General features: G+C 73.7%; 52 protein-coding genes (2 of these 52 cut by a window edge). 26 read left to right on the plus strand and 26 right to left on the minus strand.

Features of this window, described 5'->3' with window-relative positions; genetic code table 11:
* Window positions 1-941 carry the 5' portion of an allantoinase AllB gene (allB, locus tag IG94_RS0112110; protein WP_031034516.1) on the minus strand. Its footprint begins 397 nt before the window's first position, so only the first 941 of its 1338 coding nucleotides appear in the window; its start codon is at window positions 939-941; the stop codon falls past the left edge of the window.
* Window positions 942-1195: 254 nt separating this feature from the next.
* Between allB and allR the strand changes: the two genes are divergently transcribed.
* On the plus strand, window positions 1196-1999 hold the full coding sequence (allR, locus tag IG94_RS0112115) for an allantoin degradation transcriptional regulator AllR (RefSeq protein ID WP_031034518.1): 804 nt from the start codon (window positions 1196-1198) through the stop codon (window positions 1997-1999).
* Between the two features lie 64 nt (window positions 2000-2063).
* Here the strand turns inward: allR and IG94_RS0112120 are convergent, their stop codons facing one another.
* Window positions 2064-2384, minus strand: coding sequence for a DUF5955 family protein (locus IG94_RS0112120; RefSeq protein WP_051159974.1), 321 nt, complete (start codon window positions 2382-2384; stop codon window positions 2064-2066).
* Between the two features lie 175 nt (window positions 2385-2559).
* Between IG94_RS0112120 and IG94_RS0112125 the strand changes: the two genes are divergently transcribed.
* Both IG94_RS0112125 and aceB read left to right on the plus strand, forming a co-directional pair.
* Entirely contained in the window at window positions 2560-3222 is a 663-nt protein-coding gene (locus IG94_RS0112125) for a nucleotidyltransferase family protein (protein WP_031034523.1), read from the plus strand.
* A gap of 217 nt (window positions 3223-3439) precedes the next feature.
* Window positions 3440-5062 carry a malate synthase A gene (gene aceB, locus IG94_RS0112130; protein ID WP_031034525.1) on the plus strand — a complete coding sequence of 541 codons (1623 nt, stop codon included), beginning with the start codon at window positions 3440-3442 and terminating at the stop codon, window positions 5060-5062.
* An 81-nt stretch (window positions 5063-5143) separates the two neighbouring features.
* Here aceB and IG94_RS0112135 read toward each other — a convergent pair whose 3' ends face one another.
* The 3 genes from IG94_RS0112135 to IG94_RS0112145 all read right to left on the minus strand — a co-directional run bounded on the left by IG94_RS0112135 (window position 5144) and on the right by IG94_RS0112145 (window position 9088).
* The gene (locus IG94_RS0112135) at window positions 5144-6058 is read right to left on the minus strand and encodes a HipA family kinase (RefSeq protein ID WP_031034527.1); all 915 of its coding nucleotides are present in this window, start codon (window positions 6056-6058) and stop codon (window positions 5144-5146) included.
* A 153-nt stretch (window positions 6059-6211) separates the two neighbouring features.
* On the minus strand, window positions 6212-7705 hold the full coding sequence (locus IG94_RS0112140) for a cryptochrome/photolyase family protein (protein ID WP_031034530.1): 1494 nt from the start codon (window positions 7703-7705) through the stop codon (window positions 6212-6214).
* A gap of 135 nt (window positions 7706-7840) precedes the next feature.
* Complete coding sequence (locus tag IG94_RS0112145) at window positions 7841-9088, minus strand: NAD(P)/FAD-dependent oxidoreductase (protein ID WP_031034532.1); 1248 nt, start codon at window positions 9086-9088, stop codon at window positions 7841-7843.
* Between the two features lie 207 nt (window positions 9089-9295).
* On the opposite strand from IG94_RS0112145, the gene IG94_RS0112150 reads away from it, so the two are divergent.
* Window positions 9296-10027 (plus strand): MgtC/SapB family protein, encoded by a 732-nt coding sequence (locus IG94_RS0112150; protein WP_031034536.1) that lies wholly within the window; start codon window positions 9296-9298, stop codon window positions 10025-10027.
* A 12-nt stretch (window positions 10028-10039) separates the two neighbouring features.
* Here IG94_RS0112150 and IG94_RS0112155 read toward each other — a convergent pair whose 3' ends face one another.
* Window positions 10040-10492, minus strand: a complete 453-nt coding sequence (locus IG94_RS0112155; protein ID WP_031034538.1) for an ATP-binding protein — start codon at window positions 10490-10492, stop codon at window positions 10040-10042.
* Between the two features lie 165 nt (window positions 10493-10657).
* Between IG94_RS0112155 and IG94_RS0112160 the strand changes: the two genes are divergently transcribed.
* Window positions 10658-11518 carry a helix-turn-helix domain-containing protein gene (locus tag IG94_RS0112160; protein WP_052410651.1) on the plus strand — a complete coding sequence of 287 codons (861 nt, stop codon included), beginning with the start codon at window positions 10658-10660 and terminating at the stop codon, window positions 11516-11518.
* On the plus strand, window positions 11515-11784 hold the full coding sequence (locus tag IG94_RS0112165) for a DUF397 domain-containing protein (RefSeq protein WP_031034543.1): 270 nt from the start codon (window positions 11515-11517) through the stop codon (window positions 11782-11784). Before IG94_RS0112160 ends, IG94_RS0112165 begins: the two co-directional genes overlap by 4 nt.
* Here the strand turns inward: IG94_RS0112165 and IG94_RS0112170 are convergent.
* On the minus strand, window positions 11742-13271 hold the full coding sequence (locus tag IG94_RS0112170; RefSeq protein ID WP_031034546.1) for an IucA/IucC family protein: 1530 nt from the start codon (window positions 13269-13271) through the stop codon (window positions 11742-11744). The genes IG94_RS0112165 and IG94_RS0112170 overlap by 43 nt on opposite strands.
* A 103-nt stretch (window positions 13272-13374) precedes the next feature.
* On the opposite strand from IG94_RS0112170, the gene IG94_RS0112175 reads away from it, so the two are divergent.
* The 3 genes from IG94_RS0112175 to IG94_RS0112185 all read left to right on the plus strand — a co-directional run bounded on the left by IG94_RS0112175 (window position 13375) and on the right by IG94_RS0112185 (window position 17068).
* Window positions 13375-14916, plus strand: coding sequence for an IucA/IucC family protein (locus tag IG94_RS0112175; protein WP_031034548.1), 1542 nt, complete (start codon window positions 13375-13377; stop codon window positions 14914-14916).
* Window positions 14917-14978: 62 nt separating this feature from the next.
* Window positions 14979-16244, plus strand: a complete 1266-nt coding sequence (locus IG94_RS0112180; RefSeq protein WP_031034552.1) for a VWA domain-containing protein — start codon at window positions 14979-14981, stop codon at window positions 16242-16244.
* Window positions 16244-17068 carry a hypothetical protein gene (locus IG94_RS0112185; protein WP_031034553.1) on the plus strand — a complete coding sequence of 275 codons (825 nt, stop codon included), beginning with the start codon at window positions 16244-16246 and terminating at the stop codon, window positions 17066-17068. The genes IG94_RS0112180 and IG94_RS0112185 overlap by 1 nt, the downstream gene beginning before the upstream one ends.
* A gap of 67 nt (window positions 17069-17135) precedes the next feature.
* Here the strand turns inward: IG94_RS0112185 and IG94_RS0112190 are convergent, their stop codons facing one another.
* Complete coding sequence (locus IG94_RS0112190; protein ID WP_031034555.1) at window positions 17136-17783, minus strand: winged helix-turn-helix transcriptional regulator; 648 nt, start codon at window positions 17781-17783, stop codon at window positions 17136-17138.
* A gap of 86 nt (window positions 17784-17869) precedes the next feature.
* Between IG94_RS0112190 and IG94_RS0112195 the strand changes: the two genes are divergently transcribed.
* The 3 genes from IG94_RS0112195 (at window position 17870) to IG94_RS0112205 (ending at window position 20483) form a co-directional block, all read left to right on the plus strand.
* Window positions 17870-19078 carry a pyridoxal phosphate-dependent aminotransferase gene (locus IG94_RS0112195; protein ID WP_031034556.1) on the plus strand — a complete coding sequence of 403 codons (1209 nt, stop codon included), beginning with the start codon at window positions 17870-17872 and terminating at the stop codon, window positions 19076-19078.
* 66 nt (window positions 19079-19144) lie between these two features.
* Complete coding sequence (locus tag IG94_RS0112200; protein ID WP_031034557.1) at window positions 19145-19744, plus strand: histidine phosphatase family protein; 600 nt, start codon at window positions 19145-19147, stop codon at window positions 19742-19744.
* 49 nt (window positions 19745-19793) lie between these two features.
* Window positions 19794-20483: a hypothetical protein gene (locus tag IG94_RS0112205; RefSeq protein ID WP_031034558.1), complete on the plus strand. Its 690-nt coding sequence runs from the start codon at window positions 19794-19796 to the stop codon at window positions 20481-20483.
* Window positions 20484-20544: 61 nt separating this feature from the next.
* On the opposite strand, the gene IG94_RS0112210 is transcribed toward IG94_RS0112205, so the two are convergent.
* The 7 genes from IG94_RS0112210 to IG94_RS0112240 all read right to left on the minus strand — a co-directional run bounded on the left by IG94_RS0112210 (window position 20545) and on the right by IG94_RS0112240 (window position 26414).
* A complete protein-coding gene (locus IG94_RS0112210) occupies window positions 20545-21936 on the minus strand; it encodes a nucleobase:cation symporter-2 family protein (protein ID WP_031034560.1) in 1392 nt (463 codons plus the stop codon).
* A gap of 249 nt (window positions 21937-22185) precedes the next feature.
* The gene (locus IG94_RS0112215; RefSeq protein WP_031034561.1) at window positions 22186-23586 is read right to left on the minus strand and encodes an 8-oxoguanine deaminase; all 1401 of its coding nucleotides are present in this window, start codon (window positions 23584-23586) and stop codon (window positions 22186-22188) included.
* A gap of 174 nt (window positions 23587-23760) precedes the next feature.
* On the minus strand, window positions 23761-24696 hold the full coding sequence (pucL, locus tag IG94_RS0112220) for a factor-independent urate hydroxylase (RefSeq protein WP_031034562.1): 936 nt from the start codon (window positions 24694-24696) through the stop codon (window positions 23761-23763).
* 7 nt (window positions 24697-24703) lie between these two features.
* Complete coding sequence (uraH, locus tag IG94_RS0112225; protein ID WP_031034564.1) at window positions 24704-25120, minus strand: hydroxyisourate hydrolase; 417 nt, start codon at window positions 25118-25120, stop codon at window positions 24704-24706.
* Window positions 25117-25632: a 2-oxo-4-hydroxy-4-carboxy-5-ureidoimidazoline decarboxylase gene (gene uraD, locus IG94_RS0112230; RefSeq protein WP_031034565.1), complete on the minus strand. Its 516-nt coding sequence runs from the start codon at window positions 25630-25632 to the stop codon at window positions 25117-25119. The genes uraH and uraD overlap by 4 nt, the downstream gene beginning before the upstream one ends.
* A gap of 150 nt (window positions 25633-25782) precedes the next feature.
* The gene (locus tag IG94_RS0112235; protein ID WP_031034566.1) at window positions 25783-26151 is read right to left on the minus strand and encodes a helix-turn-helix domain-containing protein; all 369 of its coding nucleotides are present in this window, start codon (window positions 26149-26151) and stop codon (window positions 25783-25785) included.
* On the minus strand, window positions 26148-26414 hold the full coding sequence (locus IG94_RS0112240) for a YkoF family thiamine-binding protein (protein ID WP_031034567.1): 267 nt from the start codon (window positions 26412-26414) through the stop codon (window positions 26148-26150). Before IG94_RS0112240 ends, IG94_RS0112235 begins: the two co-directional genes overlap by 4 nt.
* 142 nt (window positions 26415-26556) lie before the next feature.
* Between IG94_RS0112240 and IG94_RS0112245 the strand changes: the two genes are divergently transcribed.
* The 4 genes from IG94_RS0112245 to IG94_RS0112260 all read left to right on the plus strand — a co-directional run bounded on the left by IG94_RS0112245 (window position 26557) and on the right by IG94_RS0112260 (window position 30718).
* Window positions 26557-27396, plus strand: a complete 840-nt coding sequence (locus tag IG94_RS0112245; RefSeq protein WP_031034569.1) for a TIM barrel protein — start codon at window positions 26557-26559, stop codon at window positions 27394-27396.
* A 36-nt stretch (window positions 27397-27432) separates the two neighbouring features.
* Window positions 27433-28323 carry a 2-hydroxy-3-oxopropionate reductase gene (locus IG94_RS0112250; RefSeq protein ID WP_031034570.1) on the plus strand — a complete coding sequence of 297 codons (891 nt, stop codon included), beginning with the start codon at window positions 27433-27435 and terminating at the stop codon, window positions 28321-28323.
* A gap of 273 nt (window positions 28324-28596) precedes the next feature.
* The gene (locus tag IG94_RS0112255) at window positions 28597-30060 is read left to right on the plus strand and encodes a catalase (protein ID WP_031034571.1); all 1464 of its coding nucleotides are present in this window, start codon (window positions 28597-28599) and stop codon (window positions 30058-30060) included.
* A gap of 421 nt (window positions 30061-30481) precedes the next feature.
* Complete coding sequence (locus IG94_RS0112260; protein ID WP_031034572.1) at window positions 30482-30718, plus strand: hypothetical protein; 237 nt, start codon at window positions 30482-30484, stop codon at window positions 30716-30718.
* 107 nt (window positions 30719-30825) lie between these two features.
* On the opposite strand, the gene gcl is transcribed toward IG94_RS0112260, so the two are convergent.
* A complete protein-coding gene (gene gcl / locus IG94_RS0112265; RefSeq protein WP_031034573.1) occupies window positions 30826-32610 on the minus strand; it encodes a glyoxylate carboligase in 1785 nt (594 codons plus the stop codon).
* Between the two features lie 146 nt (window positions 32611-32756).
* On the opposite strand from gcl, the gene IG94_RS0112270 reads away from it, so the two are divergent.
* On the plus strand, window positions 32757-33443 hold the full coding sequence (locus tag IG94_RS0112270; protein WP_031034574.1) for a hypothetical protein: 687 nt from the start codon (window positions 32757-32759) through the stop codon (window positions 33441-33443).
* Between the two features lie 52 nt (window positions 33444-33495).
* Here the strand turns inward: IG94_RS0112270 and IG94_RS0112275 are convergent, their stop codons facing one another.
* Both IG94_RS0112275 and IG94_RS0112280 read right to left on the minus strand, forming a co-directional pair.
* A complete protein-coding gene (locus tag IG94_RS0112275; RefSeq protein WP_043483463.1) occupies window positions 33496-35715 on the minus strand; it encodes a trypsin-like serine protease in 2220 nt (739 codons plus the stop codon).
* Window positions 35716-35786: 71 nt separating this feature from the next.
* A complete protein-coding gene (locus IG94_RS0112280; protein WP_031034576.1) occupies window positions 35787-36296 on the minus strand; it encodes a hypothetical protein in 510 nt (169 codons plus the stop codon).
* 488 nt (window positions 36297-36784) lie between these two features.
* On the opposite strand from IG94_RS0112280, the gene IG94_RS44065 reads away from it, so the two are divergent.
* From IG94_RS44065 to IG94_RS0112295, 3 genes are all read left to right on the plus strand, one after another.
* Window positions 36785-40174 (plus strand): ALF repeat-containing protein, encoded by a 3390-nt coding sequence (locus IG94_RS44065; protein ID WP_043483466.1) that lies wholly within the window; start codon window positions 36785-36787, stop codon window positions 40172-40174.
* A gap of 103 nt (window positions 40175-40277) precedes the next feature.
* Window positions 40278-40658 carry a hypothetical protein gene (locus IG94_RS0112290; protein WP_031034579.1) on the plus strand — a complete coding sequence of 127 codons (381 nt, stop codon included), beginning with the start codon at window positions 40278-40280 and terminating at the stop codon, window positions 40656-40658.
* A 42-nt stretch (window positions 40659-40700) separates the two neighbouring features.
* Window positions 40701-41180, plus strand: coding sequence for a hypothetical protein (locus IG94_RS0112295; RefSeq protein ID WP_031034581.1), 480 nt, complete (start codon window positions 40701-40703; stop codon window positions 41178-41180).
* Between the two features lie 98 nt (window positions 41181-41278).
* On the opposite strand, the gene lbuL is transcribed toward IG94_RS0112295, so the two are convergent.
* Both lbuL and IG94_RS0112305 read right to left on the minus strand, forming a co-directional pair.
* Window positions 41279-42925 (minus strand): linear/branched/unsaturated fatty acid:CoA ligase LbuL, encoded by a 1647-nt coding sequence (lbuL, locus tag IG94_RS0112300; protein WP_031034584.1) that lies wholly within the window; start codon window positions 42923-42925, stop codon window positions 41279-41281.
* Window positions 42922-44595 carry an AMP-binding protein gene (locus IG94_RS0112305; protein ID WP_031034586.1) on the minus strand — a complete coding sequence of 558 codons (1674 nt, stop codon included), beginning with the start codon at window positions 44593-44595 and terminating at the stop codon, window positions 42922-42924. The genes lbuL and IG94_RS0112305 overlap by 4 nt, the downstream gene beginning before the upstream one ends.
* 123 nt (window positions 44596-44718) lie before the next feature.
* Between IG94_RS0112305 and IG94_RS0112310 the strand changes: the two genes are divergently transcribed.
* The 3 genes from IG94_RS0112310 to IG94_RS0112320 all read left to right on the plus strand — a co-directional run bounded on the left by IG94_RS0112310 (window position 44719) and on the right by IG94_RS0112320 (window position 49699).
* The gene (locus IG94_RS0112310; protein ID WP_031034588.1) at window positions 44719-45615 is read left to right on the plus strand and encodes a helix-turn-helix transcriptional regulator; all 897 of its coding nucleotides are present in this window, start codon (window positions 44719-44721) and stop codon (window positions 45613-45615) included.
* 216 nt (window positions 45616-45831) lie between these two features.
* Entirely contained in the window at window positions 45832-48669 is a 2838-nt protein-coding gene (locus IG94_RS0112315) for an ATP-binding protein (RefSeq protein WP_031034590.1), read from the plus strand.
* Between the two features lie 247 nt (window positions 48670-48916).
* Complete coding sequence (locus IG94_RS0112320; protein WP_031034591.1) at window positions 48917-49699, plus strand: S1 family peptidase; 783 nt, start codon at window positions 48917-48919, stop codon at window positions 49697-49699.
* 103 nt (window positions 49700-49802) lie between these two features.
* On the opposite strand, the gene IG94_RS0112325 is transcribed toward IG94_RS0112320, so the two are convergent.
* Genes IG94_RS0112325 through IG94_RS0112345 form a run of 5 tightly spaced genes read right to left on the minus strand, consistent with a single transcriptional unit; the run spans window position 49803 to window position 53169 of the window.
* Window positions 49803-50672, minus strand: a complete 870-nt coding sequence (locus tag IG94_RS0112325; protein ID WP_031034593.1) for a YihY/virulence factor BrkB family protein — start codon at window positions 50670-50672, stop codon at window positions 49803-49805.
* A complete protein-coding gene (locus IG94_RS0112330; RefSeq protein WP_031034595.1) occupies window positions 50669-51253 on the minus strand; it encodes a hypothetical protein in 585 nt (194 codons plus the stop codon). The genes IG94_RS0112325 and IG94_RS0112330 overlap by 4 nt, the downstream gene beginning before the upstream one ends.
* Complete coding sequence (locus IG94_RS40385) at window positions 51250-52419, minus strand: DUF6286 domain-containing protein (protein ID WP_052410652.1); 1170 nt, start codon at window positions 52417-52419, stop codon at window positions 51250-51252. The genes IG94_RS0112330 and IG94_RS40385 overlap by 4 nt, the downstream gene beginning before the upstream one ends.
* Window positions 52416-52601 (minus strand): hypothetical protein, encoded by a 186-nt coding sequence (locus IG94_RS0112340; protein ID WP_031034601.1) that lies wholly within the window; start codon window positions 52599-52601, stop codon window positions 52416-52418. The genes IG94_RS40385 and IG94_RS0112340 overlap by 4 nt, the downstream gene beginning before the upstream one ends.
* A 40-nt stretch (window positions 52602-52641) precedes the next feature.
* Window positions 52642-53169, minus strand: coding sequence for an Asp23/Gls24 family envelope stress response protein (locus tag IG94_RS0112345; protein WP_031034604.1), 528 nt, complete (start codon window positions 53167-53169; stop codon window positions 52642-52644).
* 194 nt (window positions 53170-53363) lie between these two features.
* Here IG94_RS0112345 and IG94_RS0112350 point away from each other — a divergent pair, with 194 nt between their 5' ends.
* From IG94_RS0112350 to IG94_RS0112360, 3 genes are read left to right on the plus strand one after another with little or no spacing between them, the layout of a single operon-like run.
* Window positions 53364-53906, plus strand: a complete 543-nt coding sequence (locus IG94_RS0112350) for an RNA polymerase sigma factor (RefSeq protein ID WP_031034606.1) — start codon at window positions 53364-53366, stop codon at window positions 53904-53906.
* Window positions 53897-54643 carry an Asp23/Gls24 family envelope stress response protein gene (locus tag IG94_RS0112355; RefSeq protein ID WP_078892275.1) on the plus strand — a complete coding sequence of 249 codons (747 nt, stop codon included), beginning with the start codon at window positions 53897-53899 and terminating at the stop codon, window positions 54641-54643. Before IG94_RS0112350 ends, IG94_RS0112355 begins: the two co-directional genes overlap by 10 nt.
* Window positions 54640-54981 (plus strand): hypothetical protein, encoded by a 342-nt coding sequence (locus tag IG94_RS0112360; protein WP_031034612.1) that lies wholly within the window; start codon window positions 54640-54642, stop codon window positions 54979-54981. The genes IG94_RS0112355 and IG94_RS0112360 overlap by 4 nt, the downstream gene beginning before the upstream one ends.
* 107 nt (window positions 54982-55088) lie before the next feature.
* Here IG94_RS0112360 and IG94_RS0112365 read toward each other — a convergent pair whose 3' ends face one another.
* Window positions 55089-56330: the 3' end of a WD40 repeat domain-containing protein gene (locus tag IG94_RS0112365; RefSeq protein ID WP_107060522.1), read on the minus strand. Its footprint extends 2286 nt past the window's final position; 1242 of the gene's 3528 nt are visible here — the last part of the coding sequence; the start codon falls outside the window, past its right edge — the gene reads right to left on this strand; it ends in the stop codon at window positions 55089-55091.

The following is a 56330-nucleotide window of genomic DNA, read 5'->3' on the forward strand; positions in this document are numbered from 1 at the left end:
GGGGAGTGGTCGGTGACCACGCAGTCGACGGTGCCGTCCGCCAGCGCCTGCCAGAGCAGGTCCTGGTTGGCGGCCTCGCGGATCGGCGGACAGCACTTGAACTCGCTTGCGCCGTCCGGCACTTCCTCGGCGGTGAGGGTGAGGTAGTGCGGGCAGGTCTCGACCGTCACGCGTACGCCGTCGGCGCGGGCCTCGGCGATCAGCGGCAGGGCGTCGCTGGAGGACAGGTGGAGCACGTGCACCCGCGCGTCGAACCGTTTCGCCTGTGCGAGGAGGGCCGCGATGGCGGTGTCCTCGGCGTCGCGCGGACGGCTGGCGAGGAAGTGGCTGTACCGGGGGCCGCCCTGCTGCGGGGCGGCGGCCAGGTGGTGCGGGTCCTCGGCGTGCACGATCAGCAGGCCGTCGAAGGCGGCGATCTCCGCGAGGGACCGGGCGAGCTGCTCCTGGTCGAGGTGCGGGAACTCGTCCACACCGGACGGCGACAGGAACGCCTTGAAGCCGAAGACCCCGGCATCGTGCAGCGGGCGCAGGTCCTTGACGTTGTCCGGCAGGGCGCCGCCCCAGAACCCGACGTCGATGTGGGCCTTGTCGGCGGCGACCGCGCGCTTGGTGCGCAGGTGGTCGACCGTGGTGGTCGGCGGGATGGAGTTGAGCGGCATGTCGACGAGGGTGGTGATGCCGCCGGCCGCCGCGGCGCGGGTGGCGGTCCAGAAGCCCTCCCACTCGGTGCGGCCGGGGTCGTTGACGTGCACGTGGGTGTCGACGAGACCGGGCAGGACCACGTGGTCGCCGACGTCCTCCAGCCGGGCGCCCGCCGGGACGGGGGTGTCGTGGGGCAGCACGGCCGTGATCTTCTCCCCGGTCACCGCGACGGACGCGGCGCGGATCCCGTCGGGTGTGACGACCCGCGTCGAACGCAGCACCAGTTCAGCTTCGGACACCCGCATCCTCTTCTCTGCTCGCTGCCGCCAGATTTCAACGTTCTGTTGAATCCTCCTGTCGAAGGAGTCTTCACTTCCGCTTCCGGACCGTCAAGAGGCACCCTTTGCGGTGGCATGCCCGACGGTCACACTCTGGACGTTTCCACAAAGCGGAATTAGAATTCCAACACGCAGAACGTAGCTACGTACAAGCCGGTAGTCAACCGGCCGCCGGGTACGCTTCTTTCTCCCGCCAGCCCCGAAAGGAACGTGCCGTGCCGTCGTCCAGCGCCAGCACCACCGACCCCGCCAGGTCCGCCACCGGCGGCGTCCAGTCATTGGAGCGCGCCTTCGACCTGCTCGAACGGATGGCGGACGCGGGCGGCGAAGTCGGCCTCAGCGAGCTGTCGGCGAGCAGCGGGCTGCCGCTGCCGACCATCCACCGCCTGATGCGCACCCTCGTCGCCTGCGGATACGTCCGACAGCAGCCCAACCGCCGGTACGCGCTGGGCCCGCGGCTGATCCGGCTCGGCGAGTCCGCCTCCCGCCTGCTGGGCACGTGGGCCCGCCCGCACCTGGCCCGCCTGGTCGAGGAGACCGGCGAGACGGCCAACATGGCCCTGCTCGACGGCGACGAGATCGTGTACGTCGCCCAGGTGCCGTCCAAGCACTCGATGCGCATGTTCACGGAGGTCGGCCGACGCGTCCTGCCGCACTCCACCGGTGTCGGCAAGGCGCTTCTCGCGGACTTCCCGGCGGACGAGGTGCGCGCCCTGCTGGCCCGCACCGGCATGCCGGCCGCGACGGACAAGACGATCACCACGCCGGACGGCTTCGTCGCGGCCCTGGAGGACGTGCGGCGCCAGGGCTACGCGATCGACGACAACGAGCAGGAGCTGGGCGTCCGCTGCCTGGCGGTCTCCGTCCCGGACTCCCCCACCGCGGCGGCCATCTCGATCTCCGGCCCCGCGGGCCGCGTCACTGAGGCGGCGACCGACCGGATCGTGCCGGTGCTCCAGCAGGTGGCGGCGGAGCTGTCCCAGGAACTGCTGGCCTCGAACGGCACGCCGGCCGCCTGAACCGGCGCCCCCGCGGAGGGACCCGGCACCCCCGTGAAGGGACCCGGCACCCCCGCGGAGGGACTCAGCGGCGCGGCGGGTCCCCGAACAGCTCCACGGCGTTGCGCACCTCCGTCAGCCCCGGCTTGAGGGCGCTGACGGAGCCGATCGCGCCGGCCACCAGCAGCAGGGAGCGGCGCAGCCGCGGCACCTCGGGGATTCCGCGCCCCGCCGTCGCCGCGAGGTCGGCCAGCTCGTCCTCGGCGATCGTCCGGTCGGGGAAATCGACGGGCAGCACCGCGAGTTGGCGGCGCAACCGCGACACCGCGATCCGCAGCGCCGTCACCCGCACGTCGTCGTCGCCGACGGCCGCCCGTCCCTGCTGCCTCTGTTCCAAGCTCCGCAACGCAGCCCTCCCCCATCACACCCCGTGGCGCCGGGCGGGCGCCGGGGACGCGGGCCAGTAAACGCCACCCCGCGCACAACGCGCCACCACGCGGACGGAAATTCAGCCTCCTTTCATCGGTGTCTCATCCCGCGCACGCCGGGGCGTTTGGCGGCACGTCAGGTATGCAGGAGGCATGACCGACAACGAAGACCGGGCGAACGACGAGGCGGCGGACCCGGTGGTGGGGCTGCTGCTCGCCGCCGGGGGCGGCCGGCGGCTCGGCGGCCGCCCCAAGGCGCTCCTCGAACACCGTGGACAACCACTCGTCGAACACGCGGTCGCGGCGCTGCGCGCGGCCGGCTGCGCCCGCGTGCACGTCGTACTGGGGGCGCGCGCCGATGACGTACGCGCGCGGGCGGCGCTGGACGGCTGCGTCCTCGTGGACAACCCGGAGTGGGAGCAGGGCATGGGCTCGTCACTGCGGGCCGGGCTCGCCTCGCTGACCGGGACAAGGTCCGGAACGGGGCCCGGAACGAGGACGGGAACGGGGGCGGGGGCCGCGCTGGTCTCGCTGGTGGACCAGCCCGGCATCGGCGCACCGGCGATGGCCCGGGTGCGCTCGGGGTACCGCGACGAGAGGTCGCTCGTCTCGGCGGCGTACGCGGGCGTGCGCGGGCACCCGGTCCTGCTGGGCGCCGCCCACTGGGCGGGGGTCGCGGCGACTGCCACCGGGGACCGGGGGGCACGCGCGTACCTGAGGGAGCACGAGGCGGAGATCGCCCTCGTGGAGTGCGGGGACGTGGCACGGCCGTACGACATCGACACCGAGGCCGACCTGGTCCACCTTGAGCCCTAGGAGGTCCTGAACGCCGGGTTCCACTGCGAGTGAACGGGGTGGCACTCAGCGCCACCTTCGCTCGATCCGGAGAATCTCGACATCAACAAACGATTGAAGTTCCACGATAAGGAAACTACTATCCACTGACCAGAAGCACCCGGCCGCGCACCGGGTGCGCAATGCCCCATACGTGCCCGCTGGCACCCGGTGCCACCGCTGAAGGAAGTGACAGCTCATGTCCGCACCAGCGCCGTCCCCGCTGGCCATCGTCGACGCCGAGCCCCTGCCCCGGCAGGAGGAGGTCCTCACCGACGCGGCGCTCGCCTTCGTGGCGGAGCTGCACCGGCGGTTCACGCCCCGGCGTGACGAGCTCCTCGCCCGCCGCGCCGAGCGCCGCGCCGAGATCGCCCGCACCTCCACGCTCGACTTCCTGCCGGAGACCGCCGCGATCCGCGCGGACGACTCCTGGAAGGTGGCCCCGGCGCCGGACGCGCTGCAGGACCGCCGGGTCGAGATCACCGGTCCCACCGACCGCAAGATGACCATCAACGCCCTCAACTCGGGCGCCAGGGTCTGGCTCGCCGACTTCGAGGACGCCTCCGCCCCGACCTGGGAGAACGTCATCCTCGGTCAGCTCAACCTGATCTCGGCGTACACCCGGACCATCGACTTCACCGACGGGCGCAGCGGCAAGTCGTACGCCCTGCGCCCGGCCGAGGAGCTGGCCACGGCGGTCGTGCGCCCGCGCGGCTGGCACCTCGACGAGCGCCACCTCCAGGTCGACGGCCGCCCGGTCCCCGGTGCCCTGGTCGACTTCGGCCTGTACTTCTTCCACAACGCCCGGCGCCTGCTCGACCTGGGCAAGGGCCCCTACTTCTACCTCCCCAAGACGGAGTCGCACCTGGAGGCCCGCCTCTGGAACGAGGTGTTCGTCTTCGCGCAGGACTACGTCGGCATCCCGCAGGGCACCGTGCGCGCCACCGTCCTGATCGAGACGATCACGGCCGCGTACGAGATGGAGGAGATCCTCTACGAGCTGCGCGACCACGCCTCCGGCCTGAACGCCGGCCGCTGGGACTACCTCTTCTCCATCGTGAAGAACTTCCGCGACGGCGGCGCCAAGTTCGTCCTGCCGGACCGCAACGCGGTGACGATGACCGCCCCGTTCATGCGGGCGTACACCGAACTCCTGGTGCGTACCTGCCACAAGCGCGGCGCGCACGCGATCGGCGGCATGGCGGCGTTCATCCCCTCGCGCCGGGACGCCGAGGTCAACAAGGTCGCCTTCGAGAAGGTCCGCGCCGACAAGGACCGCGAGGCCGGCGACGGCTTCGACGGCTCCTGGGTGGCCCACCCCGACCTGGTCCCGATCGCCCTGGAGTCCTTCGACAAGGTCCTCGGCGACAAGCCGAACCAGAAGGACCGCCTGCGCGAGGACGTCCACGTCACGGCGGCCGACCTGATCGCCGTCGACTCCCTGGACGCCAGCCCGACCTACGCGGGCCTGGTCAACGCGGTCCAGGTCGGCATCCGCTACATCGAGGCGTGGCTGCGCGGCCTCGGCGCGGTCGCCATCTTCAACCTCATGGAGGACGCGGCCACCGCCGAGATCTCCCGCTCGCAGATCTGGCAGTGGATCAACGCGGAGGTCGTCCTCGACAACGGCGAGCAGGTCACCGCCGAACTGGCCCGCAAGGTCGCCGCCGAGGAGCTGGCGAACATCCGCGCGGAGATCGGCGACGAGGCCTTCGCGGCCGGCAACTGGCAGCAGGCCCACGACCTGCTGCTCACGGTGTCGCTCGACGAGGACTACGCCGACTTCCTGACGCTGCCGGCGTACGAGCAGCTCAAGGGCTGACGCCGTACGGACACCTCCCGCGCCCCCGGCACCGGACAACGCCGGGGGCGCGGAGCCGTGTTCAGCCCAGCGGAGCCGTGTTCAGCCCAGGTGGGCGGACCAGTCCTGCTCGGCGGGCGGCCTGCCGTGCAGGTCGGGGACCCGCTTGAGCCAGTCCGGCCGGCCCCGCCGCGTCCGCGCGGCACGGGCGGCGTTCTCGGCGGCCAGTTCGGCGCGGCTCGGGAAGCCGGTGGGCAGCCACTCGGACGACGCCTGCACGCGCGCGTGCAGGTGGCCGACGTACGCGGCCCGTACCTCCTCCGGTGTGCCGAACCCGGCCTCGCAGGTCAGCCATGCCTCCGGCACCCGGCCCACCACCTCCCGCAGCAGCTCCCCGGTCACCTTCGGGGCCAGGTCGGCGTCGGCGGCGCGGACGTCGGGCGCGTAGCCGCCGAGGGCGTGGTGGCGGAAGTCGTACGCCTTCTGCGGTACGGAGCCCTCCCAGCGGTGGTGGAAGACGAGGGCCGCGCCGTGGTCGATCAGCCACAGGCGCGGCGGCACCGTGCCGAGGGTGGGCCAGACCATCAGGTTGGAGCTGTGCACGGTGCGGTCGACGTTCACTGTGAGGGCGTCCAGCCAGACGACGCGCCCGGCCTCCCCGGAGTCCACCGGGAACACCTCGGCGACCTCGGGCGTGAAGTCGGCGCCGCCCGACAGGTAGTCCATGCCGAGGTTGAGCCCCGCGCTGGCGTGCAGCAGGTCCCGCACCTCCTGGTGCGGCTCGCTCTCGGCGATCGCCGGGTCGAAGTGCGCGAGCACCAGCTCCGGCACCCGCAGGCCCAACTCCCGCGCCAGCTCCCCGACGATCACCTCGGCGACGAGCGCCTTGCGCCCCTGCGCGGAACCGGTGAACTTCAGGACGTACGTACCGAGATCGTCGGCCTCGACGACGGCGGGCACGGAGCCGCCGGAGCGCAGGGGCTCGATGTAGCGGGTGGCGGTGACCTCTCTCAACACTCTCCCCTAGGTGATTCGTCTCCCCGGCCTTGCGGTGCCGGGCCGGGGCGCGGCGGAGCGGAGTCGCGAGCCTCGCCCGTCGACGCCCCCGCGGACCCCCGCCGAGCATAGTAATCAGGGTGGCGACCGGGCCCGTGCCGACGGCCTGTCACGTCACGGCGGTGCGTCCCCCCGGGCGCGTTCCTGTCGGCGCACCTCGTCGAGGTCGGCGAGGCGGTCGAGCTGCCGCACGGGCTGGGCGGTGCGGTGGTTGCCGGCGAGCCGGGCCCGGTGCCGGTCGAGGAAGGCCCAGTAGCCCGCGGTGTACGGGCAGGCGTGCTCGCCGGTCCGGTCGCCGGGCCGGTAGGCGCAGGGGCCGCACAGGTCGCTCATCCGGTTCACGTAGGCGCCGCCGGACGTGTAGGGCTTGGTGGTCATCCGGCCCCCGTCGGCGTACTGGGACATGCCGACGACGTTGGGGACCATGACCCAGTCGTAGCCGTCCACGAAGCAGCGGTGGAACCAGTCCGTGACCGCCGCCGGGTCCCAGCCCTGCTGGAGGGCGTGGCTGCCCAGGATCATCAGCCGGGGAATGTGGTGCGTCCCCCCTGTGTCCCGCACCTGCGCGAGGACGGTCTTCAGGCAGCGGGCCTCCACCGCGTCCGCGTCCAGGTCGTTCCACCAGTCGGGCAGCGGGGCGGTGTGCCGCAGCTCGTTGCTGTGCCGGTAGGCGTCACCGAAGTACCAGTAGAGCTGCCACACGTACTCCCGCCAGCCGGCGACCTGCCGGATGTAGCCCTCCACGCTGTTCAGCGGGGCCTTCCCGGCACGCCAGGCGGCTTCGGCCCGTTCGACGCACTCGGCGGGGTCCAGCAGGCCCAGGTTCAGCGCGGCGGACAGCCGGCTGTGGCTCATGACCGGGTCGTCGGCGAGCATGGCGTCCTCGTACGGGCCGAACGTGCCGAGCCGGCGGTCGACGAAGCGCCGCAGAGCCGCGCGGGCCTCGGTGCGGGTCGCCGGGAAGAGGCGCGGTCCGTCCCGCCCGACGAACGACACGTCGCCGTCCCGCTCCCAGCGGTCCAGGTCGTGGCGGACCTCGTCGTCGATCTCGTCCTCGCGGGGCCGGTAGGGGCGGCCCACCGGGAGGCGGTCGGCGTCCCGGGGCGGGGGCTCCCGGTTGTCGTGGTCGAGGTTCCAGCGTCCGCCCGCCGGCCGGTCGCCGTCCATGAGCCAGCCGTGCGCGCCCCGCACCCAGTGGTAGAAGGCCTCCTGCCGCAGGCCCTTCCCGCCGTGCCCGTCCGCCCAGGCCGCGAAGTCCGGCATGGGCACCAGGAAGCCGCGCGCGGGCAGCACCGTCACCCGCGGGAGGGCCTCGACCAGGCGGAGGGCCGCGTACGACGTGGGGTGGTGCACGGTGACCGGGCCGGTCCCCGCCCGCTCCAGGCCCTCGCGGTAGGTGTCGGCGCGCACGTACGTGAGGCGGTCCCCCAGCTCGGCGGCCCGGTGGCGCATGGCGGACAGCACGAGGTGCGCCTTGGCCCGGTGGAAGCGGCGTCTTCGGAAAACCGAACGCGCCTCGATCATGAGCAGCGGGGTGTCCCGGGAGGGGCCCTCCTCGCCGGGGGTGAGGAAGTGCGGGCCGAGCTGATCGCCGAAGAGCCAGTGCACCACGGATGCCTCCTGGGTCGCCGGGCCGGGCGGAGCCGTTCCCGGGTCGTCGTGGGTTGCCGCAGGCCGCGCGTAGCGGGCCGGGTACCCGGCGCCGCCCCGTCCACCGCGGCCCGCCCCGGCCGCCGCTCGGCGTCAGCCTCGTGCGAGGTCGGCGAGCACCTCCCGCGCGGCGCGCGTTCCGGACGCCAGGGCGCCCTGCACCGATCCCGTCGCCCGGTGGTCTCCGCACACGTGGCGGCCCGGGGCGTGGCGGGTGGTGCGGCACAGCGGCCAGGGCGGACGCATCACGGGCAGCGCGCCCTCGACGGTGTACGCGGCCACCTGCCGCCAGTCGCCCGTCGGGGTGCGGTACAGCTCGGCCAGTCGCCGCAGCACCGTACCGGCCGTACCGGGCCGGTCGGCGCCCAGGACGCTCGTGGAGACCAGGGCGGTGCCCGGCGGCGCATAGGTGGGGGCGACCCGGCTCAGGACGCAGGTGTTGAGGACGGTCCCGGCGCTGTCCACCACGAGGGTCGGTTCGGCGAGCGGCGGCCGGTCGGTCGCATGGTAGTACGTGGTGACCGTACGCCCCTCGGGCGCGCTCAGGCCGGGCAGCAGGCGGCCCGCGGTCGCCGCGTCGGTCGCGACGACGACGGACCCGGCCGGCGTCTCGGTGCCGTCCTCCAGGAGTACTCCGGCGGGGGTGATCTCGCGGACCGGCGACTCCAGCCGCAGCACTCCGTCCGGCAGCCCCTCGGCGAGCTGGGCCGGTACCGCCCCGATGCCGTCGGCCGGCAGGCAGAGGGACCCGCGGACCATGCTCCGCCAGACCAGGTGGAAGAAGCGCGCGGAGGTCTCCAGCCGGTCCTCCAGGAACACGCCCGACAGGAACGGCCGCAGGACGTGCGCGACCGCCGCGTCCGACACCCCGGCCCGGCGCAGGGCCGCCGAGGTGGAGCGGTCGGCGCGCCGCTTGAGCACGCCCGCCGGCAGCAGCGCGTCCCCGGCGGTGAGCGCCGCCAGCGCGGCCAGGTCCCGCGCGCCGAAGACCCGCCCCGGCAGCAGCGCCCGGGCCGACTCCGGGCGCCTGGTCGGGTCGGCGACGCGGACGGGCCCGCCCGGCGTGTGCGCGAGAACGCCCGGGGTGAACGGCCGCAGCCTCAGCCTCTTGAGGTCCAGTCGGCGTTTGACCTGCGGATACGAGGTGTTGAACACCTGGAACCCCCGGTCCAGCAGGTATCCGTCGCGCCGGTCCGTGCGCATCCGGCCGCCCACGCCGTCGGAAGCCTCCAAGAGCGCCACGCGCCGCCCGGCCCGGCACAGGTCCAGCGCGCAGGCCAGACCCGCCAGACCCGCACCGACCACGACGACGTCCGGTGTTCCGGGGTGTGCGCCGCTCATGCTGCTCCTCGTCGTCCGCGCCTGGCTGCCGTCATCCGTGCTCCAGCGGACCACAGCGTCCGGGCAGGTGCGAGATGTCGCGGCCGAACGAGCCCCGCGTCTTCGCAGTCGGCTCCCACCCGGCGCGCGCTTCGGCTCGAACCCGCCGGTTTTGCGGCAGTCTTGCCCGGGCACCGGCGGTGGTGCGGAAGTGGCCCGGAGGTGTGCATGACGTGGCTGGCGGCATCGTGGTGGGACGTCCACAACGGGCAGGGTCTGCGGCAGTTGGGCGAGCTGGGTCTCGCCCTCGTCCTGTCGAGCCTGATCGGCTGGGAGCGGGCGGCCCAGCAGAAGAGCGCGGGACTGCGGACCCACACCCTGGTGGGCATCGCGAGCGCGCTGATGATGGAGGTCTCGCAGCACGGCTTCACCGCCGTCCTCGGACTGGAGAACGTCTCCTTCGACCCGTCCCGGGTGGCGGCCCAGATCGTCTCGGGCATCGGGTTCATCGGCGGCGGTCTGATCTTCGTACGGCGGGACGCGGTACGGGGTCTCACCACCGCGGCGACCGTCTGGCTGACCTGCGCGATCGGCATGGCGTGCGGCGGTGGGCTGCCTCTGCTCGCGCTGGCCACCACCGCACTGCACTTCCTGGTCGTACGCGGCTATCCCCTGCTCTCCTCCCGCCTCGTGCCCGGCGCGGCGGCCTCCGCCGTCGAGGCCCGGCTGACCTATCTCACCGGCACGGCGCTGCTGCCCCGCCTGATGGAGACGTGCACCCGGCGGGGCTTTCGCATCGTGCAGGTGAAGGTCGAGCGGCTGCCGGGCCGCACGGAGGGCGCCGCCCGGGTGGTGCTGCAACTGGAGGGCCCGGACGACACGTCGGGGCTCGCCTCGGAACTCTTCCAGGACGACGGCGTGATCGACGTCGAGATGACCGCCGCCGCGGACGACGAATAGGGCCCGACGCCTTCACCGGGTCGGCAGGTCCACCTCCGCGCGGACCGTCTTGCCGACGGGTACGCGGTCGAACACGCCCCACCGGTCGGCCAGCGCCTCCACGAGCAGCAGCCCGCGACCGCTCTCGGCCACCGCCGGCGTCTGCTCCGGTGCGGTCGGCCGGCACTCGCCCCGGCAGTCGGACACGTCGATCCGCAGCGTGTACGCGTCCAGTCGCAGCAGCACCTCGATGTCCCGCCCCGGCACCAGCCCGTGCGTCACGGCGTTCGCCGCCAGCTCCGCGACCAGCAGCGCGGCCTTGTCCGACAGCGCCGAGCCGTACGGGATGCCCCACGTGTCCAGGCGGTGCAGCGCGAGGTGCCGGGCCAGGCGGGCACCCCGCGGGGTGGAGCTGACGCGCTGGGCGAACACGCGTGCGGTGACGGGAGGTTCTGGCGTGGGGGGTGGTGTGGGGGTCGCTCTCATGCCGCACATCCCACCGGCCGCGAACGGCGTTCCACCAGGTCCGCCACTGGTACGCAGGGTCAGCGTACGGGTACGGAGAGTGGACAGTAGACGTAACCGCCCGTGACCATGGGGCTGTTCAGCGGGTTGGCCTGAAGTGGGCGTACATGCGGGGAGGTGTCCTGGATGCCGGACAGTGCGGGTGGCGTGGAAACGCTCTGCGGGGGCGGGGAACCGGAGCGGTCGGACAGTCTGCGGACGTTCGGCGAGGTCGTCAAGGCGTTCCGCAAGCGGGCGGGACTGACGCAGGAGGAGTTCGCGCCGCGCGTACGGTACTCGCTGCCGACGGTGGCCTCGATCGAGCAGGGCCGGCGGTTCCCTCCGGGGGACTTCGTGGACCGCGCGGAGGAGGTCCTGGACGCGTTCGGTGCGCTGAGGGGTGCGGCACGGCATCTGTCCCGGCAGCCGGGGTTGGCGAGCTGGTTCAGGCAGTGGGCGCGCTTCGAGGCGGAGGCGGTGAGCCTGTACACGTACGAATGCCGGGTGGTTCCGGGGTTGTTGCAGACGGAGGGGTACGCGCGGGCGGTGTCGTTCAGCGTGCCGCCGCTGCCCGCCGAGGAGGAGATGAACGACCGGATCGCGGCACGCATGGCGCGGCATGCCCTGCTGGCGACGGACCGGAAGCCTCCGACGGCGTTCAGCTTCATCGTGGAGCAGGCGGTGCTGGAACGCCACACGGGTGGCGAGGAGGTGACGCGGGAGCTGTACGACCACCTGCTGTCCACCGTTGAGCAGCATTGGAACGTGGAGTTCCAACTCATGCCGCTGCGGCAGCCGGTACATGCGGGGCTGGACGGGCCGATGCAGTTGGCAGAAGCGCCGGACAATCGGTGGTTCGGCTACTCCGAGGGGCAGAAGAACGGGCGGCTGATCACCGATCGTAAGGAAATCAGCGTGCTCCACCAGCGCTATGCCAAGATGCGTTCACAGGCCCTGACTCCAGAGGACTCCCTGGGCCTGTTGAAGCGAATGCGAGGAGCGCTATGAACACGTCCGACCTGGCCTGGTTCAAGAGCAGTCACAGCGGCTCGCAAGGAGACAGCTGCGTCGAAGTAGCCCTGTCCTGGCGGAAGTCCAGCTACAGCAGCGGCAGTGAAGGCGACTGCGTCGAGGTGGCCCCCTGCCCCGGCACCGTGCATGTCCGTGACTCCAAGGTGCGGGACGGCGATCAGCTCGCCGTGTCTCCGGCGAGCTGGACGCACTTCCTCACTTACACCACCGGCACCCACAGCGGGTTCGGCACCGGAAGGTAGCGCGCGTCCGCGCCGTCCGCTCCCGTCCAGCGGAGCAGGAGGTTGGTCTTGCCGGGCAGGGTGGGGGCGGCCAGGAGCGCGGGGATCTCGGGGAGGTCGTGCCGGGTGAGGGCGCGGCGGACGGCGGGCCAGGGGGCGAAGCCCCGGTGGTGCTCGGTGAGGGCCGCCGCGATCTCCAGCAGGTGGTTGACCAGCAGGCAGTAGACCAGGCGCTCCCAGCCCGCCTCCCGGGACGTGTCCGGCAGGAGCTTGACGCCCTCCGCGTCGCGGAAGAGGGCCTGGACCGGCGTGCCCGCCGCGTCCACGGCGATCACGGTGTTCTGGAGGTGCGCCTCCACGACGACGCCGCCCGCGGCGAAGGCGGTCAGGACGGGCGGGACGACGGCCGCGAGGTACGCCTCCCACCAGGCCGCCGGGTCACCGGCGTTGGCCAGCGGGCTGTCCGGGAGGTCCTCCACCAGCGCGGCGGCCAACAGCGGGGTCGCGCCGGGGACGAGGTGGGGGCGGAAGCCGTCGCGGACGACCACGGCCAGTTCCTCGTAGGCGAAGTCCGCGGTGCGGTGGCCGCGGTCGGCGAGCCAGGCCGCCGGGGTGCCGAGCGCGGCGAAGGCCTCGGTGGCGGCCGTGTCGGTGCGGCGCAGCTTGAGCAGGTCGTGGCGCCACAGGCGGCGGATGTCGTTGGTGATGCGCACGTCGAGGCTGAACTTGAGGAACAGGTCGCGCTCCGGCGCGTACACCGTGCGGATCGCCGCCGTGGGCCACACCGGGGAGCCGGTCGCGCCCAGGCGGATCAGGCGGCCGTCGGCGAAGGCGGGGGCCAGGGACTGTGCCGCCAGATCGAGTTGCCAGGGGTGGGCGGGCAACAGCCGGTAGCCGGGCGGGGCTTCGCCGAGGGCGTCCAGGGCGGTGGTGTCGCCCTCGTCGACGACCGCGTCCGCACGCACGGCGAGCAGCGTCAGCGGGAAGCGGGCGTACGCCTCGGGCGCGTACGGCAGCCAGTCGGCGTGCGGGCCGCCGCCGCGCGCCTTGGGCGCGGGGTGGTGGGTGTGGCCGGTGAGGAGGGACTGCTCGGAACGGAGGTAGGGGTCGTCGGGCGGGGTGGCACGCGCGCGGGCCGTCAGCAGCGCGGCCACCGCGTCGCGGCTGTCGGTCATCTCGGTGGGCAGCTCGTGGTTGGCCAGGCCGGTGTGCCGGCGCAGTTCCTCGGCGACGAGTTTCACCAGCTCGGCGTGGCCGAGGCGGTGCCAGGCGCCCGCCGCGCGCAGCTCCGGTTCGGCGGGGCGCCGGCCCGCGCGCACGCGCAGCAGTCTGCCGCCCGGCAGCCGGTACACCGGCCGGGGTGTCGGGGTGCGCACCGGTTCGGCCACCTCGCGCAGGAGGCAGTTCAGCAGCGGTACGGCCGCGTAGGCGTCGGCGCGGGCCGGGATGTCGTCCCGCCGGGCGGGGTCGGCGCCGGGCGCCGGGGGCAGGAGATCCACGCGTTCCACTCGTTCCCTACGGTCGGTCCATGGCGGAGGGGTCGGGAAAGATCAGTATGTCTGCTGTCGTCCTTGCGGAGTGACGCCGTATCCGTACCCGAGGAGTCTGCCCGTGCACCGTCCCCCCAGCGCAGAGGCCGAGGTCGTCGAGGAGTTGGCCGCCGTCCGGCCCGATCTGGTCGATCTCTGCACGGCCCGGCTGCCCGGCGCCCGCGCGGCCGTGCTGTCCCGGCTGTGGCGGGCCCTCGCGCACGAGCCGCTGCCGTGGATCACGGGCCGGGAGCGCGCCGGGGACGGGCTCGTCCTGCGGCTGCGCGACGGGCGGCGGCTGACCGGACCGGCCGCCGATCCCTACCGCACGGACGCGTACGTGCCGGCCGTGCGGATCGACGGGGCCGCGTACGACGACCCGGCGCGGCTGGTGACCGACCTCGGGGTGCCGCAGGGCGACGGGTTCGCCGCCGAACTCGGGCACAGTGTCGCGTCGTTGGCGCTCTCGCGGGCGGCCCAATCCGTTGCCGTCGGGGAGGACGACCTGGCTCGTGGCCCGGACGCGTGGCCGGACAGCGACTGGGGCTGGGAGCGGCGGGTGGTCGACGGGCACCCGTACCATCCCAACTGCCGTTCGCGGCCCGGCTTCTCGGTCGCGGAGCAGCTCGCCTACGGGCCGGAGTACGGGCCCGTGGTGCGGCTTGGGCTGGTGCCGGTCGCGGCGGAGGCCTGCCTGGTGTCCGGGGTGTGGCCGCGTGAACTGCGGGACGGGACGCGGCTGCTGGTGCCGGTGCACCCGTGGCAGGCGGCGCACGTGCTCAAGGGGACGTGCGAGGAGGACACCGGTTCGCAGGGGCTCGACGCGCATCCGCTGATGTCCCTGCGGACGCTCGCCGTGCCCGGCGGGCCGCACGTCAAGACGGCGCTGAGTGCCCGGCTGACCTCCTCGGTGCGGGACATCTCGGTCGCCTCGATCGGCGCGTCGGCGGACGTCTCCGACTTCGGGCAGGCGCTGGCCGAACGGCTGGACGGACTGCTGCACGTGACCGGGACGCTGGGCGCGGTCGCCGCCGGTTCGCCCGACCTGGCCGCCGTACTGCGCGAGTCGCCCCGGGTGTTCGCGGCGCCCGGCGAGCACGTGGTCCCGGTGGCCGCGCTGACCACGACCGGGCTGCCGGACTCCCCCGCGTGGCTGGCGTCGTTCGCACGGCTGGCCCTCGGCGTGGGGCTGCGGCTGCTGGAATTGGGCGTGGCCCTGGAGGCGCACGGCCAGAACCTTCTGGTGGTGCTCTCGTCCTCCGGCGAGCCGCTGCGCCTGGTCTACCGCGACCTCGCCGACATCCGTGTCTCCCCCGCCCGGCTCGCCCGGCACGGCATCGCCGTCCCCGAGCTGCCCGCGCGGATGCTCACCGACGAACCGGTGGCGCTGCGCCGCAAGTTGTTCGGTTCGCTCGTGTGCGGCGCGCTGGCGGCGACGGCCGGTTCGGGAACCGCGCTCGGCGGGGCGCTGGAGGCGGCCGTGGGTGAACTTCCGGGTACGCCCGACCTCGTGGCCCTGCGCGAGGAGCGTCTACCCGTGAAGTCGCTGACGCTGATGCGGACTTCACCGCGGAGCACGGGCGACCTGTGGACCGAGTTGCCCAACCCGCTGCACACGACGTGACGTCGGGGTGTCGCCGCGGTCTCGTTTTGGAGCCCGGCACCCCCGCTCAATAGGATCCGCCGATGATCACAAGAACACGGTTGGCGGCGGGTGCCTGTGCCCTGCTCGCCGCGCTGACGGCCGGGATGGCGTTCCCGGCCGGAGCGGCAGCCGGGGAACCCACGGGTGAGGACGCGCCGAAGGTCGACCTGGTGCTCGACGTCAGCGGCTCGATGCGGACGCGGGACATCGACGGCGGTACCCGGATGGCCGCGGCGAAGCAGGCCTTCAACGAGGTGCTCGACGCGACGCCTGAGGAGGTGCAGCTGGGCATCCGGACGCTGGGGGCGGACTATCCCGGCGACGACCGCAAGACCGGCTGCAAGGACACCGCGCAGCTCTATCCCGTCGGCCCGCTGGACCGCACCGAGGCGAAGACGGCGGTCGCGACCCTGTCGCCCACCGGCTGGACGCCGATCGGCCCCGCGCTGCTGAAGGCCGCCGACGACCTCGACGGCGGCGACGGCTCCAAGCGCATCGTGCTGATCAGCGACGGCGAGGACACCTGCGCGCCGCTGGACCCCTGCGAGGTGGCCCGCGAGATCGCCGCCAAGGGCATCGGCGTCACGATCGACACGCTGGGCCTGGTCCCCAACACCAAGCTGCGCAAGCAGCTCAGCTGCATCGCCGAGGCGACCGGCGGCACGTACACCTCGGTCGAGCACGCCGACGAACTGACCGACAAGGTCAACCAGTTGGTGGACCGCGCGGCCGACCCGGTGGTGACGCCGGTCGCCACCGAGGGCGCGGACGCGTGCGCGAAGGCGCCGACGCTCAAGTCGGGGCTGTACACCGACCGCGAGGAGTTCGGCCAGCAGCGCTGGTACCGCGTCGACGTGGAGCCGGGCCGGGAACTGCGGGCCTCGGTGAGCGTGAGCGCCGACCGGGCCGTGAACCCCTCCCACGGGGTGCTGCTGCGGGCGGTGACGGCGAGCGGCCGGGAGATCGTGCGCGGCGAGGCGGCGGGCAACGGCCGCACCGACGTGCTCTCGACCGGGCTGCGCTACCCGAAGGCCGAGAGCGACGAGGAGGACGCCGCGCCCGAGGCCGTGTGCCTCCAGGTCACCAACTCCTTCTCCCCGGCCTCCGGCGTGAAGACCACGCCGGGCCTGCCGCTGGAGCTGACGGTCGACGTCGTGGACGGTCCGTCCGACTCCGACGACGTGGCCTCCTTCGGCCTCGGACGCGGCTGGTGGCTGCTCGGCCTGCTGGTGCTGGTCGGCTTCCTCGCCGGTCTGCTGTGGGGCTGGCTGTCGCGCTGGCGGTTCGCGGTCTGGAGGACCAACTGATGCGATTCACCCGAGTGCTGAGTGCCGCTGTCGTCGCACTGGGTCTCGCCGCGGGGCCCGCGGCGGCCGACTCCTCGCCCTCCGCGAGCCCCTCCGGCGGCGGGGACGGCGACGGGCCGACCGTGGCGGGCACGTCCTTCCGCACGGCGACCGAGATCGACCAGGGGCAGCAGGCCACGGCGGGCGGGTCCGCCGGTGACTACCTGTACTGGTCGTTCCCGGCCGACGCCGGGCAGCGGCCCACCGTGCGGGCCACGGTGAAGCTGCCCGAGACGCATGCCGCCGAGACCTGGCGCATCGACGTGTACGACGGCCTGCGCCGCCGCCAGGCCTGCCAGTGGGGCGCCGAGACCCGCACCGCGCAGGCGGGCGCCTCGTCCCTGGAGCTGGCCTGCGTGCTGCGCACGGTGCGCGCCTGGTCGGAGCCGTGGGCCAACGACCCGCTGCCGGGCACGTACTACATCCGGCTGACCGCGGTGAACCTGCCGGCCTCCGACCTCGGCGTCCCGGTCTCCACCGAGGTCCAGGTGGACTCCAAGGACATGGGCGGGGCCGCGGCGGTGGACGGTGCGCTGGCCGAGCCGCTGGTGCCGGGCATCGCGGTGACGTCCGGGAACGACGAGGACGCCGACGGCGAGGAGGACGGGGAGCGGAACGCCGTCCTGTCCGCCATCGAGCCCGAGGACGGATGGTCGTCGGGCTGGTGGTCCGACCGCTGGGTGTGGACCGGGATCGGTGCCGTGCTGGCCGCGCTCGCGGGCATCGGCGGCTACGCGCTGACCCGCGGGTCGGGCCGGCCGTCGCGGACACCGCCGGGCGCCTGACCGCCCCTCGGGAGGCCCGCCCCGCTCGTCGGGGCGGGCCTCCCGCCGTCTCACCCCTCCCGCCGTCTCATCCCTCCCGCAGTGCCTTGGCCGCCGTGCCGTCGCCGGTCACCTCGACGCGCCCGGCGCGCACCGCGTCCCGCAGTCCGGTCTCCCCGCGGCCCAGCGCCGCGCACGTCGCGGCGTCCAGCACGAGCCGGGCGTCGGGCTCCCCGGGCGCGGGCCCGTCGCCGTACGCGGGGCCGTCCTCCGCCTCACCGGCGTACAGGTGGAACGTCCCCTCCTCCAGCCGGACTTCGACGACCCCCTCCCCCGCCCCGGCCTCCCGCAGCGCGCGCAGCAGGGGCAGCGCGAACCAGTGCGCGCGTACGGCGTCGGTGGGCCGCCGCTCCCCCAGTTCCGCGGCGCCCCACGCGCCGAGCGCCTCAAGGACGGGCAGCAGGGCGCGTCCCCGCGCGGTGAGTTCGTAGACGTACGCCGCCGCGGGCGGCGGCAGCCGGCGCCGGGTGGTGAGCCCGTCGCGCTCCATGTCCTTCAGCCGCGAGGCGAGTACGTCGGTGCTGACGCCCGGCAGGTCGGCGTGCAGGTCGGTGTAGCGCCGCGGTCCCGCGAGCAGCTCCCGGACGATCAGCAGGGTCCAGCGGTCGCCGACGGCGTCGAGCGCCCGGGCGGCGGAACAGAACTGGTCGTAGCTACGGCGAGCGCGTGGTGACATGCGACGCAGTGTAGACAAGTTGTTGGACTTTCCAAGCTGCTACTTGGTAAAACCAAGCAACACAAGATTCCGGAGGGAAGCCGCGCATGGAGTTCCGGCAGTCGAACAAGCTCAGCGAGGTCTGCTACGAGATCCGCGGCCCGGTGATCGAGCACGCCAACGCACTGGAGGAGGCGGGCCACAGCGTCCTGCGCCTCAACACCGGCAACCCGGCGCTCTTCGGCTTCGAGGCGCCGGAGGAGATCGTCCAGGACATGATCCGGATGCTGCCGCAGGCGCACGGCTACACCGACTCGCGCGGCATCCTCTCCGCCCGCCGGGCCGTCGCCCAGCGCTACCAGGCCCTGGGCCTGGAGGTGGACGTGGACGACGTCTTCCTCGGCAACGGCGTCTCGGAGCTGGTCTCCATGGCCGTACAGGCTCTTCTCGAGGACGGCGACGAGGTCCTGATCCCCGCCCCCGACTTCCCTCTCTGGACGGCGGTGACGACCCTCTCGGGCGGCAGGGCGGTGCACTACCTGTGCGACGAACAGGCGGAGTGGTACCCCGATCTGGCCGACATGGAGTCGAAGATCACCGACCGCACCAAGGCGGTCGTCATCATCAACCCCAACAACCCCACCGGCGCCGTCTACCCCAAGGCGGTCGTCGAGGGCATCCTCGACCTCGCCCGCCGCCACGGCCTGATGGTCTTCGCCGACGAGATCTACGACCAGATCCTGTACGACGACGCCGTCCACCACTCGGCCGCGTCCCTCGCCCCCGACCTGGTGGTCCTCACCTTCTGCGGCCTCTCCAAGACGTACCGGGTGGCGGGCTTCCGCTCCGGGTGGCTGGTGGTGACCGGCCCGAAGCAGCACGCGAAGGACTACCTGGAGGGCCTGACCATGCTGGCCTCCATGCGGCTGTGCGCCAACGCCCCCGCCCAGTACGCCATCCAGGCCGCGCTCGGCGGCCGGCAGTCCATCCGCGAGCTGACCGCTCCGGGCGGGCGGCTGCGCGAGCAGCGGGACGTGGCCTGGGAGCGGCTGAACGAGATCCCGGGCGTCTCCTGCGTCAAGCCCAAGGGCGCGCTGTACGCCTTCCCGCGGATCGACCCGAAGGTCCACCGCATCCACGACGACGAGAAGTTCGTCCTCGACCTGCTGCTCCGCGAGAAGATCCAGGTCGTCCAGGGCACCGGCTTCAACTGGCCGGGCACCGACCACTTCCGCATCCTCACCCTGCCGTACGCCGACGACCTGGAGGCGGCGATCGGCCGGATCGGGCGGTTCCTGAGCGGGTACCGGCAGTAGCGGCCCGGCGGGTGTTCCGCCAGGCCAGAGCGCCGGGGTGCGGCGCCCGGTCGTAGCCTGGAGGGCATGGGTGATCTTTTTCTGGTCCGGCACGGCGAGACCGAGTGGTCGCGGTCCGGGCGGCACACCGGGCTGACGGACGTCCCGCTGACCGAGAAGGGGCGGGAGCAGGCGCGGAGCCTGGTGCCGCTGATCCGTTCGCACCGGATCGGGGCCGCCTTCGTCAGCCCCTTCCAGCGGGCCCGGGAGACGGCCGAGCTGATCGGACTGCACGACGTGCGCGTCGAGCCGGACCTGCACGAGTGGGACTACGGCGGCTACGAGGGCGTCACGACGGTCGAGATCCACCGGACCAGGCCCGAGTGGTTCCTGTTCACGGACGGCGTCGCGCCCGGACCGCCGGAGCACCCGGGCGAGACCCCCGAGCAGGTCGGTGAGCGGGCCGACCGGGTGCTGGCCGCGGCGGAGGCGGCGCTGAACAACACCGAGGGGTGTGTGGTCCTGGTCGCGCACGGTCACTTCCTGCGGGTGCTGACCGCGCGGCACCTGGGCCTTCCCTCGTCCCACGGGGCGCTCTTCCAGCTCGGCACCGGGACGCTGTGCCGGCTGGGCACGGAGCACGGGCGGCCGGTGATCGCCGCCTGGAATGTCAGACCTCCGTCGTAGTCTTCGAAGGCGTCACCGGTGAGCCGACCAGACGGAAGGGGGGCGTGCCGTGGCCCTGTCGCCCACTCCTGCCCAGCGGCGGGTCCTCGAGGCCGCCGATCCCGGCACCGGACGCCTGCGGGGTACGGAGGCGCAGCTCGCGGGGCTGGTGAAGCGGGGGCTCGCCTTCCGGCACCCGCGCCCGCCGCACGACCACTTCCTGACGCCGGCCGGGCACCGGATACGGGAGGCGGGCGGCGAGCCGGAGATCCCGGAGGCGTCCGCGGCGGTCTCCCAGGACGTGTCCCCCGCGCCGGCCGCGCGTGAGGTGTTCGCCGCGCGGGTCGGGGGTGAACCGTCCGTCGCGGGGGCGGCCGGGGACGCGCGGCTGCGGGAGGTGCGGGGCGCCTGGCAGGGGCTGCTCGAACTGCGGCGGATGACGCATCCCGACGGGAGTACGGACCGGCCCTGTGCGTGGGAGCGGTCGCACCTCGTGCGGGCCGCCGCGCTCGCCCTGGAGGCCGCCGGGCACCGTCCGGCGGGCCCGGACGGCGACGACGGCGGCGACGAGGACGGTGACGGCGGCGGGTACCGGGTGCGCGCGACGCCGCAGCCGGAGGCCGTCGCCGTGCACGGCCCGGACGCCGCAGCGCTGCGGGCGTACACGGAGACGCTGGAGCGGGCGGGCTGGCACGTCGGGGAGCACACCGAGCCGCGCTCCCGGTCCCGTTACCTGCTGGCCTCCCCGCGGAAGGTGTGACGCCCCGGCCGCCGGGTGGGGCACTGGGCCGGCGGGAAGGGATCACGCCACTCACCAGTGCTCACGGGGCCGCCGCTGCCCTGGACGACTCGGTCAGCTCGTCGCCTGCCTCCATCGGGTGGGTGACGTCCTCGGCGTCGCGTTCGCGGCCGCCGCCGATGTGGTTGAAGACCAGGTTGAGCAGGACGGCGGCGACGCAGCCCGTGGAGATGCCCGAGTCCAGGATGATCTTCGCGTTCTCCGGGAACGCGTGGTAGAAGTCCGGGGCCGCGATGGGGATGATGCCGACGGCCAGGGAGACGGCCACGATCAGGACGTTGTTGTCCTTGTCCAGGCTCGCCCGCACCAGGGTCTGGATGCCGCTCGCCGCGACCGACCCGAACAGCACCACGCCGGCCCCGCCGAGCACCGGGCGCGGTACGACGGCGATGAGCGAGGCGGCCATCGGGCACAGGCCCATCAGCACCAGGAACCCGCCGCCCACGGCGACGACGTAGCGGCTGCGGATCTTCGTCATCGCGACCAGGCCGATGTTCTGGGCGAAGGCGCTGCACATGAAGCCGTTGAAGACCGGGCTGACCGCCGAGCCGAGGGTGTCGGCGCGCAGGCCGGCCGCGATGGTCTTCTCGTCGGCCGGGCGGCCCACGATCTCGCCGAGGGCCAGCATGTCGGCGGTGGACTCGGTCATAGAGACCACCATCACGACGCACATCGAGACGATCGCGGCGATCTGGAACTGCGGGGCGCCGAAGTGGAACGGGGTGGGGAAGCCGATCACGTCCGCGTCGGCGACCGGCCCGAAGTCCGTGACGCCGAAGGGGATCGCGAGGAGGGTGCCCGCGATCAGGCCGAGGAGGACGGCGATCTGCTTGACGAAGCCCCGGGTGAACCGGCGCAGGACCAGGACGATCACGAGGGTGAGCGCGGCCAGGCCCAGGTTGGTGGCCGAGCCGTAGTCGTCCGCGGTGGGGGCGGGACCCTGCGCCCAGTCGAAGGCGACGGGCAGCAGGGAGATGCCGATGAGGGTGATGACGGTGCCGGTGACGACCGGCGGGAAGAAGCGGATCGCCTTGCAGAAGACGGGGGCGGCGAGGAAGCCGAGGAGTCCCGCGACGACGACCGCGCCGAAGATGATCGGCAGCGCGTCGGACTTGTCGTCGGTGGAGGCGACGACCGCGGTCATGGGGGCGACACCGGCGAAGGTGACGCCGTTGACGAAGGGCAGCCGGGCGCCGATCTTCCAGATGCCCAGGGTCTGCAGGAAGGTGGCGAGGCCCGCGGTGAACAGGCAGGCGCCGGTGAGGAAGGTGAGTTCGGCGGCGGTCAGGCCGATGGCCGCGCCGACGATCAGGGGCGGGGCGACGACTCCGGCGTACATCGCGGCCACGTGCTGGAGGCCGGTCGTCGCCATCTTGAGGGGCGGGAGTTTCTCGTCAACTGGGTGGTCGGCCACGGCGGCGTTCCTCCGGTCGGTTACACGTCGGCTCTGACGCGGGTGTCAGGGAGGTGGTGCGAGTGGTGGTCGTGCGGGACCGGTGCGGACGGACCGTTCGGGAAACGGAAGGCCGCTCCGGGGCGTGCGCGCGGGGGCGCACGCCCCGGAGTCGGTTGCCGTGGGACCGCTGGGGTCCACGGCTACCGGCCGGAAGCCGTCCCTCCCGGCCGGAGCTCAAGTGGTGCCGCGTACGGGGCCGTACGCGGTTCAGGCCGTCGCGGCGAGCCGGGCCAGGCGGCGGGCCTCGTCCCTCGTGGCGCGGGCGACGGCGTCCTCGTCGACCGTGAGCAGCCTGCCGTCCTCGACGATCCGGCGGCCGTTCACGTACGACGCCGTGACCGGGGCGGCGGCGCCGAGGACCAGGGCGGTCACCGGGTCGGCGATCGAGGCGTGGGCGAGGGTGTCCATCCGCCACAGCACCAGGTCGGCGAGCTTGCCCGCCTCCAGGGAGCCGGTCTCTGCGGCCCGGCCGAGGACCTGCGCGCCGCCGTACGTGCCCAGGCGCAGCGCCCGGCGGGCGTTCAACGCGGCCTCGCCGTGGACGCCGAGCCGGTTCACCAGCAGGGCGTTGCGCAGTTCGGTGTGGAGTTCGCCGGACTCGTTGGAGGCGGTGCCGTCGACGCCGAGGCCGACCGGGACCCCGGCGGCGAGCAGGTCGGGCACGCGGGCGATCCCGGCGGCCAGGCGGGCGTTGGAGGACGGGCAGTGGGCGACGCCGGTGCCGGTGCGGGCGAACGCGGCGATGTCGGAGTCGTTCATGTGGACGCAGTGCGCCATCCACACGTCCTCGCCGAGCCAGCCGGTGGACTCGAAGTAGTCGGTCGGGCCCATGCCGAACAGCTCGTGGCAGAACTTCTCCTCCTCCTTGGTCTCCGAGCCGTGGGTGTGCAGCCGCACGCCGAGCCGGCGCGCCAACTCCGCTCCCTGGCGCATCAGTTCGGTGGAGACGGAGAAGGGCGAGCAGGGGGCCACGGCGACCTGGGTCATGGCGTCGAAGGAGGGGTCGTGGTGCTCCTCGACGGTGGCGGCGGTGGCGGCGAGCGCGTCGTCCAGGCTCTCCACCGCGAAGTCCGGCGGCAGCCCGCCGTCGGACTCGCCGCGGTCCATGGAGCCGCGGGCGAGGGTGAAGCGGACGCCCATGTCGCGGGCGGCGCGGATGATCGTGCCGGAGAGGTCGCCGGTGCCGCGCGGGTAGATGTAGTGGTGGTCCATGGCGGTGGTGACGCCGCCGCGGGCCATCATGGCGAGGGAGCCCTGGGCCGCCGCGTGGGCCATCGGCTCGTCGATGCGCGCCCACGTCGGGTACAGCGCGGTCAGCCAGTCGAACAGGTTGTGGTCGGTGGCCAGGCCCCGGGTGAGCCACTGGTAGAAGTGGTGGTGGGTGTTGACCAGGCCGGGCGTGAGGAGGTGTCCGGTCGCGTCGATCCGCGCCGCGACGTTCCCCAGGCCCTCGGGCGCCCGTCCCGCGCCCACGGACTCGATCCTGTTGCCGGCGATCACGACATGGCCCGAGGCGTACTCGGTGTCGTCCGCGTCCACGGTGGCGATCGCACAGTTCTCGATGACGGTGCGCTCGGCTGCCGGTGAGGTGCCGGGAGTTGCTGCCATGCTGCTTCCTTGTCTTCGGTGCGGCCCGTGGGCGAGAGTCGGGTACCCACGGGGAGGGCACGGCAGGACCCTGGGAGGATTTGAGTGCCGGAACCGTGCGGCGGCTCCGGGTGCCGAGGGAGTGGGACGGATGCGCTCCCGGGGCCGGCCGGCCCCGGGACCACACCCTTCGTGTCAGAGGTTGGTCATGTCGACCGGGATCAGCTGTTCGGCGCCGTCGCGCAGGATGGTGGCCTCGATCAGGCCGTAGGGGCGGTCGGCGGCGTAGTAGACCGCGCCGTCCTTGGCCTCGTTGTCGATCCCGAAGGGCGACAGGTCCGAGCGGAAGTGGTGCTTGTTGGGCATCGAGAAGCGGATCTCGTCCACCTCGTCGCGGGAGTTGAGCACCCGTACCCCCATCTCGAAGAGGTTCTGCTGCAAGGAGTACGAGTAGGTCTCGGCGAAGGCCTGGAGCGCGTGCTTGCGCACCCCGCCGTAGGAGCGGTCCCAGTCGGGGGCGTGCGGGTCGGCGCCGTCCCAGTTGTGCCGCCACCAGGTGGAGACGGTGGTGGCGAGGATGCGGTCGTAGTCCTCCTGAAGGGTCGTGTACTTGTCCTTGAGGAAGCCGAAGAACTCGGAGTTGGTGGAGTTCAGGACGGTCAGGTCCTTGAAGCCGGAGAGCACCTGGATGCCGTGGCCGTCGTAGGTGATCTGCGCGACGCGCGTCTCCTGGCCGGTGCGGACGAAGGAGTGGGCGATCTCCTCGGCGCCGACGAAGCGGGCGCCGCCCTTGGAGGTCTCGATCCGCTCCCAGCCGTACTCCTCGATCCGGATGCGGGCCCGGCGGATGGGCTCGTTGTCGTCCACGAAGTGGCGGGCGAGCCGGACGCCGAAGTCCTCGGCGCTGCGGATGCCGTGCTCCTTGGCGAAGGCGAACACGGTGTTCTTGGTGGTGTCGGTCGGCAGGACGTTGGCGTTGGAGCCGCTGCGGTGGACCTCCTCCATGTCGCCGGACAGGGCGACGGAGACGTTCAGGTCCTTGATGTGGTGCGTGTCGCCGTCACGCGTGATCTTGACAACGCGGTTCTCCGCCTTGCCGTACTGGTTCTGTCCCAGGACGAATCGGGTCATGTGTCGGTCAGCTCCCTCGGTAAACGGAGTAGCCGAACGGGTTGAGCAGCAGCGGAACGTGGAAGTGCTCGCCGGGCACCACCGCGAAGGCGACGGTGACCTCGGGGAAGAACACGGGCCGGTCGTTCTCGCTGTCCCGGAGCGCGGGGGCGTCCTGCTGGGCCGCGGCTTGTTTCTGGGCGGAGTACGCCTCGGTGAAGTACGCCTCGGTGTCGAAGCCGAGCCGTACGTGGGTGGTGCCCTCCGGCAGGGCCGGGAGGTCCTTGCACCGGCCGTCGGCGTCGGTCGCGGAGGCGCCGAGCGTCCGCCAGTCCGCCTCCGCGCCCGCGCGGGCGGCGAGGTGGACGGGGACGCCCCGGGCGGGGCGGCCGGCGCTGGTGTCCAGGATGTGCGTGGACACGGAGGCGGTGGTGCTGGTGCTCATGGTCGGGCGTCCTGTTCGACGAGTCGGGTCAGGCGGATGCGGTTGATCTTGCCCAGTTCGGTGCGGACGTTTTCCCGCTCCTGCTCGGGCGAGTTGCCGATCCGCTCCTTGACCGCGTCGCGCATCTGCTCGCCGGTCCGGCCGGTGGCGCAGATCAGGAAGACGTGGCCGAACTTCTCCTGGTAGGCCAGGTTCAGTTCGAGCATCTCCGCCTTGAGTTCCTCGGCGGCGCCCGACATGCCCGCCTGTTCGCGGGACGAGGTGGGGTCGCCCGGCCGGGGGCGGCCGATCGGCGGGTGCCCGGCCATCGCCTCGGCGAGGTCGTCCGCCGTGAGCCGGGCCGTGGCGGCGTCGCTCGCGGTGTACAGGTCGTCGGTGGTGGCGAAGGGGCGGGCGGCGAGCAGGTGCCGGACCCACGCCGTGGCGGCGCACGCCTCGTGGAGTTCGGCGCGTGCCGCCGGCTCGTCGAGGGCGTTGAACCGGGCCAGGCCCGACGCGAAGGTGGACGTCACGGGAGCCTCCGTGGCCTTGTACTGAACGGGCGTGCCGGACAGCTAACGCCCTTCGAAACAAGCCGTCAACAGTTTGTTGAAAATTTGGCGCGGGAAAAGCCGCCGCCCCCTCGCCGGGCGGCGGCTCGAAGAGGGCGGGAACCGTGCAGGTCAGGTGCCCTTCTCACGGTTGAGGTAGTTGTAGACGGTGAAGCGGCTGACGCCGAGCGCGCTCGCGACGGTCTCCACTCCGTGCCGTACGGCGAAGGCGCCGCGCGCCTCCAGGGTCCGTACGACCTCCTGCTTGGTCCGGCGGTCGAGGTCGGCCAGCGGCCGGCCCTGCCGGCGCTCCATGGCACTCAGGATGTGATCCAGGGAGTCCGCCAGCTGCGGCAGGCGCACGGCGACGACGTCGGCACCCTCCCAGGCGAGCACCACGTCGTCCCGCCCGGCCTCGTCCGGCGGCAGCATCTCGCCGCCGATGGCGTCGACCAGGGGCTTGACGGCCGCGAGGAACGGCTCCTCGGCGGGGCCGGTCACCGCTCCCCCTCTCCTTCGGCGTCTCCCCCGACCACGTTGACCTGGAGCGAGATACGGGTGGCGCCGGCCTCCAGGGAGCGGCGCAGCAGCGCGTCCACGGCGGTGAGCACCTGGTCGGCGCCGCCCTCCGCGGTGTTGCCGAACGGGCCGACGTCGACCGCGTCCAGCTCCGCCGACTCGACGACCTCCCGGGCCACCACCGCGTGGGCGGGCGCCTCGTCCAGGTCGAAGGGCTCGGTCGTGAACTCCAGTCTCAATCGCACGCCGTCAACCTAACGCCCGGTGACCGTTTTCCGCCGCCCCCCTCTTGACAACGGCGACACCCCACCGGCAATCTTCCATTAAGCAGAAAGCATCTTCCGTATTGCGGAATATCGATCGAAACGGAAGGGAGCGCGGCATCCGATGGGATTCGCAGACCAGCGCTTCAACGTCAACCTGTCGATCCTCTTCACGGAACTCCCGCTCCTGGAGCGTCCGGCGGCAGCCGCCGCGGCCGGCTTCACCGCGGTCGAGCTGTGGTGGCCGTGGATCGACTCGCCCACCCCCGAGCAGTCCGCACTCGACGCCCTGAAGGCAGCCGTCGAGGACGCGGGCGTCCGGCTCACCGGGCTCAACTTCTACGCCGGACGGCTGCCCGGACCCGACCGGGGCGCGCTGTCGATCCCCGGCGAGGAGTCCGACCGCTTCCGCGCCAACATCGACGTGGCCGCCGGCTTCGCCGGGTCGCTGGGCTGCACGGCCCTCAACGCCCTGTACGGCAACCGCGTGGACGGCGTGGACCCGGCCGAGCAGGACCGGCTGGCCCTGGAGAACCTGGCCCTCGCCGCCCGCGCGGCCGACCGGATCGGCGCCGTCCTGCTGGTCGAGGCGCTCAACGAGCCCGAGTCGCCCCGGTACCCGCTGGTGTCGGCGCCGGCCGCCGTCGGGGTCGTCGACAAGGTCAACGAGGCCACCGGACTCGGCAACGCCAAGTTCCTCATGGACCTCTACCACCTGTCCATGAACGGCGAGGACCTGCCGCGGGTGATCGACGCGTACGCCGCGAAGACCGGCCACGTCCAGATCGCCGACAACCCGGGCCGCGGCGCCCCCGGCACGGGCTCCCTCCCGCTGGAGGACCTGCTCGACCGCCTGACGAAGGCCGGATACGACGGCTGGGTCGGCCTGGAGTACAAGCCCGGCGACGCCCCCAGCGCCCAGTCCTTCTCCTGGCTGCCGGCCGGGGCCCGCGCGGCCCGCTGAGCGCCCTCCGCAGAACTTCCCAGAGAGGTACCCATCATGAGCACGCTCCCCAAGATCGCCTGGATCGGCCTCGGCATCATGGGCTCCCCCATGTCGGAGAACCTGGTCAAGGCGGGTTACCGGGTCACCGGCTTCACCCTGGAGCAGGAGAAGCTGGACCGGCTCTCCGCGGCCGGCGGCACCGCGGCCGGCTCGATCGCCGAGGCCGTGCGCGACGCCGACGTGATCGTCACCATGGTGCCCGCGTCCCCGCAGGTCGAGGCCATCGCCTACGGCCCCGACGGCATCCTGGAGAACGCGCGGCCGGGCGCGCTCCTTGTCGACATGTCGTCGATCACCCCGCAGACCTCGGTGGACCTCGCGAAGGCGGGGAAGGGCAAGGGCCTGCGCGTCCTGGACGCCCCCGTCTCCGGCGGCGAGGCCGGCGCGGTCGAGGCCGTGCTGTCCATCATGGTCGGCGGCGAGCAGGCCGACTTCGACGAGGCGCGGCCGCTCCTGGAGGCGCTGGGCAAGACCATCGTGCTGTGCGGTCCGCACGGCTCGGGCCAGACCGTGAAGGCCGCCAACCAGCTGATCGTCGCCGTCAACATCCAGGCGTGCGCCGAGGCCGTGGTCTTCCTGGAGAAGTCCGGCGTGGACCTGAAGGCCGCGCTGGACGTGCTGGGCGGCGGTCTGGCCGGCTCGACCGTGCTGACGCGGAAGAAGGACAACTTCCTCGGCCGCGACTTCAAACCGGGCTTCCGCATCGACCTGCACCACAAGGACATGGGCATCGTCACCGACGCCGCCCGCACCGTCGGCGCGGCCCTGCCGGTCGGCGCCGTGGTCGCCCAGCTGGTCGCGTCCCTGCGCGCCCAGGGCGACGGCGGCCTGGACCACTCGGCCCTGCTGCGGGCCGTGGAGCGGCTCTCCGGCGACCGGGGCTGACCGCCGTACACACCACGGCCCTACACACCACTGCCGTACGCGCCACTGCCCCACGGACCACCGCCGTACGCACCACCGCATGAGACTTCCGGGTGGCGGCGCCGCTGACACCTGTCCTGTCGCGCCCGAGCGGCGCCGCCGCCCGGAACCCACTTCAACAAACTGTTGACGCACCACCCGCCCAAACCTAGGCTCCACCCCAGCCCCCTGAAGCTCCACAAAGCGGAAATGCGTTTCCGCTGACGCTCGCACCAAGGTCACGGAAGGTCCACGATGTCGCAGCGCGTGCTCACCACCGAGTCCGGCGCCCCGGTCGCCGACAACCAGAACTCCGCCTCCGCCGGCATCGGCGGCCCGCTCCTGATCCAGGACCAGCACCTCATCGAGAAGCTCGCCCGCTTCAACCGGGAGCGCATCCCGGAGCGTGTGGTGCACGCCCGCGGCTCCGGCGCCTACGGCCACTTCGAAGTCACCGACGACGTCACCGGCTTCACGCACGCCGACTTCCTCAGCGCGGTCGGCAGGCGCACCGAGGTCTTCCTGCGCTTCTCCACCGTGGCCGACTCGCTGGGCGGCGCGGACGCGGTCCGCGACCCGCGCGGCTTCGCGGTGAAGTTCTACACCGGGGAGGGCAACTACGACCTCGTCGGCAACAACACCCCGGTGTTCTTCATCAAGGACCCGATCAAGTTCCCCGACTTCATCCACTCGCAGAAGCGGGACCCGTTCTCGGGCCGTCAGGAGCCGGACAACGTCTGGGACTTCTGGGCGCACTCCCCCGAGGCCACGCACCAGGTGACGTGGCTGATGGGCGACCGCGGCATCCCGGCGTCCTACCGCCACATGGACGGCTTCGGCTCGCACACCTACCAGTGGACGAACGCCGAGGGCGAGTCCTTCCTCGTCAAGTACCACTTCAAGACCGACCAGGGCATCCGCTGCCTGACCGCCGACGAGGCCGCGAAGCTCGCGGGCGAGGACCCGGCCTCGCACCAGACGGACCTGGTGCAGGCGATCGAGCGCGGGGTGCACCCGTCCTGGACGCTGTACGTGCAGCTGATGCCGGTGGCCGAGGCGGCGGACTACCGCTTCAACCCGTTCGACGTGACCAAGGTGTGGCCGCACCGCGACCACCCGCTCAGGCGGGTGGGCCGGCTGGTCCTCGACCGCAACCCGGACAACGTCTTCGCGGAGGTCGAGCAGGCGGCGTTCTCGCCGAACAACTTCGTGCCGGGCATCGGCCCCTCCCCCGACAAGATGCTCCAGGGCCGCCTGTTCGCCTACGCGGACGCGCACCGCTACCGCCTCGGCGTCAACCACACCCAGCTCGCGGTCAACGCCCCGCGGGCGGTCCCCGGCGGCGCGGCCAACTACGGCCGCGACGGTCTGATGGCGGCCAACCCGCAGGGCCGCGACGCCCGGAACTACGAGCCGAACTCCTACGACGGCCCGGTCGAGACGGGCCGGCCGCTGGCGGCGCCGCTCGAGGTCTCCGGGCACACCGGCACCCACGAGGCACCGCAGCACACCAAGGACGACCCCTTCTTCCAGGCCGGCGAGCTGTACCGGCTGATGAGCGAGGAGGAGCGGGAGCGGCTGGTCGCGACCATCGCGGGCGGCCTCTCCCAGGTCTCCCGCGGCGGCGTCGTCGAGAAGAACCTCGCGCACTTCCACGCGGCCGACCGCGAGTACGGCAGGCGCGTGGCGGAGGCGGTCCGCGCCCTGCGCGAGGACTGACCCACCGGCCCGCGCACGGAACCCGGCGGGGAGGCCGGGGCCGTGTGCGCGGCCCGCGCGGGCACCGGGCGACCCGGATGAGGGGTGCGAGCCGGGTGCCGGCGCGGGCAGGGCGAGGACCGCGGCGGCCTGCGAGCCAGTGCGGTGGTGAAAGGCACGGACGCTTCTCCTACGACCTGAGGGGAGGAGCGCCGCGGGCCCGTCGCACCGCCGCGGTCCCAGCCACCCTCCTTCCGGGAGGGACGAGACTCCGTCCGGCGGCGCGAACGACCTGTCGCGCCCGGCCTCGCGCCGCCGGACGGGCACCGCCTGAACGCACACCACCGACCTGGAAGCGCCGGGGTGCGGAAAACTCCGCACCCCGGCGCTTTCCGGCGTCCGCCGGGGTGCGGAATCCGTGTCCGCGCAGCAGCCTGAAGGCATGGCACACCCACCCGAGCACCCGCACGTCGTCGTCCACTCCCCCGCCCTGGACGGCTCCCGCCGCGTCACCTCCGGCGAGGAGACCCTCGGTGTCGCCTCGCACATCGACGACGTCGCCGAACTGCTGCGCCGGGCCGACCTGTACGTGACGGACGTCGAGGACAGCAACCTGGTCGAGTGGCAGGGCGGCGGCCCGGAGGACTGGCCGGGGCTGCACGAGCATCCCGGGAGCTGACGAGCGCGTAGGCGCCGTCCGCAGCCGGGGAGGGCCGGGACACGTGGGAGCGGCCCGCCCCCCTCCTGGGGAACGGGCCGCTCCCGGCGCTCGGCCGGCCGCGCGGGTCAGACCTTCAGCGTCCGGATCGCCGTCGGCGCGTGCCCCGGTTCGGTCGCGACCTCCTCGAACTCCACCACGTTGGAGATGTCGTTCGTCCCCGACATCGAGATGTTGGTGACGCGCTCCAGGATCGCCTCGACGACGACCGGCACCCGGTGCTCGGCGGCGAGCTTCTTGGCCTGCTCCAGGGCCGCGCCCAGCTCGTTCGGGTCGGTCACCCGGACCGCCTTGCAGCCCAGGCCCTCGGCGACCTTGACGTGGTCGACGCCGTAGACGCCCAGCTCGGGCGAGTTGATGTTCTCGAACTCCAGGTTGACCTGGAAGTCGATGTCGAACGCCCGCTGCGCCTGGCGGATCAGGCCCAGGTAGGAGTTGTTGACCAGGACGTGCACGTAGGGGATCTTGTGCTGCGCGCCGACCGCCAGCTCCTCCAGCATGAACTGGAAGTCGTAGTCCCCGGAGAGCGCCACGACCTGGGCGTCCGGGTCGGCCTTGGCGACGCCGAGGGCGGCCGGGACGGTCCAGCCGAGCGGTCCGGCCTGGCCGCAGTTGATCCAGTGCCGCGGACGGTAGACGTGCAGCATCTGGGCGCCGGCGATCTGCGAGAGGCCGATGGTGGAGACGTACCGGGTCTCGGGGCCGAAGGCCTTGTTCATCTCCTCGTAGACGCGCTGCGGTTTGATCGGGACGTCGTCGAAGTGCGTACGGCGCTGGAGGGTGGCCCGGCGCTCTTGCGCGGAGGCGGCCCAGGCGGTGCGGTCGGGCAGCTTCCCCGCCGCCTTCAGTTCCCCGGCGACCTCGACGAACAGCTCCAGGGCCGCCCCGGCGTCGGAGGCGATGCCGTAGTCCGGGGCGAAGATCCTGCCGATCTGGGTCGGTTCGACATCGACGTGGACGAACGTCCGCCCGGCGGTGTAGACGTCCAGCTTGCCGGTGTGGCGGTTGGCCCAGCGGTTGCCGATGCCGAGGACGAAGTCGGACTCCAGGAAGGTCGCGTTGCCGTAGCGGTGCGAGGTCTGCAGGCCGACCATCCCGGCGTTCAGCTCGTGGTCGTCGGGGAGCAGGCCCCAGCCCATCAGGGTCGGCACGACCGGGGTTCCGGTCAGCTCGGCGAACTCCACGAGCAGGTCGGCCGCGTCGGCGTTGATCACGCCGCCGCCGGCCACGATCAGCGGGCGCTCGGCGGAGTTGAGCAGGCCGATCGCCTTCTCGACCTGGGCACGGGTGGCGGTGGGGCGGTAGACGGGGAGCGGCGCGTAGGTCTCCGGGTCGAACTCGATCTCGGTCGTCTGGACGTCGATCGGCAGGTCGATCAGGACCGGTCCCGGGCGGCCGGAGCGCATCAGGTGGAACGCCTGCTGGAAGACGCCGGGGACCTGCGCGGCCTCCAGGACGGTGACCGCCATCTTCGTCACCGGCCCCGCGATGGAGGCGATGTCGACGGCCTGGAAGTCCTCCTTGTGGATCACCGCGGTCGGTGCCTGGCCGGTGATGCACAGGATCGGGATCGAGTCGCCGCTCGCCGAGTACAGGCCGGTGATCATGTCGGTGCCGGCCGGGCCCGAAGTACCGACGCACACGCCGATGTTGCCGGGACGGGTGCGGGTGTAGCCCTCCGCCATGTGCGAGGCGCCCTCGACATGGCGGGCGAGGGTGTGCTGGACGCCGCCGGACGCCTTGAGCGCCGCGTAGAAGGGGTTGATCGCCGCGCCCGGCACACCGAACGCGTCGGTGACGCCCTCGCGCTTGAGGATCTCAACTGCCGCTCGGGCAGCGGTCATACGAGCCATCGAGTACTCCTGCTCCGGCTGTCGGATTCGCACTCCCGTCGCGCCCCGCGGTGAGCTCTTCCGTAGCAACTTCCGTATAGCGAAATTTGGTTTCTACGATCTGGAAGTAATGTAAGTGGGTGGCCGGAGGCCGTCAAGGGAGGACGATGGGGGTCATGTCCGAGACAATCTCGGTGTGCTGCACCGCCTGCGGGCGCCGGCACCGCTACACGGCGCCCTCGTACCCCTGCGTGTGCGGGCAGCCCGTGGCGCCGGCGCTCGACCCGGAGGGGAGCGCGAGCCCGGTCACCCACCGGGCGTGGGACGAGGAGTGGATCACCGTGCGCTGCGCGGCCTGCGGGGCCGGAAGCCCGTGGCCGCGGCCGGAACTGGGCTGCCCCTGCGGGACGGTGCTGTGCGTGCCCGTCGACGCCACGGCCCCGGGCCGCTCCGAACGCGCTCCCGGGTCCCGGGTGCCGGCCCACCGGGCGGTGCCGATCCGCACGGCCCGGGACGCGGTCACCGCCGCCGTGCTGTACCTGCGCGGGCTGGGGCACCGGGACGTCCGGCGCGCCGACCAGCGGCCGCTGTCCGGCGTCGGGCTGGCCGCGCCCGGCATCGTCGTCCAGGTCGACCCGGCGGCGGACCCGGCCTCGGTGCGGGACGTGGAGTGCCTGTGGCTGACGGCGATGGCGGAGTCGGCGCGCTGCGTGTACTTCTCGCTGGCCGGTTACGCGGCGGACGCCCGCGTCCGGGCCGACCTGCTGGACGTGCCGCTGTTCGTGCTCGAAAGGACGGGCGTGCCGCGCCCGGCCAACGCGTCGGCCGTGGCGCTGGACGCCACGGCCGACTGAGAACCGCCGGGTGCGGGCGGTTGCCGCCGCGCACCCGTGCGGGAACCGCCCGCTACCTCGCCGCGTACCCGAAGGCGGTGCCGGAGGACGGGAGCCCGCCCTGGCCCGGCTGGTACACGGTGGGCTCGGCGTTGGGCTGACCGAGGGTCACGTTGGACATCGGCAGGGCGTACAGCGCACCGGTGCTGGTGGGCCCGTACGGCATGCCGACGTACAGGTGGGTGCCGGTGAAGTGGATGCTGGAGCCGAGGCGCTGGCCCGCGCCGGGCGCGCCCGGGATGCCGTCGCCGTCGCCGGACTCGATCCACTTGTCGTTGGCGCCGGGCGAGCCGAGCATCGAGAAGACGTGCACGGCGCCGGAGCTCTTCGCCGTGCCGATGGCCTCGTCGGGGATGCCGACGGCCATCTTCATCGTCGCCTCCGTACCGACCTCGCGCGGCGCGGTGTTGATCGCGGTCACGGTGGCGCCGAAGTGGTCACCGGCCTCGGAGGTGCCGGAGACGTCGTCGTCGCCGGTGCCGGAGGAGATGCCGTTGAGCTGGGTGAACGTGCCGTTCGCCGTGACGCGGAAGGTGAGGACGCTGCCCGTCTCCGCCTTGCTGACGCCGTTCACGTTCAGGGCCTCGCCCGGCGAGCCGATCGCGAGGAGCGACTCGTCGGCCTTCGCGGAGCCGGCGGGGCGGTAGGGGGCCAGGGCCACGGACGCGCCGAACAGGTCGCCGGGCTCGGAGCCGCCGGAGACGGTGTCCAGGTCCTGGTCCATGCCGAACAGCGGGGTGGGCCGCTTCTCGGCGTTCAGCGCGTGCGAGTACACCGTCACGCCGCCGGCCTCGGCGTCCGTGCCGATCGCCTCGCCGGGCACGCCGATGGCGATGTGGTTGGCGTCGGCCGCGACGCTCTCGCTGAAGCGGTCGCCCGCCTCCGCGGTGCCGGGGGTGTCGGCGCGGTCCTGGTGCAGGGTGACGTTGGTGCCGTCGTGCACGTAGAAGGCCTCGCCCGCGGCGGCGAGGCTGCCGAGGGATTCGCCGGGCGTGCCGATCACCACGAAGGGCTTGCCGGCGGCGGTGGTGCCGGCGGCGAGGGACGCGCCCATCAGGTCGCCGGTCTCCGGGGTGGAGGCGGAGAGGGAGCCGTTGCCCTTGGCCTGCTCGAAGTGGGTGAACTTGGTCGCCGAGGTGCCGAGGCCGTCCCGGCCGCCGTGCAGGATGTCGACCATGCCGGCGTCGGTGGCGGAGCCGAGGTTCTCGCGCGGGGTGCCGACCACCAGGTCGGTGCAGCCGTCCTCGTCGTAGTCGACGGTGGCCAGCGCCGCGCCGAACTGGTCGTCCGGCTCGGACCCGCCCGGGACCCAGTCGAGGTCCTGGGAGATCTCGGCGGTTCCCCGGCCGCCGCCGTAGACGATCCGGACGAGGCCGGCCTTGGCGTCGCCGCCGACGGTGGCCAGCGGGTCGGCGACGGCGATGTCCTCGACGCCGTCGCAGTTGAAGTCGGTGATCCGGCCCGCGCCCACCTTGGACGCCACCCAGGAACCGAGGTCGTCGACGCGGGTGACGATGCCGTCGGTACGGGTCTCGGCGGCGTCGATGCCGTAGCAGCCCGCCTGGTAGGAGCGGCTGCCGAGGGCGGCCAGCTGTGCGCCGCCGTTCACGGTGCGGACCAGGGGGCCTCCGGTGTCGCCCATGCACGCGGCCACGCCGTCCTCGCCGGTGACGGTGGCGGTGGTGGCGTCGGCGGCTCCGACGGAGAAGGTGCCGGTGTGCAGGTTCAGCGGCGCCCACTCGGTCTTGGTGCGGCCGTAGCCGCTGAGGGTCAGCTTCTCGCCCGCGGTGGGCGCGGCGGTGGCCAGCGCGACGGGGGTGACATCGGTGACCGGGCGGTTCAGCCGGGCCAGCACCGCGTCCCGGTCCGTGCGGGGCACCAGCTCCACGACCGTGCGGACCGCGCCCCCGGTGCCGGTGAGGTCGGCGCGGCCGATGGTGGCGGTGGTGGTCAGGGCGGGCTTGCCCGCGGGCACGGCGAGGCTCTCGACGGGGTTCTCGGCGAAGCAACTGGCCGCGGTGAGCAGCCACTCGGCGTCGACCAGGACCCCGGAGCAGCCGCGGTCGTGGTCGCCGACGACGATCTGCGCGGTGTAGGCGCGGGTGGTGTCGGAGTCGGGGACCGCGGGGCCGGTCACGGCGGCCGCGGGGCCGGCGGTCAGCGCGAGCGGCCCGGCGAGCAGGGCGGCGGCGAGCGCGGTGAGGCGCACGTGTCTGGATCTGGGGTGCGGCATTGTCGTGTTCCTTGCTGCGGGTCCGGAGGGACGGTTCGGCTGGTTGCTCGTCACTGCTGGGGCCCTGCCGGTCACTTGGACGTCCTGATCTCCACCAGTACGTGCGGACGCCCCTGCCCGTCGTCGCTCTCGCCGACGCCCTTCCAGGAGTTGGCCGGGATGTCCCAGGACTTCTCCTCGTCGGCGACGGTCATGTCGACCTCGGTCGCGTACTCGTTCGTCTTCACGCCGTAGACCGACGGGATCTCCATCGTCAGCCAGCCGTCGCTGCCGCTGACCTCGAAGCAGACGCTCGCCGTCTCGCGGGAGTAGACCTCCAGCTGGCCGGTGCCCGCCTGGCACGCGGCGAGGACGATGTGGCCGTCGCCGCGCTTGAGGAGGATGCCCTGCTCTTCGAGGATCTTGTCCGCCTGCGGATAGGCGAAGTCCTCGACCGCGTAGCCGGGTGCCTCGTCGGCGACGGCCCGCACGGCGGTGCCGTCCCGGCCGACGGAGGTGTCCGCCTGGGCCGCCACCAGCCAGGCCAGGGCTCCCGCGGCCACCGCGGCGGCCGCCGTCCGTATCAGGAAACGACCCTTCATTCCCGATCTACCGATGCGCGACTTTCTCTTCATCACAGTCCTATGGGTCGAGGCGAACCGAATGTCCGGCACAAGTGCGGCCACGGGGCGACCGAGACCGTGCCCGCACCCCGCGGCGTCCCGATGGAAGTCGGCGGAAATGCTTTTGTCCAACGACTTAACCGTCACAAACTGGTCACTGATTGCAAGGGGCACGTGACGTGCGTCACTTGCGGAAAAGTTGTACGGAACTCCGTGGAGATTCTGTGAAGGGCGCGTGAAGGTCCAGTAATGCATTTCGCATTCGACAGCGCATCTACCTCGGCAAATTTACCCTCCGCGGAAATTTTTCCGCCGAAATAATGGTGATGATTCGGTGACGGAGAGGTAATGTTCCGACGCGCACTCCCGACTCCGTGACGGCCTGTCAACGCCCTTCTTGAAATGGGCCGTCGGGCCGTCGTGTCCGTAGTCGTCCGGCCGTTGCCCGTACGGGAAGGATTCTCAATTTGTCCGCGTCACTGTGGAGCAGACGCCGCATACTCACGACCATCGCCGGGGCCGCCGCCGTTCCGGCCCTGCCCGGCCTGACCGTCCTCGCCGCCGCACCCGCCCGGGCCGCCGAGGGCGACCCCGGCGACACCGACCCGGATCTGCCCGACACCGACCGCGGCAGGGCGGTGTGGCAGTACAAGATCGGCGGCGTCGCCGTCCGTGAGGCCGCCGCCCTCGCCCTGACCGGTTCGCAGGCCGCCGTCTCCGCCTTCCTCAGCAGTGAACTCCCCGTCGCCCAGGCGGAGGACAATCGTTTCGCCGTGCTCAGCGGACTCCCGCACGCCGGCAGGTCCACCCAGCAGTCGGCCGAGTCGGCGCTGAGCGCGGGCGACGACGCCGTCACCGCCTATCTGAACGACGGCTACGTCGAACCCGTCACGACCGACCTGCGGGTCGCGGTGCTCACCGTCATGAACAACAGCGGGACCGGAGTGGCGCGCGAGGCCACCAAGGCCCTGGACGCGGGCACCGCCAAGGCGCTGCGCACCTTCCTGGACGACACGCAGTACACGGCGCAGGCCGAGGACGAGAAGGTCGAACTCTTCACGATCCTCAGCACCGCCTCGCCCGAGGTGAAGAAGTACGCCGAGCGGGCCCTGGACGAGGGCACGCCCGCTGCCGTCCGCCGCTTCCTCGTCTCCGGCCAGTTCATCGCGCGGGCCCGCGACGAGGAGACCGCGACGATCGAGCAGCTGGTCGCCGTCGTCGAGCGCGAGGGCAAGCAGGCGAGCCTCAAGTCCGACCAGGCGGTGGCCGCGTCCGACCAGGCCAAGAAGGCCGCGGAGAAGGCCAAGGCCGCCGCCGAGAAGGCCGCCGAGGAGGCCCTGGCCGCCAAGGACGACGTCCGCAAGTCGGCCCGCGCGGCCAACAGCGCGGCGAGCGCCGCCCGGGGCGCGGCCAACGCCGCCAACACCGCGATCGCCGCCTCCCGCACCGCTCAGGCCGCCTCGGGCCGGGCCGCACGGGCGGCGCAGGCCGCCGCCGCTGCCGCCGCCTCGGCGGGCAACGCCGCCTCCCGCGCCTACGGTGCCGCGATCGCCGCCTCCAAGGACGCCTCCAAGGCGTCCGCCGCGCGCGCCGCGGCCGAGGGCGCCCGCAACGCCGCGAGCCGCGCGCGCACCGCGGCGAAGGCCGCCGATCACGCCGCCGTCGCCTCGCGGCAGGCGTCGGCCGCCGGCTCCGCCGCCGCGGGGGCGGCGCAGAACGCCGCGGCCGCCGCCAACGCCGCCGCCAGCGCGGCCGCGTCGGCGGGTGTCGCCCAGTCCCAGGCTGCCGCCGCCCGGCAGGCCGCCGCCGAGGCCAACGCGGCCGCGGGGCGCGCCACCCGGGCCGCCGGTACCGCCCGGACCCTGGCCAACCGGGCCGCCGCCGCGGCGGCGGTCGCCCGGGACGCCGCCAACAGCGCGGCCGACCACGCCGACGCGGCCGCGGACGCGGCCGAGGAGGCCGCCAAGCACGCCGGCGAGGCCGTCGAGTACGCCAAGCGCTCCACCGCCTACGCCGAGGCGTCGGTGAAGGCGGCGAACACGGCCGCCGACGCGGTCGAGGAGGCCAAGGCCGTGGAGACCGCGGCGCGCGAGGCGGAGACCGCCCGGATCACCGAGGACACCGAACTCGGCGTCCTGGAGGCGCGGCTGAGGGCGCAGGCCGAGATCGACGACGCCAAGCAGGCCGACAACCAGCGCACCCTGGCGGACCGCACCGCCACCGAGACCAAGGACGCGATCGCCGCGGCGGAGGCGGCCCTGGAGGCCGGCGACACCGCGACGGCCGTCACCCGGGGCCGCGAGGCGGCCGTCAAGCTCCTGGACTCCACCGGCAGCTGGACCCGCGGCGCCGCGGAGTTCGCCCTCGCGGGCGAGGACCAGGACGTCGTCAACTGGATCGGCGCCGACCGCCTCCTCGCCCAGCGGCAGGACGACCGCGAGACGGTGCTCACCATCGCCGAGTCGGCCAAGCCGGCCGTCGCCGAGGCCGCCCACAAGGCGCTCGCCGACGAGGCCGAGGACGCGGCGACCGACTTCCTCGCCACCGGCGTCATCGAGGCGGCGGCCACGGACAACCGGGTCACCGTGTTCTCGATCCTGAACGAGGACCCGGGGAAGGCGGTCAGGGCGAAGGCCGAGGCAGCGCTCTCGGACGGCGGCGCCCTGGCCCTGCACCGCTTCCTCAACGTGGAGCTGGCGGAGGCCGTCAAGCAGGACGACCAGGTCGAGATCTTCCGCCTGCTCAACTCGGGCGGCCCGTACATGAAGTCGGCCGCGGAGATCGTCCTGGAGGGCTCCGCCCGGATGCGGCGGTACTTCGTCGCCCGCGACAAGTACTACATCGCCCGCCTCGACGAGGACCACGCCACCCACGTCGCCGCCGTCCGCGCGACCCTCGCGCATGCCGCGAAGGTCGCCGCCAAGGCGCTGGAGGACGCCGCGCTGGCCTCCAAGGCGGCGGCGGAGGCCAGGCAGGCCGCGGAGGAGGCGACCGAGTGGGCCGCCAAGGCGAAGGGCCACGCGGAGGACGCCGCCGACGCCGCCGACGACGCGAAGGCCAACGCGGACGCGGCCGACAAGTCCGCGGCCGACGCCGCCGCGTCGGCGGCCAGCGCCTCGCAGGCGGCGACCGTGGCCCGCGGCGCGGCCAGGACGGCGAACTACTCCATGCGGCAGGCGTCCGCCTCCGCGCGGCAGGCCGTCGCGTCCGCCGCCCAGGCGCAGGCCTCGGCGGCCAGCGCCCGGGCCTCGGCGATCCAGGCCGGCGCGGACGCCAAGGCCGCCGCCGACGCCGCCAGCGAGGCCAACGCCATCGTCGCGGCCAAGCGGAAGGCGGAGGCCGCCGAGGCGGCGCGCAAGGCCGCGGAGAAGGCCAAGCAGGACAAGGAGAACGGGACCAACCCGTCCCAGAACGAGGACGAGGACAAGCCCTGGTACTGGGACTGGGAGCTGTGGCCGGAGGACATCGGCTCGGCCAAGCAGTGGGCGACGGTCACCGGGCACTGGAGCACGATCGCGGGCGGGGCCAGCGTCATCCTCGGCGTGGGCGCCCTGTGCTTCCCGCCCGCCGCGCCCGCCCTGCTGGCTGCGGCCGGCGCGGTCGGCCTCGTCTCCTGGGGCCTGCAGGGAGCGAGCGCCCTGCTGAACGGCATCGCGGACAACTGGCAGGGCAGCGACTTCCACACGGCGCTCGGCATGTTCGCGGTGGGCGGCATCTTCCTCGGCAAGGGAGCGCTGATCAGCAAGTTCGGCGGCCTGGACGACGCGCTGCGGCCCGTGGCCGAGGAGGTCGGCTCCAAGATCTCCGGCGTGGTGGGTGACGCGGCGACCACGGTCGTCGGGTGGCTGACCTGGTAGCCGACCGCTCAACCGGACGGGGCGGGACGGGATACGATCACCGTCCCGCCCCGTGCGCCGACGTCGCCGTGGCCAACCGCGGCCCGCAAGAGGTGAAGAGTTCATGCTGACGCCCGACATGTCCGTCGCCCAGTGGTGGATCCTGGCCGTCGTGTCCGGAATCGCCCTCGCCGTGGCGGGGCAGTCGCTGGCCGCGACGAAGGCCCAGCGGTTCGCCGCCGTACTGCCGCCCCTGGCGGGCGCCGTGGCCATCGGCGGAGACACCCTGGCGCGGGGCAGCGACGGACGGCAGGCGCTCTTCCTGTTCACCCTCGTCGCCCTGGTCCTCGTCGTACTGCGGCTGCTCTACGCCCCGTACCTCTCCCGTCAGCTGGCCCTGTACCGCGAGGGCCGGCGGGCGGACGAGGTGACGAAGGGGCAGCTCCTCGTCTTCCTGCTCGCGTTCGCGGCCACGACGGCCCTCGTGGCCGTTCTCATCGGATGAGCGGGGCGGCGGCCGCCCCTCCCGACAGCTGAGGATTCCGAGGTGCTCCTTCCCCTCTCCGTGTTCGCGGTACTGGTCTTCGACCTCGTGCTCACCTGCGTGCTGCTGCGCTGGCTGCCGGTGCGGCGGGAGCGGTGGATCCCGATGGTGGCCCTGCCCGCGGTCGCCGCCCTGGCGCTGGTCCTCGGGTTCGGTGTCCGGGCGCCGTGGCAGTCGGTGTTCGCCGCGTGCGCCGGGTTCCTGTGCGGGACGGTCCTGGCGCTGCTGCCCTTCCGCGGCTGGGTGTCGTCGTGGACGCTCCCGGTGCGCGGCGAGGCGCGGCTGCGCTGGTCCGAGGTGGTGCTGGTGCTGGTGGGCTCGCTGACCCCGCTGTCGACGAAGCGGACGAACGCGGCCCAGCGCAAGGCGTTCACGGTCCGCGAGGTGGTGCGGGAACGCGGCCGGTTCCCGCACCTGCTCGGCGCCGCGCTGTTCGTGCTCCCTGCGCTGTGCGCGGTGGGCGCCGGCTGGGCCGCGGGCTGAGGCCGCGCGGCCCCGGGCGGCCGTCCGGCTCCGGCGGGCCGCGGGCCGTGCGGCCTCAGCTGCCGTCCGGCGCCGGCGGGCTTGGGGCCCGTGCGGCCTCAGCTGCCGTCCGGCTCCGGCGGGGCGCCGAACCGCTCGCGCAGCTCCACCTTGCGCACCTTCCCGGAGACGGTCATCGGGAAGGAGTCCAGGAGCTGGAGGCGGCTCGGGACCTTGTAGTGGGCCAACTGCCCGTCGCAGTACGCCCGCAGCTCCTCCAGCGTGAGCGGGTCGGCGGCGTCGCGCACGACGACGCAGGCCAGCACCTCCTCGCCGTACCGCTCGTGCGGTACGCCGACGACCTGGACGTCCGCGATCTTGCGGTGGCCGTAGAGGAACTCCTCGACCTCGCGCGGGTAGATGTTCTCGCCGCCCCGGATGATCATGTCCTTGATGCGGCCGACGATCTCCACGTACCCGTCCTCGCGCATCACCGCGAGGTCCCCGGTGTGCATCCAGCGGCCCGGGTCGATCGCCTCGGCCGTCTTCTCCGGCTCCTCCCAGTAGCCGAGCATCACGCTGTAGCCGCGGGTGCGCAGTTCGCCCGCGTCGCCGCGCGGCACGGTTGTGCCGGTGACCGGGTCGACGACCTTGACCTCGATGTGCGGCAGGACCCGGCCGACGGTGGCGGTGCGGTGTCCGAGGTCGTCGTCCATGCGGGTCTGCAGGGAGACCGGGGAGGTCTCGGTCATGCCGTAGCAGATCGAGACCTGCTCCATGTGCATCTCGGCGACCACCCGCTTCATGACCTCCACCGGGCAGGGCGAGCCCGCCATGATGCCGGTGCGCAGGGTGGTGAGGTCGTACGAGGCGAAGTCCGGCAGGTTCAGCTCGGCGATGAACATCGTCGGGACGCCGTACAGGGACGTGCACCGCTCCCGCTGCACCGCCTCCAGCGTCGCCGCCGGCTCGAAGGACGGGGCCGGGATGACGACGCAGGCGCCGTGGGAGGTGGCGCCCAGGTTGCCCATGACCATGCCGAAGCAGTGGTAGAAGGGCACCGGCAGACACACCCGGTCCTGCTCCGTGTAGCCGACCGTACGGCCCACCCAGTAGCCGTTGTTGAGGATGTTGTGGTGGGAGAGGGTGGCGCCCTTGGGGAAGCCGGTGGTGCCCGAGGTGTACTGGATGTTGACCGGGTCGTCGCAGCTCAGCTCGGCGGCGAGCGCGTCGACCCGCTCCTGCGGCACCGCCGCGGCGCCCGCGGTGAGCGCGTCCCAGGACGGGTCGCCGATGTAGACGGTCTCGCGCAGCGCGGGGCACCGGCCGCGGACCTCCTCCACGATCGCCCGGTAGTCGCTGCTTTTGTGGGCGAGGGAGGCGACGAGCAGCGTGATGCCGGACTGCCTCAGGACGTACTCCAGCTCATGGGCCCGGTAGGCGGGGTTGACGTTCACCATGATGACGCCGATGCGGGCGGTGGCGTACTGGACGAGGACCCACTCGGGGCAGTTGACGGCCCAGATGCCGACCCGGTCGCCCCGGGTGACGCCCCTGGCGAGCAGTGCGCGGGCCAGTTCGTCGACGGCGGCGCCGAACTCGGCGTAGGTCCAGCGCCGTCCGGACGGCACGTCCACGAGGGCCTCGCGGTCCGGGTGGGCGGCGACGGCGCGCGCGAGGTTGGCGCCGACGGTGTCGCCGAGCAGCGGGGTGGTGCTGGTGCCGTGGGCGTACGACGGCTGCGGCGGGGGTGGGGGTGGGGTCACCGGAAGTCCTCCTCGCGGTACTCGTCGGTGGAGCCGGTCGCCGTGGCCTCGCGCAGCTCGATGCGGCGGATCTTGCCGGAGACGGTCTTGGGCAGCTCGCCGAACTCCAGGCGCCGCAGGCGCTTGTAGGGGGCGAGCGTGGAGCGGGAGTGCTCGAAGAGCACCTTCGCGGTGTCCGGTCCCGGCTGCCACCCTGCCGCGAGCACGATGTACGCCTTCGGCACCGCGAGGCGCAGCGCGTCCGGCGCGGGCACGACCGCCGCCTCGGCGACCGCCTCGTGTTCGAGGAGCGCGCTCTCCAGCTCGAAGGGGCTGATCTTGTAGTCGGACGCCTTGAACACGTCGTCGGCCCGGCCCACGTAGGTCAGGTAGCCGTCCGCGTCGCGCGCGCCGATGTCGCCGGTGCGGTAGTAGCCGCCGGCCATCGCCTCGGCCGTGCGGTCGGGGTCGCCGTGGTAGCCGGTCATCAGGCCCACGGGGCTGTCGGACAGGTCCAGGGCGATCTCGCCCTCGTCGGCGCCGGGCGCGCCGCTGACCGGGTCGAGGAGTTCGACGCGGTAACCGGGGCTGGGGCGGCCCATGGAACCGGTCTTGAGCAGCTGTCCGGGGCTGTTGGAGATCTGCACGGCGGTCTCGGTCTGGCCGAAGCCGTCGCGGACGGTCACGTTCCACGCGCGGCGGACCTGTTCGATCACCTCGGGGTTGAGCGGCTCACCGGCGGCGACGACCTCGCGGGGCGGGGTGGCGAGTTGGCCGAGGTCGGCCTGGATCAGCATGCGCCACACGGTCGGCGGGGCGCAGAAGGTGGTCACTTCGGCCCGGTCCATCTCGGCCAGCAGCCGGGTCGCGTCGAACCGGGTGTAGTTGTACAGGAAGACGGTCGCCTCGGCGTTCCAGGGCGCGAACAGGTTGGACCAGGCGTGCTTGGCCCAGCCCGGCGAGGAGATGTTCAGGTGCACGTCGCCGGGCCGCAGCCCGATCCAGTACATGGTCGCCAGGTGGCCGACGGGGTAGGACACGTGGGTGTGCTCGACCAGCTTGGGGCGGGCGGTGGTGCCCGAGGTGAAGTACAGCATCAGCGGGTCGTCGCAGGCGGTGGGGCCGTCCGGGGTGAAGGCGTCGGAGGCGGTGTGCGCGTCCTCGTAGGCCAGCCAGCCCGGCGCGGTCGTGCCGCCGACGGCGATCCGCGTGTAGTCGCCGGGCACGTCGTCGAACTTGCCGGTGTCCCCGGAGCGGACGATCACGTGCCTGGCCCGGCCCCGGTCGACGCGGTCGCGCAGGTCGGCGGGGCCGAGCAGCGGGGTGGCCGGGATGACGACGGCGCGCAGTTTCATCGCGGCCAGCGCGGTCTCCCAGAGTTCCGCCTGGTTGCCGAGCATGACGAGGACGCGGTCCTCGGCGCGCACGCCCCACTCGCGCAGCCGGTTGGCGACGCGGTCGGAGCGGGCGGACATCTCGGCGAACGAGACGCGGACCTCGGTGGCGTCCTCCTCGACGATGTGCAGGGCGGTGCGCTCGTTGCCGTCGGCGATGACGTCGAACCAGTCCAGGGCCCAGTTGAAGTACGCCGGCCGGGGCCAGGTGAAGCCCTCGTGGGCGGCGGTGTAGTCCGTACGGTGTTCCAGCAGGAAGTCCCGTGCGCTGCGGAACAGCTCCGTGGCCGTCGTCATCTGTCCTCCTTGGTGCCGGACCTTGCCGGGCGGCTCGAAACCATCGTGTAATCCGTGATGCAGGTCTCACTACCCCCGAACGGGGGTGTGCGCCCCGGGACGGGCGCCGGGAGGGCGGAACGAGTGGTGGTGGACACGGCCGACGGAGTGGAGATCCGCAGTGCGCTGGTGCGGCTGCGGCGCGCGACCGGGCTGCCGGTGGCCTTCGGCGGGCTGGTGGAGTCCGGGCGTCCGCAGGTGCGCATCAGCGAGCTGAGCGGCACGGCGACGGCGGCGCTCAGCGCGCTCGCGGTAGCCTCCGGCAACGGACTGGGCGGCCGGGCGGTGGCGCTGTCGCGCCCGTGCGCGGTGACGGACTACTCGGTCTCGCGGCAGATCAGCCACGAGTACGACCTGCCGGTGGCCGCCGAGGGGCTCCGCTCGATACTGGCGGTGCCCGTGGTGGTACGGCGCCGGGTGCGCGGCGTGCTGTACGGCGCCCTGCGCACGGCCGAGCCGCTGGGTGACCGCACGCTGGACGCCGCGGTGGCCGCCGCGCGGGACGTCGAGCAGGCCCTGGTGCTGCGGGACGAGGCGGGACAGCTGCTGGCGGCGGCCCGGCCGGGAGGGGGCCGCGGTGCGGTGCCCGGTGCGGCGGGTGGTGCGGTGGCCGGTGCGGCGGGCGGTCCCGTGGGCGATGCACCGGGCGGTGCGGCCTGGGAGCAGGTGCGGGAGGCGCACGCGGCGCTGCGGGCGCTGGCGCCCAGGATCACGGACCCGGCGCTGCGGGACGAGCTGCTGGACGCGTGCGGCCTGCTGGCGGCGGGCGACGCTCCCCGGCCCGGGCCCCGGCTGGCTCCGCGCGAGGTGGACGTCCTGGCGTGCGTGGCGGCGGGCGCCACGAACGCCCAGGCCGGGCGGCGGCTCGGCCTGGGCCCGGAGACGGTCAAGAGCTACCTGCGGTCGGCGATGCGCAAGCTGGGCGCCCGCACCCGCGGCGAGGCGGTCGCCACGGCCCGCCGCACGGGGTGGCTGCCGTAGGCCCCGGTGTCACGGGGTGGCTGCCGCAGGCACCCGACGTCACGGGGTGGCTGCCGCAGGCACCCGGCGTCACAGGGCGGTCCGGGGCTTTCCGGCGGAGTTTGTTTTCGCGTCTCCGGTGTTTGTAATTTGGCTCACCTCGTCGTCCCTTCCGTAATGCTTCGGCCCATTGCCTAATATTGGCCCGGACACGACACACGGAGGGGAGCGGTCACCGTGCCACGGGACTTCGCGGAGTCTGCCGGACGCCGCTCCGCCCTGGTCATCGGCCGGGAGGACTCGTTCGGCGCGGCGCGTGAGCAACTGACCCGGGGTGGCAGTGTGTTGCTGCACGGGCCCGCCGGAATTGGAAAGTCGACCGTGCTGCGGACCCTGGCCGCGGAATATGCCCGCACGGCACACACCGTCCTGCGCTGCTCGGCCACCGAGTCGGAATCCCACCTTCCCTTCCTCGCCCTCGCCGACCTCCTGGGCCTCGTCCTGGACGAGGTGTCCCCCGGGCTGCCCGCGGCCCAGCGCACCGCGCTGGAGTCGGCGCTCACCGGGCGCGGCGAGTCAACGCTCCAGCGCGACGGACTGGCGCTGCGCCTGGCGGTGCTGTCCGCGCTGCGCGCCCTGGCCGCCGCGGGCCCGGTCCTCGTCGTCGCCGACGACCTCCAGTGGCTGGATCCTGCCAGCGCGGAACTCCTCGGCTTCGCGGCCCGCCGCCTGGGCGACACCCCGGTACGGCTGCTGTGCGCGGTGCGGACCGAGGGCCCGGAGACGGAGGGGGCGGAGTACGACCGCCATCTGCGGGCCTCCCCGCCGGACACCCGCGCGGTCCGCCTCGGCCCGCTGACCCGCGCCCAGGTCTCCGCGCTGCTCGGCGAACGCGGCTACACGGGCCTGCACCGTTCCACGGTCCGGGACATCCACCGCACCAGCGGCGGCAACCCGCTGTTCGCGCTGGAGCTGGGCCGGGCCCTGGCCGAGAGTCCCGCCGCGCCGCGTCCGGGCGAGCCGCTGCCGGTGCCGACCTCGCTGCGCGCGCTGGTCCTGTCCCGGCTGGAGATGCTCTCCGACGAGGCGCGCCGCACCCTCCTGGTGGCCAGCGCCGGTGCCCGCCCGACACCGGCGCTGCTGCACGCGGCCGGCCGGGAGAACGCCGAGGCCGAGACCGCCCAGGCCGCGGCGCTCGGGCTGCTGGCACCCGACCCGGAAGGTCCGACCGTACGGTTCGCGCATCCGCTGATCTCGGCCGCGCTGTACGCCGAGGCGCCGACGTCGGAGCGGCGGGCCGCGCACGCCGCGCTGTCCACGGCCGCCTCCGACCCGATCGAGCGCGCCCGGCACCTGGCGCTGGCCACCACCGGCACCGACCCGCGGGTCGCGGACCGGCTGGCCGGGGCGGCCGCGCTGGCCCGGGACCGCGGGGCGCCCTCGGTGGCCGCGTCGCTCGGTCTGCTCGCCGCCCGGCACACCCCGGCGGACAGCACACCCGGTCCGGAGGAGCGCCGGCTGGCGGCGGCCGAGGACGCCATCACCGCGGGGGAACAGGACCTCGCCCGGGACCTCGCCCACGAGGTACTCGCCCGGGCCACCGCGCCCGGGGAGCGGGTCCGCGCCTGGATGGTGGTGATCGAGGCGGCCGGGCAGGCCATCGGCGAGGTGGACGCGGTCTTCCCGCAGGCGCTGGCCGACGCGGGCGACGACCCCCGGCTGCTCGCCCTGGTCCACTACCAGCTGGCCTGGCGCGGCCTCGTGGTGCAGGGCGACTTCGCGCAGGGCCGGGAGGAGGCCGCGCACGCGGCCCGGCTGGCGGCGCGGGCCGGGGACCGGCGCAGCGAACTGCTGGCGCTCGCCTTCCAGGCGCAGGCCGAGACGCTGATGGGCCATCCGGACGCCCCGGCGACCATCCGGCGGGCGCTGGAGGAGCCGCAGGACGCGCGGGTGGCGTGCCACCACAACGGGGCCGGTTCGTCCCGGTTCCGCTGGCTGGTGATGAGCGACCGGCTGGCCGAGGCGCGGACCACGGTGACCGCCCTGCTGCGCGAGGTGCGCCGGCGCGGCATGGCCGAGAGCGAGGTGCACTACCTGCGCTTCCTCGCGGAGACCGAGCTGCATTCCGGCCACTGCGGCCGGGCGCTCGAACTGTCCCGGGAGAGCCTGACCCTGGCGCGGGACGCGGGCATCGGGGAGGGCGCGGGCGCGATGCAGGCCGCGCTCGCCGAGGCCGCGGGCGGCGACCCGCACCGGGCCCTGGAGCTGGCGCGCGAGGCGGTGCGGCGGGCCGAGGAGGACGGGGACGTCGTGTACCTGTCGCGGGCGCTGGCCGTGCTCGGGCACGCGAGCCTGGTGTCGGGCGACGCGGGTGCGGCCGTGCGGGCGCTGCGCCGGGTGCGGGAGCTGGAGGCCGCGGCGGGCATCACCGACCCGGCGCGCGGCCGTTGGCAGGGCGACCTCGCGGAGGCCCTGGTGCGCACCGGGGAGCCGGCCGAGGCGCTGGACGTCATCGAGGTGACCCGGGCCCACGCGCTGCGGCTGGGGCGCGGGAGCGTGCTCGCCGTACTGGACCGGGCCGAGGCCCTGGTGCGGGCGGCGCGGGGCGAACACCGGGCGGCCGTCGCGCGGTTGACGTCGGCGCGGGAACGGCTGGCCGCGCTGGGCTTCGGCCTGGAGGAGGCGCGGGCGGCCTTCGCGCTGGCCGAACTGCACGCCGAACGGCCGGGGCGGGCGCCGGAGTCGGCGTCGTACGACGAGGCGGCGCGGCTCTTCCGGCGCTGCCGGGCGCTGCCCTGGCTGCGGCGGGTGGACACGGCCGTCGCGGCCCGGGCGGCCGGACCGCCCGCACCGCCGGCCCCGCCCGAGGTCGCGGACACGCTGGCGGGGCTGGCGCCGATGGAGCGTCAGGTGGCCGCGCTGGTCATGGAGGGCGCCACCAACCGGGAGATCGCCGCCCGTCTCTTCGTCAGCGTCAAGACCGTCGAGGCGACCCTGACCCGCGTCTACCGCAAGCTCGGTATCCGCTCCCGGGTCGACCTCGTCCGCCTGGCGGCGGGCGGCCGAACGGGCTGACGGGCTGACGGGCTGACGGGCTGACGGGCTGACGGGCAGGCTCGGCACGCCGAGGGTTTACCGGTCGCGTACCGAGGGTTAACCCTGCCCGGCGCCCCTAGGGGGTTCCCTCATTGGGCGCCGCGAGCGCCGGTTCTAGCGTGAACCACGTGCCGTTCGCCCGGGCACACGGGATCTGTCCCGAGACCCCCGTGTCACCCCCCACGCCCGGGCGACCCCCCACCGGCAACACCCTTGAGGAGACTCAATGTTCGGGCTCAACCGTGCCGGATCGGCGGCCGCCGCACTGGCCGCCGCCGGCGCCGCCGCGCTGCTGGCCGCGCCCAGTGCCGTCGCCGCGCCGCAGCCGATCGTCGGCGGCTCCACCACCACGACGGACGCGTATCCGTTCGTCATGCAGATCACCGACGCCTCGCAGAGCCAGTTCTGCGGCGGCACCCTCGTCTCGCCGACCAAGGTCGTCACCGCCGCGCACTGCATGGCCGGGGAGAGCCCGAGCGGCGTCCGGGTCGTCGGCGGACGCACCCTGCTCAGCGGCTCCGACGGCACGGTCGCCGAGGTCAGCGACATCTGGACGCACCCCGACTACACCGACGTCACCAACGGCGCCGACGTCGCCGTGCTGACCCTGTCGTCGGAGATGCCGTACACCCCGGCCGAGTACGTCTCCGCGTCGGACACCTCGGTGTACGAGGCCGGTACCGAGACCCGGGTGCTCGGCTGGGGCACGACCCGGGAGAACGGCAGTTCCTCCGACCAGCTGCGGACCGCGACGGTGCCGGTGGTGTCGGACGCGGACTGCGGCGACTCCTACGGCTCGGACTACGCCGCGAGCGACATGGTGTGCGCCGGGCTTCCCTCCGGCGGCGTGGACGCCTGCCAGGGCGACAGCGGCGGGCCCCTCCTCGTCGAGGGCGTCCTGGCGGGTATCACCTCCTGGGGCGAAGGCTGCGCCCGGGCCGGTTACCCCGGGGTGTACTCCCGGCTGACCGCGTTCTCGGACCTGGTGACCGAGCAGGTCAGCTCGTAGTCACGGCACCCCTCAGACCAGGGGGCGTTGCGGGCCTCCACGAGCGGCCCGCAGCGCCCCCTCTCCACTGTCCGGGACGGCACCCCTGCCGGTCCGGGCGCCGTCAGTCCTCCGCCCGGCTCAGCTCCACGACGAAGCGGGCGCCGGCCAGCAGGGACAGGTGCGAGACCCACAGCCACACCAGGAAGACGACGACGCCCGCGAGGGAGCCGTACAGGCGGCCGTAGGTGCCGATGCCGGAGGCGTAGAGGGAGAAGCCGGCCGAGGAGACCAGCCACAGCAGGGCCGCCAGGGCGCCGCCGGGTACGGCCTGGCGGCTGCGGCGGGCCTGGACGGGGCCGGTGCGGAAGAGGACCAGGACCAGGAGGACCACCAGGCCCAGCAGTACCGGCCAGCGCAGCAGGGACCAGGCGGTGGTGGCCGTGGAGCCGATGCCGAACCTGCCGCCCAGGGCCTTGGCCAGCGGTCCGGTCAGGAGCAGCACCAGCGCGCTGGCGACGAGCAGGCCGAGCAGGCTCAGCGCGGTCAGGACGATGCGGTGCAGGCGGTGCCACAGGGGCCGCTGGTCGGGCACGCCGTGCATCTCGTGCAGGGCGCGCCGGAAGACCGCGAGGTAGCTGGAGGCGGACCACAGGGACCCGAGAGTGCCCGCGACGGCCACGGTCAGGGCGGCGGAGCGCTCCCCGGCCGCCTCGTGCAGGGTGCGGTGCAGTTCGGCGCCGGACTGGGCGGGCGCCCACGAGGTCACGTCGGCGATGAGGCGGTCCGTCAGGTCCGGTGCGACCAGGCCGGTGACGGAGGCCGTGACGACGAGGGCGGGCACCAGCGCGAGGACGGCGTAGTAGGTGAGGGCGGCGGCCCAGTCGGAGACGTTGTCGTCCCACATCGCGCGCGGCACCCGGCGCAGCGCGCCGATCCACGGCACCGAGCGGTCCCGGAGCCGGGTCAGGTGTCCCTCCAGGTACGCCGTCATCGCGCACGCCGCTCGCGGGCGGACCGTACGGCCAGGTGGACGTGGGTCCGCAGCGGGTGCGGGGCCAGGGAGCGGGCGGCCTCGTCGAGGGGGCCTCGGGTGACCCGTTCCAGGACCGGGCCGGGGGCGGCGCCGGGGTCGAGCAGCAGCCGTACGCGGGCCCGCGACCGCTTCTTGCCGGCGGGCAGGCGTACGTGGGCGCGGTCGACGCCGTCGGTCGCCTCGGCGCGCCGGGCGACGGCGTCGGCCAGCGCGCGGGAACGCAGGGTGAGGGGCGGGCCCGCGAGGGGCAGCCGCCGTGCGCCGCCGCGGCGCGGCTGGGCCAGGAGCCAGGTCAGGCACAGCAGCAGCGCGCACACCGTGCCCGCGACGACGACCGGCGTCCACCAGCCGCTGTCGCGCAGGTCCGCGAGGGCGGCGCGGTCGAGGAGCACCGTCCCGTGCTCCGGGGCGGGCCACCAGCCGGGCAGCCGCTCGGCGACCGATCCGCCGCTGAGGGCCAGCCATCCGCCGCCGGCCAGCAGGGCCGCGCCGGTCAGCGCGAGCAGGGTCCGGTTGACGGCGTTGCGCCACGGGTTCACGAGTCGGTCTCCTTCGCCGTCGTCGGGTCGGCCGGCGTCTCGTCGCCGGACGGAGCCCAGGACGGAGCCTCGGACGGAGCCGTCGCGTCCGGCGGACGGGTGCCGGGCTCCGGTTCCGGTGTCCCGCCCCGGTCGGTGCCGGAGTCCGGCCCCGCGCCGCCGGTCGGCGCGGGCGGGGGCGTAGGGGTCGGTGCGGCGGGCGCCGGCTCTGTGCCCGGCGCGCGCCAGTGGGGTTCCGTGCGCAGGGCGACGCGCGGCCTGAGCGGCCGGGCCAGGCCCAGACCGGCCAGCGCGGTGCCGGCCGCGGTGCGCAGGGCGGCGCGGGTCGTGGCGCGGTCGCCGAAGGCGAGGTGGGCGCGCAGGCGTACGCGGCGCCGGCCGCAGCGCACGCGGACGTGCGTCACGCCGGGGACGGCGGAGGCGGTGTCCCGGACCAGTTCGGCCGCGGCCGTGCGGTCCAGTACGGCCCGCTGCCGGCGCTGTCCCGGCACCGGGGCCATCGGCAGGACGCCGCGCAGGCCCGGCGTGAGGGCCAGGCAGAGCAGCCAGGCGCCCAGGACGGCGGCCACGGCACCGCCCGCGACGACGGCCGTGTCCCCGGGGCCGTGGGTCGCGAGCCAGTCGACCGCGCCGGTGCGCCAGGACGCCGGACGCCGGTCGGCGAGGTGCACCGACAGGACGTCGTAGAGGAGCGCGCCGGACGCCGCCGCACCCACCAGGGCCACCAGGGCGGCCGGGAGCGGTCGGGCCGACCAGGGGCGCCTGGCCCTGCCACCGGTGGGGCGGCCACCGGTGGGGCGGTCGGCGTCGGGCGGAGGCTGGGGCGCGGGCGACCGGTCCGGGGCCAGCGACTGGACGCGGACGGTCGCCGCCCGCACGGTCAGGCCGCTCAGCTCGGCGACCCGCTCCGCCATCCGGCCGCGGACCTGCTCCCCCGCCTCCCCGAGCGCCGCCGGGTACGGCAGCCGCACGTCGACCGAGACGTCGGTGCGGCGCCCGCGCACCGCCGCCGAGCCGTGGGTCACCCGGGCCCGCCGCCCGGCGAGGTCGGCCTCGGCGGCGGCCCGTTCCGCGATCCGGCGCACCGCGCGGTCGGCGACGACCGTCCGCCCGCGCTCGGCCGGCGCCGTGCGGGCGGGAACGCCGGTGGCCGGCGTGTCCGTCACCGTGTCCTCCGGTCGCCCGGGGCCAGGAACTCACGCCAGTCCGTACCGTTGTCCACCAGGCGCCCCAGGACACCGCCGACCGCTCCCAGCGCGGCGACCAACAGGAACGCCCCGAAGCCGCCGAACCATCCGGCGAAGGCCAGCGCCATGCCCACCAGCATGCCGATCGTCGCTCTGCTCATCACTCACCTCCGCCTCGTCACCTGCTCCGGATTCCGTAAGTCACTCCACGCGCGCCTCCACCGGACGCTCCGGGTCCTCGTCGTCCGGCAGGTGCACGTCGTTGATCGTGATGTTGACCTCGACGACCTCCAGACCGGAGATCCGCTCGACCGCGTCGATCACGTTCTCCCGCACGTCCCGGGCGAGGTCGGCGATGGGCACCCCGTACTCGACGACGAGGTCCAGGTCGATCGCGGTCTGCCGCTCGCCCACCTCGACCTTCACGCCGCGGCCCACGTTGGGCCGGCCGCCGGGCACGCGGTCGCGGACGGCGCCGATGGTGCGGGACAGGCCGCCGCCCATGTCGTACACGCCGGGGATCTCGCGCGCCGCCATGCCCGCGATCTTGACGACCACGACGTCGGCGATGGACGTGCGGCCCCGCGTCGCGGCCGGTTCGGTGGCGCCGGTGGAGCCGCCGCTCACGGTGGTGGTGGCGCCCTGGGCGCTGCGGCCGGCCGTGCCCGTGGTGCCGTTCTTCTTCTCGGCCTTCGTCTCGATGGTGGCCGTCTGCGGTGCGGTCGTCATGGTGTCCTCCGTCAACCGTGGTCGTTTGGTGCTTCGGACGTTGGACACGGGTGGCGGTACGGCGTTACGCGGTTCCGGGGAATTTCTTTTCTCCCTGCCGGTTTCGGGCTCGCGCGTAACGCCGGGACCGGTCGGTGTGTCCAATCTGGGAGACCCACCCGTGGAAGCGACGGGGACGGCGGAAGGGAGTGCATGTGCCGGGGGACGACGGACTGCTCGCGGTGCGGGCGGCCGAGGGCGACGAGGACGCCTTCGAGGTGCTCGTGCGCCGGCACGCGCCGGGACTGCTGCGGCTGGCGGCGAGCATGCTGGGCAGCCCCTCGGAGGCGGAGGACGCGGTGCAGGACGCGTTCGTCAGCGCCTGGCGCAGGCTCCCGGAGTTCCGGGGGCAGTCGGCGTTCACCACGTGGATGCACCGCATCGTCGTGAACCGCTGCCTGAACATGCTGCGTTCCCGGCGCCCCGTGAGGGACCTCGACAGCGTGCCCGAGCCGGAGGCTCCGGACCACGTGGTCTCTCCCGCGCGGGCCGCCGAGTCGCACGCGGCCGCGGCGGCGCTGGGCCGGTCGCTGGCCGAGCTGTCTCCGGAGCAGCGGGTGTGCTGGGTGCTCAGAGAGCTGGAGGGCCAGTCGTACGAGACGATCGCGGAGACGGTCGGGGTCAGCCCGGAGGCTGCCCGTGGCCGGGTGTTCCGCGCACGACGCTCCCTGACGGAGGCGATGACCGCATGGCGATGAACACCGGCGCGGAGCTGCCCGGGCCCGGGACCGGGACCGGCGGCGCCGAGGAGCCCTCCGACGACGAACGGCTGGCCTGCGGGCGGCTGCTGTCCGAGGTGTGGGAGGCCCGGGAGGACGGGGCGGACGACGATCCGCACCTGCGTGAGTGCCCGTACTGCTCGGCTGCCGTGCGGCAGCTGGACCTGCTCGGTGCCGCGGTGCGCGAGGCGGGCGCCGGGCGGGAGCCCGAGTGGGACGCCGGGGCGCTGACCGAACGGGTCATGGACGTCGTCCGGCTCGAACTGCGGCCCGGCAGGCCGCTGCCCCTCGGGGAGCGCGAGGAGGACCTGTGGGTGCGGGAGGCGATGGCCGCCAAGGCGTTGCGGGCCGCCGCCGAGACCGTGCCGGGGGTGCGGGCCGGTTCGTGCCGGATCCGCCCCGCGGAGTCCGGCGGTTCGCCGGCGCGCGGTCCGGTGCGGGTGCGGCTGGAGGTCGTCGTACCGCTCACGCCGCCGCTGCGCGACCTCGCCGAGCGGATCCGGCAGCGGGTGCACGGGGCGGCGGACGAGGCGCTGGGGCTTCCGGTGGCCGACGTGGACGTGCACATCACCGACGTGACGGACCCGGCCGGGGCGGAGGAGGCACAGGGGCCGCGGGGAGCACGAGACACGCAAGGCGCGCAAGCCCCGCAGGGTGTGGAAAGTGCGCGAGGTGTGCAAGCCGCGCAGGACGCCGAAGAGGGGAACCAGCCGTGACCGCTGCCGCCGCCGGCCGTGACGCGCTCGCCGACACCGTCGCACGGGTCGCCGCCGACGTGCCGGGCGTCGCCTTCCTGCGACCCGGCCTCGCGGACCTGTTCCGCTCCTCCGTCCGCACCGGGCCACCGGCTGCGGGCGGGCGGCGGCAGCCCGCGGGGGTGCGGGTGAGCCGGGCCTCGGGTTCGGGGCCGTGGGAGGTGGACGTGCAGATCGTCGTCCGCCGCGACCACCGTGCCCTGACCGTCGCCCGCGCGGTGCGCGACGCCGTGACCGGCGCCCTGGCCGGGAAGGCCCCCGGCGTCCAGGTGACGGTGACCGTGGCCAACGCGGTGTGAGGGCCGGCGCGGTGTGCGGGCCGGCGCGGTGTGCGGGCCGGCGCGGTGTGACGGCCGGCGCGGGATGAAGGTTCACGCAGGGTGGCGGCGGCCGGAGGGCGGGATGGTCAGCACGTCGTCCGGTAGGGCAGCCGGGGCAGGAGTTCCCGCCAGCGGGCGGGGGTGAGGTCGCCGCCCGTGCGGGCGCAGACGTGCCGGAGCGTCCGCTCGGGGTCCAGGGTCCAGATCCTTGCGGTGAGGTCGTTGCCCGCCGAGGCCAGGGTCTCGCCGTCCGGCGCGAACGCGACCGAGGTGACCGTGTCCTGGTGGCCGGTCAGGGCGTCGCCGTAGGCCCCGGCGTGGGCGGGGTCTGCCACGTTCCACAGGCGCACCGCGTGGTCCTCGCCGCCGCTGGCGAGGGTGCGGCCGTCCGGGGCGAAGGACACGGAGGTGACGCCGCCGCGGTGACCGGTCAGCTCCTCGCCCAGGGGGCGGGCCCGACCGGGGTCGGTGACGTCCCAGAGCCGTACCGTGCGGTCCCGGCCGCCGGTGGCGAGGACGTGCCCCTCGGGCGCGAAGGCGACCGAGTTGACCCAGTCGCCGTGGGCGGTCAGGGGTGCGCCGAGGGCCCGGGGCCGGGCGCGGTCGCGTACGTCCCACAGCCGGGCCGTCTTGTCCTGGCTGCCGGTGGCGAGGGTGCCGCCGTCCGGGGCGAAGGCCACGGAGCCGACCCAGTCGGTGTGTCCGGTCAGGGGCGGGCCCGCGGGGCGTACGTCGTCCGGGCCGCGTACGTCCCACAGGCGCACCCGCCCGTCCGCGCCGCCGGTGGCGAGGGTCCTGCCGTCCGGGGCGAACGCCGCGGTGAGGACGCCGCCGGGGTGGGCATCCGGGAGGGTGGCGGCGGCCACCGGCCGGGCCGGGTCGGAGACGTCCCACAGCCGCAGGGCGCCGTCCTCGGCACCGGACGCGACGGTCTGCCCGTCCGGTGCGAAGGACACGGTCAGGACGGGGGCCTCGTGTCCGGACAGGGGGCGTGGCAGGGGGCGCGGGCGCCCGGGCCTGCGGACGTCCCAGAGCCGGACCAGCCCGTCGTCCGTGCTGGCGGCGGCCAGCAGTCCGCCCGTGGGGTCGTGGGCCACGGAGGTGACCGGGTTGGTGAAGTCGGTGAGGACGTTCTGCGGCAGGTGCCACAGGCGGACGCTGCGGTCGGCGCCGGTGGTGGCGAGGGTGCGCCCGTCGGGGCCGTAGGCGAGGTCCCACAGGCCCTCGGTGTGGCCGGTCAGCGGTTCGCCGATCCGGTGCGGGTAGGCGGGGTTGGCCACGTTCCACAGGATCACGGTGTCGTCCTGCGCGGCGCTGGCCAGTGTGTG

Source organism: Streptomyces olivaceus (assembly GCF_000721235.1).
Classification (GTDB): Bacteria; Actinomycetota; Actinomycetes; order Streptomycetales; family Streptomycetaceae; genus Streptomyces; species Streptomyces olivaceus.

Bases quoted from the DNA above. Each gene is read 5' to 3' on its own strand.
- IG94_RS0112250 (WP_031034570.1), top strand. From the start codon at position 27,433: ATGAGCACGCTCCCCAAGATCGCCTGGATCGGCCTCGGCATCATGGGC.
- IG94_RS0112185 (WP_031034553.1), top strand. From the start codon at position 16,244: ATGCGATTCACCCGAGTGCTGAGTGCCGCTGTCGTCGCACTGGGTCTC.
- IG94_RS0112160 (WP_052410651.1), top strand. From the start codon at position 10,658: ATGCCGGACAGTGCGGGTGGCGTGGAAACGCTCTGCGGGGGCGGGGAA.
- pucL (WP_031034562.1), bottom strand. From the start codon at position 24,696: ATGACCCGATTCGTCCTGGGACAGAACCAGTACGGCAAGGCGGAGAAC.
- IG94_RS0112165 (WP_031034543.1), top strand. From the start codon at position 11,515: ATGAACACGTCCGACCTGGCCTGGTTCAAGAGCAGTCACAGCGGCTCG.
- IG94_RS0112245 (WP_031034569.1), top strand. From the start codon at position 26,557: ATGGGATTCGCAGACCAGCGCTTCAACGTCAACCTGTCGATCCTCTTC.
- IG94_RS0112275 (WP_043483463.1), bottom strand. From the start codon at position 35,715: ATGCCGCACCCCAGATCCAGACACGTGCGCCTCACCGCGCTCGCCGCC.
- IG94_RS0112200 (WP_031034557.1), top strand. From the start codon at position 19,145: ATGGGTGATCTTTTTCTGGTCCGGCACGGCGAGACCGAGTGGTCGCGG.
- IG94_RS0112305 (WP_031034586.1), bottom strand. From the start codon at position 44,595: ATGACGACGGCCACGGAGCTGTTCCGCAGCGCACGGGACTTCCTGCTG.
- IG94_RS0112195 (WP_031034556.1), top strand. From the start codon at position 17,870: ATGGAGTTCCGGCAGTCGAACAAGCTCAGCGAGGTCTGCTACGAGATC.
- IG94_RS0112155 (WP_031034538.1), bottom strand. From the start codon at position 10,492: ATGAGAGCGACCCCCACACCACCCCCCACGCCAGAACCTCCCGTCACC.
- IG94_RS0112345 (WP_031034604.1), bottom strand. From the start codon at position 53,169: ATGACGACCGCACCGCAGACGGCCACCATCGAGACGAAGGCCGAGAAG.
- IG94_RS0112320 (WP_031034591.1), top strand. From the start codon at position 48,917: ATGTTCGGGCTCAACCGTGCCGGATCGGCGGCCGCCGCACTGGCCGCC.
- IG94_RS0112270 (WP_031034574.1), top strand. From the start codon at position 32,757: ATGGGGGTCATGTCCGAGACAATCTCGGTGTGCTGCACCGCCTGCGGG.
- IG94_RS0112325 (WP_031034593.1), bottom strand. From the start codon at position 50,672: ATGACGGCGTACCTGGAGGGACACCTGACCCGGCTCCGGGACCGCTCG.
- IG94_RS0112255 (WP_031034571.1), top strand. From the start codon at position 28,597: ATGTCGCAGCGCGTGCTCACCACCGAGTCCGGCGCCCCGGTCGCCGAC.
- IG94_RS0112150 (WP_031034536.1), top strand. From the start codon at position 9,296: ATGACGTGGCTGGCGGCATCGTGGTGGGACGTCCACAACGGGCAGGGT.
- gcl (WP_031034573.1), bottom strand. From the start codon at position 32,610: ATGGCTCGTATGACCGCTGCCCGAGCGGCAGTTGAGATCCTCAAGCGC.
- IG94_RS0112340 (WP_031034601.1), bottom strand. From the start codon at position 52,601: ATGAGCAGAGCGACGATCGGCATGCTGGTGGGCATGGCGCTGGCCTTC.
- IG94_RS0112280 (WP_031034576.1), bottom strand. From the start codon at position 36,296: ATGAAGGGTCGTTTCCTGATACGGACGGCGGCCGCCGCGGTGGCCGCG.
- IG94_RS0112215 (WP_031034561.1), bottom strand. From the start codon at position 23,586: ATGGCAGCAACTCCCGGCACCTCACCGGCAGCCGAGCGCACCGTCATC.
- IG94_RS0112180 (WP_031034552.1), top strand. From the start codon at position 14,979: ATGATCACAAGAACACGGTTGGCGGCGGGTGCCTGTGCCCTGCTCGCC.
- IG94_RS0112190 (WP_031034555.1), bottom strand. From the start codon at position 17,783: ATGTCACCACGCGCTCGCCGTAGCTACGACCAGTTCTGTTCCGCCGCC.
- IG94_RS0112145 (WP_031034532.1), bottom strand. From the start codon at position 9,088: ATGAGCGGCGCACACCCCGGAACACCGGACGTCGTCGTGGTCGGTGCG.
- IG94_RS0112260 (WP_031034572.1), top strand. From the start codon at position 30,482: ATGGCACACCCACCCGAGCACCCGCACGTCGTCGTCCACTCCCCCGCC.
- uraH (WP_031034564.1), bottom strand. From the start codon at position 25,120: ATGAGCACCAGCACCACCGCCTCCGTGTCCACGCACATCCTGGACACC.
- IG94_RS0112355 (WP_078892275.1), top strand. From the start codon at position 53,897: ATGGCGATGAACACCGGCGCGGAGCTGCCCGGGCCCGGGACCGGGACC.
- aceB (WP_031034525.1), top strand. From the start codon at position 3,440: ATGTCCGCACCAGCGCCGTCCCCGCTGGCCATCGTCGACGCCGAGCCC.
- IG94_RS0112290 (WP_031034579.1), top strand. From the start codon at position 40,278: ATGCTGACGCCCGACATGTCCGTCGCCCAGTGGTGGATCCTGGCCGTC.
- IG94_RS0112125 (WP_031034523.1), top strand. From the start codon at position 2,560: ATGACCGACAACGAAGACCGGGCGAACGACGAGGCGGCGGACCCGGTG.